This window comes from Rhizobium sp. P38BS-XIX (assembly GCF_012641435.1).
Lineage (GTDB): Bacteria > Pseudomonadota > Alphaproteobacteria > Rhizobiales > Rhizobiaceae > Rhizobium.
On the sequence record NZ_JABAIJ010000001.1, the window covers coordinates 677405 to 733873 of the forward strand.

A 56469-nucleotide genomic window follows, 5' to 3' on the forward strand; every position below is an offset into this window, starting at 1 on the left:
CCGAGGTTGATAGGCGAAGCCCGCCGGAGCCGACGTGTCGGTTTCAGAGCGGGCCTCTAACCATCATCATGATGGCTGGAGCTATAGGAAGCAGGCTGGTCCATGCTGTCAATTCACAGTTTTGGGGGATGGATAGCAGGATATATATTAGCGATCGCGCTGATGTCTTGCGCCGATATCGTCCCGGCAGGTCTGCAATGACGATAAACAGGCTTTCTTGTCTCATCTTTCCTGTGCCATAGCAAAAGACGGATTGAAGAAGGACGGATAAGCCGTGGACAAACAGACTGTTCTCGAAGCCACCGAGGCCATGCGTGGCCTTTTCCCCGCAACGCCGTTGCAGTTGAACGAGCATCTTTCCGCTCGTTACGGCGCTGATATCTGGCTCAAGCGTGAGGATCTGACACCGGTACGGTCCTATAAGATCCGTGGCGCCTTCAATTTTTTCCGCAAGGTGATTGCCGAGGGAGGAACGGGCAAGACGTTCGTTTGCGCATCCGCCGGCAACCACGCGCAGGGATTTGCCTTTGTCTGCCGGCATTTCGGCGTGCAGGGCGTGGTTTATATGCCCGTCACGACGCCGCAGCAGAAGATCGACAAGACCCGGATCTTCGGTGGCGAGTTTATCACCATCAAACTCTTCGGCGATTTCTTCGACCAGTGCTACCAGGCTGCGCGCGATCATGTCGAAAAGATCGATGGCATCATGGTGCCGCCTTTCGACCACCTCGATATCATCGAAGGGCAGGCGACCGTTGCCGCCGAGATTGCCGAACAGCTGCCTGAAGGTGTCGTTGCCGATTGCGTCCTGCTTCCTGTCGGCGGCGGTGGTCTGGCGGCGGGCATCACCGGATATTTTGCCGATGTGCTTGATCGTAGCGCCTTCACCTTTGCCGAGCCGGCGGGGGCGCCGAGCCTGCGCCGCAGCATCGAGGCAGGGCAGGTGGTGACGTTGACCAAGGTCGACAATTTCGTCGATGGCGCCGCTGTCGGCCGGATCGGCGATTTGAACTTCGCGGCGCTGAAAGGTTTTGCGGCCGATCAGGTGAGGCTGATCGAGGAAAACGCCATCTGCGTCACGATCACCGACATGCTGAATGTGGAGGGGGTGGTGCTGGAGCCGGCGGGCGCATTGGCCATCACCGCGCTCGAGACGCTGGATCGCGACAGCATCCGTGGCAAGACCATTGTCGCGGTCGTTTCCGGCGGCAATTTCGACTTCGAGCGTCTGCCCGATGTGAAGGAACGCGCCATGCGTTATGCCGGGCTGAAGAAATACTTCATCTTGCGCCTTGCGCAGCGCCCAGGAGCGCTGAGGGATTTTCTCAACATGCTTGGGCCGGATGACGATATCGCGCGTTTCGAATACCTGAAGAAGAGTGCTCGTAATTTCGGCTCCATTCTGATCGGTATCGAGACGAAAAATCCGGATAATTTCAAGGCGCTTATCGCCAAGTTTGAAAGTTCGGGCATGGGTTATGAGGACATCACCGAAAACGACATCCTGGCAAACCTGATCATTTGACTTTGCGAGCTTGCAACCTTCATGCTAAAGGCGATCCATGGCTTCGTTTTTTTCAAATATTATCTCGATTTTCACCGGTGGCGCGTCGCAGACGGGCACTGAAAAGTCCGCGGGTCCAGCAGTTAGCGCGGAACCGCAAACGCATGCCGGTTGCACGATCTATGCAACACCGCAGCGGGAGGGCAACCAGTTCCGCCTTGCAGGCCGGATCGAGAAAGATGTGAACGGCGAGATGCTTGTGCGCAATTTCATTCGCGCCGATGTTTTCACTTCGTCGGACGATGCCGTGGAATCGACCTTCCGCAAGGCGCAGCAGATCATCGATCAGAACGGCGCCGGTCTTTTTGGCGATGGCGAGAAGGTCCGTCAGGTCTGATCTCAAGCCGACTTTCGCTTGGTATTCTTGAAAAGGCCGCCCAAATCGAGCGGCCTTTTGCATGAGTGAACATCCAAGACTGCTTTTTGCAGGCCGGTCTCGTTTTCTTGCTCAACCCTGACGGAACATCTTTGCGCCGGCAGGCGCATTGATGGCGCCGCCGTCGACGGTAATTTCCATGGCTGTGACATTGGTGGAATCGTCGGAGGCGAAGTAGAGAGCCGCGCTGGCGATCTCATCGGCTTCACTCATACGACCGAGCGGGCTCATGCCGCCGAAGCGTGCTTCCAGCGCATCCATGGCATCCGGCGTTGGGGCGCGCGGATTCCAGATCGGTGTCTTCGTGGCGCCAGGCGTGACCTGATTGACGCGGATGGCGCGGGGCGCAAGTTCGGATGCCAGATTGCGGGTCATGGCGCGAACGGCACCCTTCGTGCCAGCGTAGGCCGAAGCACCGGGTATGCCGAGCACGGCGTGCACCGAGCCGTTTAGAATGACCGATGCGCCGTCATTGAGATACGGCAACGCGGCCTGTACCGTGAAGAAGACGCCGGTGAAATTGATGCGCACGATCGTCTCGAACTGCTCCAATGTCGTGTTGCCGAGCGGGGTGTCGCCGCCAATTCCTGCATTGGCGAACACGACATCGAAATTGCCGAGTTTCTGTGCCGCTTCGGCAAAAGCTTTTTCCATACCCGGGATATCTGTCGTGTCCGCCTGCAGGGCAAGCACGTCACCGCCGAGTTCCGCCGCCGCTTCGGCCAGCGTTTTTGCGTTGCGGCCTGTTATGGCGACCTTGGCGCCCTCGGCGAGGAAGAGGCGGGCGGTGGCAAGGCCAATGCCGCTGTTTCCGCCAGTAATGAGGGCGACCTTGTTCTTGAGACGCATGTTCGTAGCTCCTGTTGGCTTTCGTCACGATCTGGATTATGATCGCTATCTATAAGGATTATGATCGTAATCCATTTTGTCAAGCCTGACTTGAAGGGAATTTCGATGGGCCGGTCACAATTGGAAAAACAGAAGACGCATGAGCGCATCGTCACGCTTGCCGCCAAGCGTCTGCGCGAGGAAGGTTTGGAAGGGATTGGCGTTGCCGATCTGATGAAAGAGGCGGGCTTAACAGTCGGCGGTTTCTACAAGCATTTCGCCTCGCGCGACGAGCTCGTGGCGGAAGCCATGGAGTCGGCGATCGAATGGTGGCGACGCCAGCAACAGGAAAAGGGCATAGATCCCGCGAGCATCCCGCTGCAGGAATATGTCGATAACTATCTCAGCAAGCGTCATCTCGAAGAATGCAGCGAGGGCTGTGTCTACGCCGCCTTGACTGCGGATATGGCGCGTAGCAGCGATGCCGTCCGCACGGTTGCCACCGATGGCCTCCGGCGAAATTTCGCTGCGATGACGGCGCGCATGGGGCAGCCTGAAACGGAAGAGGCGCGGCGCAAGGCAATCATCGTCTCCAGCCTGATGACTGGAGCGCTCGGTTTCGCGCGGGTGTCGAACGATGATGCCCTCTCCAGCGAAATTCTGGAGACCGTGAAGCAATTCATCAGGGACATGCCGTAAGCCAAATAAAAAAGTGGCCGGTTGAAGCCGGCCGCCTCTCAGCGTCTGAACGATGCTTCGGAATTAAGCGGCGAGTGCCAGCTCGGCAGCGCGAGCCTGGGCGGCGCCGATTGCCTTTTCTGCAGCTTCCGGACCGAAGGCGAGACCTTCGATGTAGACGGTTTCGACGTCAGTGATGCCGATGAAGCCGAGAACCGACTTCAGGTAGGGAACAGCGTGGTTGAGCGGAGCAGCCGGGCCATCGGAATAGACACCGCCCGAAGCAAGCACGATATAGGCCTTCTTGCCGGTGGCCAGACCCTTCGGGCCGGTTTCCGTGTAGGTGAAGGTGCGGCCGGCGCGAGCGACGTTGTCGATCCAGGTCTTCAGCGACGAGTAGATGTTGAAGTTGATGAGGCCGGTGCCGATGACCAGCGTATCGGCTGCGAGCAGCTCGTCGACGAGCGCGTCGGAAACCTTGACGAGTTCCTGCTGCTCAGACGTGCGAGCATCGACCGGCGTGCGGATGGCAGCCGTGAACGGGCCGTCGATGTGCGGCAGGGCATCAGCAGCGAGATCGCGGTGAACGATCGTCTTGCCGGGATTGTTGGCCTTGATCTTATCGGCAAGCTCGATTGCGATCTTGGTGGAGAGCGAGTCAGAACGCGGGCTCGAAGTCAGAAGAAGAATAGAAGACATATCCGTTTTCCTTTTCAATGGGTTGCGAAAATCGGCCGGGAGAATCCGATCTCGTTCGCCAAATAAATAAGTCTTCCGCCCTATCGAAAAAAACTGTGATAATATGGATCGGAATTATCGATAGAATGGATGGCAGATGCTTCCCAATCCCACCCTCGACCAGTTGCAGGTCTTTCTGACGGTTGCTGAATCAGGCAGTTTTTCGGCGGCCTCGCGCGCGCTTAACCGTGCCCAATCGGTCATTAGCTACACGATTGCAAATCTGGAGGCGCAGCTTGAAATGCCGCTATTCGAGCGGTCTGGTTCGCGCCAGCCGAAGCTGACGGATGCGGGCAGGGTGATGCTCGAGGATGCACGCCGCATCCTGTCCGATCTGCAGGTGATGCGCGCGCGCGTGAAAGGCTTGAAGAGCGGGCTTGAGGCGGAGGTGTCCGTCGCCATCAGCGTCATGGTGCCGGTGCATGCGACCGTCGACGTGCTGCGCGAATTCCGCGATCGCTTCCCCTATGTTGCCTTACGTCTCGATACCGGCGAACTCGGCTCGATGCTGGAGCTGGTTGCCAGCGGCAAGTCGACGATCGGTATTGGCGGCTCAGTGCTGAAGCAGGATGATTCCTTGGTCATTGAGCGCATCGGCCATTCATTCATGCTGCCGGTTGCCGCGCCGACCCATCCGCTTGCCCAATTGGGACGACCACTCACGCTCACCGACGTGCGCGAGGAAGTGCAGCTGGTTGTCACCGATGCCTCCACCCTGACGAATGGAAAGGATTTCAACGTCCTGTCCTACAAGATCTGGCATGTGAGCGATATCGCCACCAAGCACCAGCTCATCCGCGGTGGGCTCGGCTGGGGTGGGCTGCCGGCTTCGTTTATCATGGAGGATCTGCAGAAGGGCCGGCTGGTGCCTCTGGCGCTTGATGCCTACGATCAGAGTGAATATCCGATCTACGCCGTCCGCAAGGTCGACAATCCCCCCGGTCCCGCTGCGGCCTGGATGATCGAAGCTTTCAGCTCGCGCCTGTCGCGTTGCCCGAATCAGACGGACTTCAAGGCCGCTATTGAAATGTTCCATCCTGAAGAAAACCGGCTGGCCGCCGAATGAAATATCCTCTCCCCGTATACGGGGAGAGGACGCTGGCATTCCTGATTAGAGGACCAGACGATAGTTGCGGAAGCCGTCCGCACCTTCGCCGACATCTTCGATCTTTACGCTCTTGACCTGTTCCAGGAAGTCCTTGGCCTTCGGTGAGCTTTGGAATTGCACGGTCGTGCCCGGAAGCGGCTTGAACGTCCAGTTGCCATCCGCGGTCGGGTTGATCGTGCCCTGATCGTGAACATAGCGCACGATGACGTCACGGTTGGTGTCCGGCGCCTGATAGACGACCTTGTCGCCGGCAATTTCCGGGAAGTTGCCGCCGCCGCCGGCGCGGTAGTTGTTGGTGACGACCAGGAACTTCTGCGCGGGATCGATCGGCTTGCCCTCGAACTGCAGGTTTTGGATGCGGTTCGCATCGGCATTCAGGACCTTGCCGTCATCGCCGAAGCGGCGCGGCTGCGACACGTCGATCTGGTATGTCACGCCATCGATGACATCGAAATTGTAGGACGGGAAGCTGTTGTTGATGAGATCCGCATCCTTGGCGCCGGGCTGCACCTGGTTGAACATCGCGGCCGACATTTCCAGCCAGCCCTTGACCTGAGCGCCGGTGATGACGACGGCCTGAACGGTATTCGGATAGAGATAGAGATCGGCGACGTTCTTGATGGCGATATTGCCGGCAGGAACGTCCGTATAGTAGTCGGCACCGTTGCGGCCGCCGCATTTGAAAGGCGCTGCAGCTGAAAGGATCGGCAGGTCCTTGTACTGCGTTTCCTTCAGCATCTCCTTGATGTACCAGACCTGCGCCTGGCTGACGATCTGCACCGACGGATCGTCGGCAACCAGCGCGAAGTAGGAATAGAGCGGTGCGGATGTCTTGCCGACGGGGGTACGCACATAGGTCAGCGTTGCCTCGTGCTCGGCCTTTGCGGCTTCGACGACTTCCTTCTTGTCGGCGACATCGGCGATGACCTTCTTCTTGTCGTCGCGATGGTAGATAGGCCGCGCTTCGGAGGTGAAGTCGACGATCTTCCAGCTCTTGCCGTCCTTTTCCAGCAGCAGGTCGATAAGGCCGAGATGCGAGCCCCAGAAGCCGGCCATGACGGCGGGCTTGCCATGCAGCGTTCCGTTGACCGGATCGGCATCCTTGATGCCGTCCCAGGTCTTCGGGCCGGGGAAAACGAGATGCTGGTGGCCGGTGAAGACGGCGTCAATGCCATCGACCGCAGCAACGTAGAGCGAGGCGTTTTCCATCTTGTCGCTCGGGCCGCTGCCGTCGATGCCGGAGTGCGAGAGAGCGATGATGATATCGGCGCCTTCAACCTTCATGACCGGCACCCAGGCCTTGGCGGCTTCGATGATATCGCGCGTCTGCGCCTTGCCTTCGAGGTTCTTGATGTCCCAGAGCATGATCTGCGGCGGCACGAAGCCGATGAAGCCGATCTTGATTGTGCTCTCATTGCCAGCGCCGTCCTTGATCTTCTTTTCCTGGATCAGATAGGGCTTGAAGAACAGATCGTCCTTCGTCGGGTCGGAGGCGAGCTGGCCCTTGGTCAGGTTGGCGCAGACGAACGGGAAGTTCGCGCCGGCCAGCACCTTGAACATGAAGTCGAGGCCATAGTTGAATTCGTGGTTGCCGAGCGTGCCGACGGAATAGCCGAGCGTATTCATTGCCTTGATGACCGGATGGACGTCGCCGTCCTTCATACCGTGCTGATAGGCCATGTAGTCGCCCATCGGATTGCCCTGCAGCACGTCGCCATTGTCGATCAGGAGCGAGTTGGTGGCTTCGGCGCGGATATTGTCGATGATCGTCGCGGTGCGCGTCAGGCCCATCGTGTCATTCGGCTTGTCGGCATAGTAGTCATAGGGGAAAACGTTGACGTGAATATCCGTCGTTTCCATCAGCCGCAGATGCGCCTGGTTGCTGGCCGCGCGGGCGGCGAAAGGATGCAGCACGATCAGTGCCGCCGTAGCACTAAGGCCTTGCAGCAGGGAACGGCGCGACATGCTGGGCAAATCCAGAATGGAAGTCATGGAACACTCCTTCAACGATGGGGCTGTCGTTCATCAATCTCTTTCGGGCGGGAGATTAGGACGATTTGTGAAGGTGTGCACCAGTTATGTGACAAGCTTATTGTGGATCGTAGCCGGCTTGCACCGACATTCGATCAGCGCTTGAGAACAGGCTTTATGTCCTTGTGGAAAAAGCGAAAATAGGACGCGACTTTGGCGGAAGCATTTGAGGAACGATCGAACTCGATGCCGATACGGCCGTTATGCGCCCAGCGTACGAAACCATCCAGCAGGCCGATATCGTCACATTCGACACGGACTTTACTGCCCGCAGCGGCATAAAGAGGCGACTGCAGATCAAGAGCGATCCCATGGGTGGAAATATCGACCACGCGCCCGGCGGCGAGTTTGGTGAAATAGCGCACCTGGCCCATGAGCCTGGCGTGATGGCGCGGCGAACCGCGGGTCTTGATTTTCAGGTTGCCCTGGAAGAGGGGTTTCGAAGAGAACTGCATGATATTATCCCGGCTCATACGTCTTTTTCTCGTCCGGAATTATCAGGTTCGCATTGAGGGACGTTTAGCATAATCGCTAAAATTGTAGGCGGCCGTATCGAATCGGCACCGAATTGACCATGATCGGGCGTTACATAGGGGAGCCGGACTTGCGTATCGTTTCGCTGAATGCCTGGGGCGGGCTGCTGCATGAGCCGTTGATGCAATATTTAGTCGGCGTCGATGCCGATGTTATCTGTCTTCAAGAGGTGGGGCAGACACCGGGGTCGCAAGGCGATTGGCTGACGTATCGGGATCATGGCGTCGAACTTCAGCAGCGAGTCAATCTGTTCGATGAGCTGAAGGCTGCTTTGCCGGCTCACGATGGGATCTTTCTCCCTTTCGCCCGCGGCGATCTCTTCGATGGTGACCAGCCCATTGCCTCCGAGTTTGGCCTGGCGACTTTCGTGCGAAAGACCTACCCGATAATCGCTCAGGCAGCAGGTTTCGTGCACGGTGAATTTTCTCCTGACGGCTGGGGCGAGCATCCGCGGTCGCGCAATGCCCATTGCATCCGCCTTTTCGACTACAGCCGCGGGCAACCGATCACCATTGCCCAGATGCACGGCCTTCGCGACACCGCCGGCAAGGGTGACACACCGGCGCGCCGACATCAGGCACATGCGTTGGTCGATCTCATCCGGCAGGTAAGGCAGGAGGGCGAGCGACTGGTCGTCTGCGGCGATTTCAATCTGCTGCCTGGCAGCGAGACCTTCGATATCCTTGCTACGCTTGGCCTTGTCGATCTCATCACCTTGCGGGGACATGACGATACGCGTACGTCGCATTACAAGAAACAGCCGCGCTTTGCCGACTATATGCTGGTGACGCCTGACGTCGAGGTGATCAATTTCGATCCGGTCGCCGAGCCTGAAATCTCGGATCATCGCGCGCTACTGCTGGATTTGCGCTGAAGGTCAGAGGCCGACATTAGGCCGGTCGATGATCTCCCGAAGCGCGAAGCTGGAATTGATCTTAACCACGTGGGGCAGGGCCGAAAGCCAATCCCGGTGGATGCGCTCGTAATCTTCGAGGTCCCGCGCCGCGACGCGCAGGATGTAATCATATTCGCCGGACATCAGATAGCAGGAGAGCACATTGGGGCATCGCTTTACGGCCGCCTCGAACTCCGAAAGTGTTTTGGCGAACTGACCCGACAACGAGATGTGCACGAAGGCAATCATCTTGTAGTCCAGCGCCTTGTGGGACAGATGCGCATGGTAGCCGTCGATGACGCCGCTCTTTTCAAGAATATCGAGCCGGCGGGAGCAGGCCGAAGGCGAGAGGCCGACCTTTTCGGCCAGTTCCGCATTGGTGATCCGCGCGTTCTGCTGCAGCATCCGCAGAATCGAATGATCTATGGCGTCCAGGTCTGACATTCGAAGAACTTTCGAAAAAACTGCTATTTACGCAATAAATCACGAAAAATGACTGCAGCGCAAATTGTCTTTGCAAGGACATTGCGAGGCGGAGGTGGTCTGATTTCACCTGGAGAAAATGAAAGACGAACAAGCTTTCCAGGAGGAGTGAAATGCGCGTTGGTTGTCCCAAAGAAATCAAGAATCACGAATATCGCGTTGGCCTGACGCCGGCGTCCGTTCGTGAATATGTCGCCCACGGCCACGAGGTTTGGGTGGAAACCAAGGCCGGTGCCGGTATCGGTGCCGACGATCATGCCTATGTCGCCGCCGGCGCCAAGATCGCCGCCAGCGCCAAGGACATTTTCGAGAAGTGCGACATGATCGTGAAGGTCAAGGAGCCGCAGCCTTCCGAATGGGCGCAGCTTCGCGATGGCCAACTTCTCTACACCTACCTGCACCTTGCGCCCGATCCGGAACAGACCAAGGGTCTGCTTGCCTCCGGCGTGACCGCCGTCGCCTATGAAACGGTGACCGACGAGCGCGGCGGCCTGCCGTTACTGGCGCCGATGTCGGAAGTCGCCGGTCGTCTCTCCATTCAGGCGGGCGCCACGGCGCTGCAGAAGGCCAATGGCGGCCTCGGCATCCTGCTTGGCGGCGTGCCAGGCGTACTGCCGGCCAAGGTAACGATCATCGGCGGCGGCGTCGTCGGTCTGCATGCCGCCAAGATGGCAGCAGGCCTTGGCGCTGATGTCAGCATCCTCGATCGTTCGCTGCCGCGCTTGCGCCAGCTTGACGATATCTTCAATGGCCGCGTTCACACGCGCTACTCCAGCATCCAGGCGCTGGAAGAGGAAGTCTTTTCCGCCGATCTCGTTATCGGTGCCGTCCTTATCCCCGGTGCCGCCGCGCCGAAGCTCGTGACGCGCGAAATGCTATCAGGCATGAAAAAGGGCTCGGTCATCGTCGATGTCGCGATCGATCAGGGCGGTTGCTTCGAGACCTCGCACGCAACGACGCATTCGGACCCGACTTACGTGGTTGAAGACGTGGTGCATTACTGCGTTGCCAACATGCCGGGTGCCGTTCCCGTCACCTCGGCGCATGCCTTGAACAATGCCACGATCTATCACGGCCTTGCATTGGCGGATCGCGGCCTGCGCGCCATCGCGGAAGACAAGCACCTCCGCAATGGCCTCAATGTTCACAAGGGTCGCATCACCAACCGTCCGGTGGCCGAAGCGCTCGGCTATGAGGCCGTTGCGCCCGAGAGCATCCTGAACGTTGCCTAACCCGGATTAGATGAAGGCGCTGGCATCCGCATATGCCGGCGCCCCAACCTTGTCGATCCGGCATTGATAGCAATTGTTGCGCGCCGAGCGGACGTGGACATAGGCGATGTCGGGGCGTTCGAGCAGCGATGCCGCATAGACGGCGATATCGTCCGTCGCCGTAACAGCGCCCGTTCCATAGACGATGCGATCGTTCTTGCCGTAGCCGCGAACAATGAAATCCTTGCTGGTTGTGAGCACTGGCGGCAGGATCTCTTCTGCTTCATAGCGCCGGCATGGCGTCTTGTGCAGGAAGATCGGACCTGTCTCCGCATAGGGCTGAAGCTCCGGGAATGGGCGATAGGCAAAAACCAGCAATTCCTCGCCGTCATTGATATTGCGTAGGCAATGGCGGCATGGATGGCCGGGACCGTCGGAGATCATAGTCTCCGGCTGGTGACCATAGGCGTCGGCGCCGCCGCTCCACAGCATTTCGGCATCGGCGGTGGGCATGGCTGCAAAAGCGATGGTGGGCATGGCAAACTCCTTGTCGAGACTTGCCATGTGATGCGCCGAAGCGAGCCAGGAAACCACCCGATTCCTGCCGATCGCAATCGCCGACGACGGATTGCCCTAGCTTCGCTTCACGAGTTCGAGCAACTCCTTGTCACTCAAAGGCCTGACGATGCCTTCACCGGTCGAAATCGGCGAGAAACCGAACATCTGGTAAAGTTGCAGCGCTCGCGGATGATCGAGATTGTTCGTCGTCGTCACGATCCGCTGCGGATTGAGCGTCCAGATCGCATAAAGCGCCTGCAGCAGGAACCACTTGCCGATGCCGAGGCCGAGCGCATGCTCCATGAGACCGAAATGGCTGAGCTCAATCGTCTCATCGTCCTGGCGCAAATACTCGAAGAACCCAGCCGGCGCTCCGTTGACGTAGAGCACGCTGATATTGTTGCGCTGGTCGTGCAGAGCAATCGTCAGTTCCTCATCGGTGAGGCGCAGGCGATCCACCCAATGCCAACGCGAACCCACCTGTCGGTAGAGGTGACGATAGAACGGCAACGGGATACCAGGCGCGCGCATGATCGCAGTCTGGATGTTGACCGGCACCGGCAGGCTTGTCTTGGGCGGCGCAGTCATTTCCAGACGGGTGATGTGGACCTTGATGGAGGAGGGTGCTTTCACGGCCACGGCGCTCAGTCTTTACCCGTAGCGATGGGCGTATCGGCACGGCTTCCCCATTCCGACCAGGAGCCGTCATAGAGCTTGTTGCTGTTATGGCCGAGAGATTCGAGCGCCAAAGTGATGATGGCCGCAGTGATGCCGGAGCCGCAGGTGGTCACGACCGGCTTGTCGAGATTTATCCCGGCCTTCTCGATGGTTTCGCGCAGTTCCGGCAGCGATTTCAATTTGCCGTTCGTCGCGAAGACGCCCGATGGCAGATTTCTTGCTCCCGGCATATGACCGGAGCGCATGCCTTCGCGCGGCTCAGGCTCTTCCGCGGCAAAGCGACCGGCACTGCGGGCATCGGCGATCTGCAGCGAATGGCTGTCGACGATCCCACGCATTTCGTCGAGCGAAACGACGCGGCTGCTATCAAATTTCGGCTTGAAGGTCGCGGGCTCAAAAGCCGGTGCCGCCGTCTCCAGCGGTCGTCCTTCGGCTTTCCATGCGTCCAGGCCGCCATCGAGCACGAAGACATTCGGTGCGCCCATGGCGATGTGGAACAGCCACCAGACACGCGGCGAGGCAAACAGGCCAGGACCATCGTAAACGACGATCCGGTCAGTCTCGCTGATGCCGAGCTTGCCGACCTCGGCCGCAAAATTGTCGGGCGAGGGAACCATATGCGGCAGGTTGGTCAAGTGATCCGATATCTTGTCCTGATCGAAGCGGATCGCTCCCGGAATATGGCCGCTGGCATATTCGGCATCGGCGTCGCGCTTGTGGGCCGGCAGATAGAAGGATGCGTCGAGAATGCGCAGGTCCTTTGCGCCCAACTCGCCTTGCAGCCAGTCGGCGGATACGACGAAACGGCTCTTGTCCGCTGCCATGATGATCTCCCTGCTATGTCTTTTGGTGTTGATATCGGGTTCTGGATATAGGCGCTTGCGCGGTCAATTCTCGTCGGCCGGCATGCCGAAGCGAATGCGGAAGCGGCGGTTTTCCTTGCCCTTCTTCTCGATCTTGGCGATGTGGATCGCGCCGACTTCCTGTGTCTCCGACACATGCGTGCCGCCGCAGGGCTGGCTGTCTATCGCCGAATCCTCGCCAATGCAGACGAGGCTGACGCGCCCTAGACCCATCGGCGGACGCACATTCTTGGATTTGACGATGCCGGGATTGGCGAGGAGTTCCTCGTCCGTAATCCAGCGCAAGAATACGGGATGGTTCTCGTTGACGAGCGCCATCATTTTCGCCGTCACCTCGTCCTTGTCGATCGTCTCGCTCATGTCGAAATCGACGCGGCTCTCATCTTCGCCCACGGCCGCGCCGGTGATCGGATACTGGCAGACCACCGAGAGCAAATGGCAGGCCGTGTGCATGCGCATCAGCTTGTAGCGGCGCGCCCAATCGATGTGCAGCACCAGCTTCTCGCCGACGATAGGCCGAGGCTCTCCTTCAAGTGGCACATGGATGATGATATCCTTGATCGCGCCGTGCTTTGTCTGGCCGAGCATGATCTTGGAACCGTCGCCGCGCTCCAGAAAGCCGGTATCGCCCGGCTGGCCGCCCGAGGTCGCGTAAAAGCAGGTCTGGTCGAGCTCGATGCCCCCATCTTCGTGAATAGCGGTGACGACTGCTTCGGCGGTCGAGAGGTAGAAGTCATCACGATAGAGGGCATTGACGGTCATGGGATCACGCTGTTGTTTCGTATGGGACGGCGATATCCGCCCGCTTTTCGAGATAAGCCGGCAGCGGCAGGCCCTTGGACTTCAGGAAGTCCGGATTGAAGAGCTTGGACTGGTAACGATTGCCGTAGTCGCACAGGATGGTCACGATCGTATGTCCAGGACCGAGATCCCGAGCGAGACGAACCGCACCGGCGATGTTGATGGCCGTCGAACCGCCGAGGCAAAGGCCCTCGTGCTCGACCAGGTCGAAAACATAGGGAAGCGCTTCGGCGTCCGTGACCTGATACGCGAAGTCGGGCGTAAAGCCTTCCAGGTTTGCGGTGATACGGCCCTGGCCGATACCCTCTGTGATCGAGGAGCCGGAGGATTTCAGCTCGCCGTTCTTGTAGAACTCGTAGAGGGCGGCGCCTTCCGGATCGGCGATACCGATCTTGATGTCCTTGTTGAAGGCGTGCAGGCCCATGGCAACGCCCGCCAGCGTTCCTCCTGAACCGACCGAGCAGATGAAGCCGTCGATCTTGCCATTCGTATCGGTCCAGATTTCCTTGGCGGTCGTTTCGATATGGGCCTGACGGTTGGCGACGTTGTCGAACTGGTTTGCCCAGATCGCGCCGTTCGGCTCGGTCTTTGCCAGCTGTTCGGCAAGCCGGCCCGAGACCTTCACGTAGTTGTTCGGGTTCTTGTAGGGAACGGCCGGAACCTCGACTAGTTCGGCGCCGAGCAGCTTCAGCGCATCCTTCTTTTCCTGGCTCTGCGTTTCCGGAATGACGATGACTGTGCGGTAACCGAGCGCCTTGGCAACCAGCGTCAGGCCGATGCCGGTATTGCCAGCCGTGCCCTCGACGATCACACCGCCGGGCCTCAGCAGGCCTTTCTTTTCGGCATCGCGGATGATGTAGAGCGCGGCACGATCCTTGACCGACTGACCGGGATTCAGAAATTCGGCCTTGCCAAGAATGGTCGAGCCCGTCGCCTCGGAGGCGCCCTTGAGCTTGATCAAAGGCGTATTGCCAATTGCTTCGAGGACGGACGGATGGACGGTCATTGGAATCTGCCTTCTGTTCGTAACTACTGTAAGAACGGTCTTTTCCCTTCACAAGGCTGCATAGGCAAGAAATTCTGTTCCTCGCTACTCGTTTGCCTCGCAAAATTCGACTTGGTAGGCACCTCGGTCTCTCTCTTCAATCGAAGCTCTCGGTCTCCAATTGGTGACATTGTTTTCCCGATGAAGCCGCCAGTCTGGCCGAAAGCGGCCACAATGATGCGCTAGTCCTAAAATGCTACGGACGGTCGCGGATAAGCGTTGAATGTAGGCGACCGCCAGCCAAGGAGAAGAGCCATGAATCCGTTCATCGCACGTCCTGAAAATGGAGTCGTCTGGATCACCGGCGCCAGTTCCGGTATCGGCCGAGCGCTTGCGCTGAAACTGGCCGAAGAAGGCTATAAAGTCGCCGTAACTGCGCGCAGCCATGAGAAGCTGCTGGCGTTGCAGGCGGAGGCAAGCGCGTTTGCGGGCAGCATCGTCGTGCTGGATGGCGACGTCACCGATAGCGAGGACATGGAGCATACGGTCGCGGCGATCGAGTATCAGCACGGGCCGGTCGCGCTGGCGATTCTCAATGCCGGCGTCTATCTGCCGGCGCGAGGCGAAGACCTCAATCACGAGGTCTTCGAGCGCAGCTTTGCCGTCAATCTTCATGGTGTGGTCAACTGCCTGATTCCGGCGGTTCGGCATATGCGCGCCAGAGGATATGGCCAGGTCGCCTTTGTCTCGTCGATGGCGGGCTATGCAGGATTGCCCGGGACCGCGGCTTATGGCGCAACGAAAGCCGCGCTGATCAATATGGCGGAAGGGCTGAATTTCGAGCTGGAGCGCATGGGTATCCACGTTCAGCTGGTCACGCCCGGCTATGTCGACACACCGCTGACGGCGCAGAACACGTTCAAGATGCCGGGCATGGTCTCGGCCCAGCAGGCTGCCGATGTCATCTCGGCTGGATTGAAGTCGCCGGCTTTCGACATCAGCTTCCCCAAATCCATGGCCTATCGTGCGAAGCTTTTGAAGCTTCTGCCTTACAGCCTTTATTTTCGTGTGCTCAGATATTTCCTCGGCGGTGGTCAAAAACGCCGGTCGGTCGGTCCTCGCGTCACCGCGCATCCTGCCGAATAGCGTTTAATCGTCTTTCTTCAGCGACGCGTGCGCATCGAGCGCACGCTGCCTCGCCATCGCATGATCGACGATCGGGCGGGGATAATCCTTCCCAAGTTCTATTCCGGCGCGCTCAAGCACAGTCTCCGGGGCTTCGAACGGCCGATGGATGTACTTCTTGTCGAGCTTCGCAAGCTCCGGCACGAAGGTCCTGATGTAGCCGCCATCCTGATCGAATTTCTCGCCCTGCAATATCGGATTGAAGATGCGGAAGAAGGGCGAGGCATCGGCGCCGGAGCCGGCCACCCACTGCCAGTTTGCGGTATTGGCCGCCGGATCGGCATCCACGAGCGTATCTCGAAACCAGGCTTCGCCTTCGCGCCAATCGATCAGCAGATCCTTGATGAGGAACGAGGCCACGATCATGCGGACACGATTGTGCATCCAGCCATGACGCCAAAGCTGCCGCATGCCGGCATCGACGATCGGGTAGCCCGTTTGCCCGCGTTGCCAGCTTTTCAGGCGCTTGGAGTCGGAGAGCCACGGGAAGTCGTCGTAACGGTCGTTCCAGTTGGCTGTCCTGAGCTTGGGGAAATGGAACAGTTGATGATAGCAGAACTCTCGCCAGACGATTTCCTTGCGGAAGCGGACGACATTATCCGTGCCGATCTTGTCAGGCAGTCCCCGTGTTGCGTGCCACATCCGGGCAGGTGAAATCTCTCCAAGCGCCAGATGTGGCGAGAGCAGCGAGGTTGCCGGTCTGTCCGGGAAGTCGCGACCGACCGAATAGTCGTTAAGCGCGCCGTCGACGAAGTCCTCCAGCTTATCCATGGCAGAAGCTTCCCCTGGCGTCCACATGTCCGCGAACTCGGACGCCCAGTTCGGCTTGGTGGGCAGCAACGACCATGAGGCGAGGGTGTCTGATTTAGGCCAATGACCGGGGGCAAGGAGCTTTTCGGGCGCCTCGACCGGAAACGGCGGCTCACCGGATTGCTCGAACGCGCGCCAGAAGGGCGTATAGGTCTTGTAGTGGTTGCCTGTACCGGTGCGCAGGCGCGTCGGCTCGTGTAGCAGCTGGCCGGCAAAGCTGTTGGCCTCGATCCCGTTGTCCCGCAGCGCCTTCTTGACGCGCGTGTCGACCTCGATCCCCGAGGGGTCGTAACGCCGGTTCCAGACCACGGCTTCGGCGCTGGTTTCCTCAAGCAATGTTTCAAGCATCGTCTGCTCATCGCCCTGCCGAAGGATGAGCTTGCTGCCAAGCGCACCAAGCGCGGTTTGCAGAGCCGCCAGCGAATGATGTAGCCACCATTCCTGCGCGCCACCCAAAGGGCCGCACTCGCTGCTGTTCGGCTCGCGAATATAGACAGGAATTACGGGGCGGCCTGAGGTTGCCGCAGCCTGCAGAGCGTGGTTGTCGTCAAGGCGGAGATCCTTGCGAAACCACAGGAGAACGGGGTTCGGCTCGCTTTTCGATGTCGTCATTGTTCTGGCCGGTCGCCTATCTCTGTGTTGCGTTTCATATGCCTTTTGGCGGCGGAAACCCTTATACGGTGCCGATCATCAAATGGTTCCACTACCACGCGTTTCATAAGAAAATTCTACACGCAACTCTCGTAAGGAAAACTCGATGCAGTCTGTGTTATAAGGGAGCCTTGTCACTGTTCTGTAATGCAAATTCGCTAGCAGTCCAGCCGATTGACATGCCCAGAATTGACACGCGGGGAAGATTACAATGGCGGAAATCCGCATCGAACAAGTTCGCAAGGCATATGGACGCAATGCGGTCGTTCATGGCGTCGACCTGAATTTCCGATCAGGCGAATTTGTCGTCATTCTCGGACCTTCCGGCTGCGGCAAGTCCACTCTGCTGCGCATGATCGCCGGTCTTGAGGATATCACCTCGGGTGAGATCATGATCGACGGCAAGGTGGTCAACAAGCTTGAACCGCGCGAGCGTGGCTGCGCCATGGTCTTCCAGAACTACGCGCTTTATCCGCACATGGATGTTGCCGCCAACATGGGCTATGCGCTCAAGGTGGCCGGCGTGCCGCGCGAAGAGCGTGACCGTCGCATCAAGGAAACCGCCAAGATTGTCGGCCTCGAGGATTTCCTTGCCCGCAAGCCGGCCGAGCTTTCAGGCGGTCAGCGCCAACGCGTCGCCATGGGCCGCGCCATCATTCGCGAGCCGAAGGTCTTCCTTTTTGACGAGCCGCTCTCCAACCTCGATGCCAAGCTGCGTGTGCAGATGCGTGTCGAAATCCGCCGTCTGCACAAGCGCCTGTCGGCAACCTCGGTTTTCGTGACCCACGACCAGGTCGAGGCCATGACGCTCGCTGACAAGCTCGTCGTCATGTACAAGGGCAATGTCGAGCAGGTCGGTACGCCGCTTGAAGTCTACAACACCCCGCGCACCCGTTTCGTCGGCTCGTTCATCGGCTCGCCAGCCATGAACTTCCTCGAAGGCACGTTCTCCGCCAATGGCGAGCAGTTCATCTTCGACGGTATTCACACGAGCATCGACGCCAATATCGGCAAGCGCCATGCCGGTCAGCCCGTCGCCCTTGGCATTCGTCCCGAGCATGCGCGCCTTGTGCCGGCGGGAACGCCGGGCGCCATTCCGGCGACAGTCGATTTCGTCGAAGAACTCGGTGCCGGCCGTGTCATCCATTGCGACATCAACGGCTCCAACTTCGCCGTTGCCGTTGCCGATCATACGACGGGCCAGACCGGTCAGTCCGTCGCGCTGGAGCTGCCGCAGCAGCACACGCATCTCTTTGCCCAGGATACTGGCCTGCGCCTCGACGCCGTCGCCACCGTGACGCCGCTCAAAGTGCTGGCAAGCTGATTTCAATCATAACTTTTCAGCAGGCATGCCCGGAAATCGGCGACGGTTTCCGGGCTTTTTATTTGTCCGATATGCAGTCCCGCAGAGAGGAATCATGCGCCGCCTGCGTCGAGGCCGCGTTCTCCAAGCCTGTATGAGTAGACATGTCGCCAGCGATCTCAGGGGCTCGCATAGCCCACCGAAGTCGGCTTGAATGTCGAATGCGTATGATGGTCTTTGGGATTTTGTGCCGCGCTGGCTGTGGCTCCGAAGAGATGCCGGATAAGTGCGGTCAGGCCGGGAGAGGGCGCTTGCACAAAAAAAGCCCGCCATTCCCTATCTCGGGGAATGGCGGGCGTTCTCTTGTCACTTCTCGGTGGCGATGACGCCGCGAACGACCCAGCGTTGCATCAGCACGACGATGGCAAGCGGCGGGATCATGACGATCAGCGTGCCCGCCATGGCGATATGCCATTCCGGCAGTCCACCAACGTTCGGGATGAGAGATTTGAGCTCGATGACTGCCGTCATGTAGGACGGATCCGTGGTGACCAGCAGCGGCCACAGATACTGATTCCAGGCCCACAGGAACATGATGGTGCCAAGGGCAGCCATGTTCGTGCGCGACAAAGGTAAGAGAACATCAATGAAGAAGCGAAGTGCTCCGGCTCCATCCATGCGAGCGGCCTCTGTCAACTCATCCGGTATCGTCAGGAAGAACTGGCGATACAGGAACGTGCCCGTCGCGGTCGCGATCGATGGCAAGATCAGACCGGGGTAGGAGTTGAGCAGTCCGAGATTCAGCGAAACTTCAACGCCGGTCAATTTCTGGATGAGCCAGCTGATGCCGGTGATGTCGAGAAGGCCCTGATAGGGCGATAGGACGTTCGCGGCGACTGCGTAGGTTGGCACGATACGCACTTCGAGCGGCAGCATCAGCGTTATGAAGATCAGCCAGAAGATGAAGTGGCGGCCCGGATAGCGAAAATAGACCAGCGAAAAGGCGGTTATCGCTGAAATGAGTACCTTTCCGATCGCGACGCCGCCAGCGAAAATCAAGCTGTTCACCAGCTTCGGGCCAAGATTGGCCGTCGTCCAGGCGGTCTTCATGTTGACCCAGAAATCCGAACCGGGGATCAACGACATCGGCACTTTGTTGACGTCGGCCAGATTATGGGACGCGGCAATCGCAACAATCGCCAGCGGGCCGACCGCAACTATGAAGCCGATGAACAGGATCAGGTGCGTAAAGAAATTCAGGATGGGGGTGCGCTCGATCATGTCAGCCTCAGCGATAGTGCACGCGCTTCTCGATGAAGCGGAACTGGAAGATGGTAAGCACGATGATCAGCAACATCAGCACAATGCTCTGCGCCGCCGCACCGGAATAATCGAGGCCCTTGAAGCCATCGAAAACGATCTTGTAGACCATGAGATTGGTCGAGTTGTGCGGCCCGCCCGAGGTCATGATGTCGACGATGCCGTAAGAATCCTGGAAGCTCTCGGTGATGTTGATGACCAGCAGGAAGAAGACCGTTGGTGTGATCAACGGCAGCTGGATATCCCAGAAACGACGAAGCACGCCCGAGCCGTCCATGGCGGCGGCCTCGATCTGCGAGCGCGGAATGCCCTGGAAGGCGGCAAGAAAGAAGATGAAGCTGTAGCCGATATATTTCCAGGAGAAGGCGGCGATGATCGACGCCATGGCGGCGGTGCCATCGAGGCCCGGATCCCAGAACCCTGGCCAATAATGGTTTACGACGGACATAAATCCGGCTTCGGGCGCCAGGATGAAGCGAAAAGCCATGGCCGAAGCAGGAGCCGCGATGCCATACGGCCAGATAAGCACGACTTTATAGAATTGCGAGCCTCGCAGTTGCCGATCGGTGAGCGCAGCAAGGATCAGCGCGGCTCCCATCGAAATGGCGGTGCTGATGCCAGCAAAAATGATGCTGATCGTGACCGAATTCCAGTAATCCGCGTTGACAAGGATGGATTTGAAATTGTCGAGCCCGACCCAGATATTGCCGCCGCCCCACGGTTGCTGCAGCGTCAGCGACCAGAAGACCGCCTGACCGGCTGGCCAATAGAAAAAGGTGAAGATGAGGAGCAACTGCGGCACTGCGAACAGGATGCCGACGCTCCATTTGCTGAAAGTTATACGCTTTTCCATTGTCTCTTCCGGCTTGGGGGCGCTATGCCACGCTGGCTCTCATAACGAACGTCCGCCGGGAAAATCTCGGCGGACGCTGCTGTGTCATGAGCTGTGCTGCTTACGGCAGCTGCTTGCCCTTGTAGGTGGCTTCGAAGCGGTCGAGCACGGCGTCGCCGTTCTTGACGAGGTTGTCGATGCCTTCCTGAACGCTGACCTTGTTGGCGAAGATGGCCTGCATCTGGTTGCCGAATTCAGCGCGGATCTGCGTGAAGTTGCCGAGGCGAACGCCGCGGGTGATCGCGGTCGGCTCGGAAGCGGTCAAGCTGGCGATAGCGACTTCGCGGCCCTTATAGGGAGCCTTGTCGTAGAAGCCCGAGGACTTCATGAATTCGAAGCCGGACTTCGTAACCGGGATATAGCCGGTGTTGGTCGACCAGAAGAGAGCAGTTTCCGGCTTGGCGATGAAGTTCAGGAACGCAGCAGCGCCCTTGTATTCGTCGGAAGACTTGCCGGAGAGAACCCAAAGCGAAGCGCCGCCGACGAGCGAGTTCTTGCGCTCGGTGCCAGCGTAAACCGGAAGTTCAGCAACATCCCAGTTCATGCCTGCCTTCTGGGTCTTGGTGACCGTACCGTGGTCGCCCACCGAGGTCATGATCATCTGGCAATCGCCGGAAGCGAAGGCCTGAACCATGTCCTGACCGAGGTCCTTGGACTTGATCTTGATGTAACCCTGGTCGTACCAGCTCTTGAGGTCCGTTACGTACTTGACGAACTTCGTCTTGTTGACGGTCAGGCGGGCGTCGAGACCGTCATAGCCGTTGTTCTTCGTCGCAACCGGCTGGTTGTGGATGGCAGAGAACTGCTCCATCAGCTGCCAGCTTTCGTTGCCGGAGATGTTAATGGCCATCGGGCAATCATAACCAGCGCCCTTGAGCGCCTTCATGTCGTCGGCAGCTTCTTCCCAGGTCTTCGGAGCGGCAGTCTTGCCGATCTTTGCGAAGGCGTCCTTGTTCCAGTAGAGCAGGGCGGTCGAAGAGTTGAAGGGGAAGGAAAGCAGCTCGCCCTTGGACGTGGCGTAATAACGCGCAATACCCGGGAAATAGTTGTTCCAGTCGACCTTGTAGCCGTTTTCGGCCATCAGCTTGTCGACGGCGTAGTAGGCGCCCGAAAGCATCATCGTGGCGGTGCCGACGTCATAGACCTGAACGATCGTCGGCTGCTTGCCAGCGCGGAAGGCGGCAATGGTGTTCTGCAGAGCGGCGTCGTAGTTGCCCTGGCTGACGCAGGAAACTTCGTAATCCTTCTGGGAATCGTTGAAGTTTTTGCACATGGTTTCAACGACGCGCTGCAGGTCGCCCGAAAGGCCAAACCAGAAATCGAACTTGACCGGAGCTGCAGCAGCAGGCATCGCCAGGGCGACGCTCATGATGCCGGCGGCGGCGGCCGAAATGTAGTTCTTAAGTTTCGACATAATCCCTATTTCCTTTTTGAAAGCTTCGAACCGGTGGCCTTGCGCAAGTCCGCGGTAGCGGCGTTATAGACAAGCTGTGTGACAGTTTGTTGAGGGCAAGAATCCCGCATTACCGGGCATTTTCGAATGAAAGTCAGGGTTAGTACGCTAACGATATTTGCACGATCGGGCATATCAGGCAACGCTAATCGATGCGTGCAATATCGAGCGCCTCGCGCTAGGCTTGCTATACGCTTGCACACGTGTGCCAGTTTTCTTGCGGCGTATCCGCATGATGTGCAGGATGCCGGCACGCGAATCCGGCGGACATGAAAGGGAGAGATCGATGACGCTTAGCGAACGGCAGAAGATGGCGGCGGGGGAATGGTATTGCTGCCTTGATGCCGAACTCGACACCTTGCGCTGGCGTGCGCGGGAAGCTGTGCACCAGCACAACACGACGTCGCCGGCCGAACGCGGCAATCTCGGACCGGCCCTGGCTGCACTTTTCGCCGACGTCGGCGACGATGTTTTCTTGGAAGCTCCGTTCCATTGTTCCTATGGCATGAACATTTCGCTCGGCAAACGGGTCTACATCAATGCCGGATGTGCGATCCTCGATAGCGCGAGAGTCCAAATCGGTGCCGGCAGCATGCTGGGGCCGGGCGTCCACATATATTGTGCGGAGCATCACAAGGACGCGGAACTCAGGGGGCAGGGCCTCGAAATCGCTCGGCCCGTCACCATCGGCAACAGCGTTTGGATCGGCGGCGGGGCCATTCTAGTCGGCGGCGTGACGGTTGGCGATGGTGCGATCATCGGCGCGGGAGCAGTGGTGACGAAAGATGTCGCCAAAGGCGCAACCGTCGTCGGCAATCCCGCCCGGCCGATCGCGCCGAAATAGGAAGCCTAATTCGCCGGCCGACGCTTTCGCATCCACCACACGGCAAAGCGGCGGCGCCAGCGACGCACGATGGGCATATCGTGGGAAAGCACGATGAAGCCCAGAGGCAGCATCCAGAAGCCAAGGATTGGCAAGAATCCGAGAAGGCCGCCGATGATGAGCGCTATCCCCAGGCCAACGCGGGCCAACCGCGATTGCGGCAAAGGAATTTTCACAGAGCCGAAAACGAGCTTGCGCGTGACGGGATCTATGCCGAAACGCCGGGTTTTCCGGGCTTTTTGATCGGCATTATCGGTCGGTCCATATCGATCGGTCATCCACAGGAAATGGTGAGGCGACGAAATAATGCAAGAGAAATCGATTTTTTTGAAAAAACCGCTTGGCAAATCGGGAAAGCATTTGTAGAAGCCCACTCACACCGCGCCAAGCGCATTCCCTGGTAGCTCAGCGGTAGAGCATTCGACTGTTAATCGACAGGTCGCCGGTTCGAATCCGGCCCGGGGAGCCACTCTTCTTCATAAGAGTTCTTGGTTCTGCATCCTTAAAAAGTTGCCATCAAGCAAGCCATTTTTCAAGATGTTCGTCTTGGAATGTGTCTGTGCGCTTGCCAAATCCGGCCTCGGCAATTCCTCGATTGCGAAGTCGGGCCATTTGCGCTTGTGTGAGGCGCAAATGCGAGTCCGAGGTTTTATCAATGATCCGTCGATTGATGATGTTGGCTGTGTGTGCGTCGCTCGGCGCGGGGCATGCGTTGGCTGACGACGATGCTGTGTCGAACGCGAAAACGCTTTGCCGAGCGGTCGACACGACGATCTCGCTGTCACCGTGCACTGTTTCCGAAGAGACAAGGACGGTGACCGTGTCTGTCGCGACGAGCGGAGGGAGCGCCCCAGGAACTCTGCCAGACCATTCAAAGCTCTCTGGTCGAGAAGCACATCTATTTCGGCGCCGACCCCTGGAAACTGGCGCTGAAATCGCCCGCGAGCGGCGACACTCCGATCGCATCCTGCTATCTGCCGCAGACGCCGAATTGACGGCGGCGCCGATCGAAGCATGAAATGCAAACGAAAGCGGATGAATGTCGAAAGTCAATGATCTGATCGCCTCAGCAAAATCCGTCTGCGATCGCTATGATAAAGGACGTATGGAGAGAGAAACCGTGCGGGAATGGGTCTTGCGTCTCGGCGTCTATCCGGCGCCCCACGGCGATCGTATCCGCGAGGCGGCTGAGTGGTTTCGGGCTCATTCAGCAAACGATGTGCCGGCCGACATCCGCAGCGGCGATTTGGAAAGATTAAAAGCGATCTTTTCATAAGCATTCGATCGGACTCGATTGCTATTTTGAACACGAGTTCATCCGAAGCATCGGCACTTGGAGCTGTGCCGCCTTGCATTGACCTGGCTTTCTACGGCTGCCAGAGTGCCGTTATCGGCCTTTCGGAGGCCACTGAGGCGGTTCAGACTTTATTGTGAGGGATTTATGGCTGGGAGTGCAAACTCGCGCACAGGCGCTATTGTGGGGTGGATACTGAGCGCAATTGTTTTTGTCGCGCTCGCGGCCGATGCCGCTGTCGATCTGTTCGCCCCGTCGCTGGTTGGCGCGGAGATGAATGCGACAGGATTTCCGCCCGGTCTGACAACGCTTTTGGGCCTGATCATTCTCGTTTGCGCGGTTCTTTATGCAATTCCGCAGACCGCCGTCCTGGGAGCGATCCTCGCGACAGGCTTTCTGGGCGGTGCCATCTGCACCCACTTTCGTCTCGGAGAAGTGGGGTCTCCGCCACAACTTATCAGTTTGCTTTTGGGCGTACTGGCGTGGGGCGGCCTCTATCTTCGAGATAGCCGGATTCGCGACCTGCTTCCCATCATGAAATCAACCGGCTGAAACGATCGGATTGGGGGAAGGGGTGCTTTTTTGTACTGCAACAACAGTATGTTGCAGTTGCTCTGAATCGCCGGACATCCTGGAAAATACAGTCCAGTCAGAGAGCTGTGTCACTATGATGCAGGCCGGCTTTCGCGAGGTCTCATTGGTGATTTTCGCACAAATCCGTATGGCATTTCCAAGAAATTTGGTTCAAGGTATGGTTGCTCTCGTGAATGTGAGAAAATGTTCATGTGGCGTTAATCTGAACCGGCGCATGAACGTAAATGCGCGATCCGCGCAGCATAGTCCCCCAATGCTTAGAGGTTCGACATGAAAAACCTGTTTCTTGCTTCTGCACTCGCACTGGCATCGGTTGTTGCCGTCAGCGCCCCGTCCGAGGCTGCTCCGATGCATCATCGTCACCATCATCATTGCTACATGAAGAAGGTGAAGCACAGAGTTCACGGCCACTGGGTGGTCCGTAAGGTACGTGTTTGCCGTTAATCGGTAGAAGCTTCTAACGAAAGCAATTCCCTTTAAAGCAAGACGGCCGCTGCCGGGTTTCCGGTAGCGGCCGTTTTCATTCGTACGCATTTTCGCTTGGCGGGCGATTGCCCGCCGTTAGCTAGGCGCGCTTGTAAAAATCAGGGACGAATCTCGAATATCACGCCACCATGGTGACGGTGGCGATAGCGGCGATCATCCCAGCGGCGATCGTAATAACGTCGGCGGTCCCACCCGCGATCACGATCTCGCCAATGGCGGCGGTCACGATCTCTCCAATCGGCGCGGCGATCGGAATCAGGGTGCCAGCGGGTGCCGTGATCCTGAACGAAAATAACATTTGCCGAAGTGTTCTGCGGCGAGCTGGTGGACGAGGCCGCCATTGCCGGCAGCGTGGCCGGGAAGAGCGAACCGATCGTAAGAGCCGCTGTCAAAGCAATTGAAGCAATAGGTTTCAAGGCGAGAACTCCTTTATTCAGTCACGTCCCTTTGCCGGATAACGCAGCGGCCGTGACAAGGTTCCCCCTTCTGGTTGATCGGGAGACGCAAGGACACGCGCAGACTGAAAGGAGCGGCTTCGATTTCAGGAGTCGATGGGCAAGAAAAAAGGGGCCGGCAGGGAAAGCCGGACCCCTTCCTTCTCTGATCGGAGGTCAATTCTGATCAGTTTAGAAGTTACGTTCGAAACGCAGGATACCAGAGACGGTGTCGTCCTTGGCGTAGTCGTAGTGAACGTAGGTCAGTTCCGGCTCGACGAGCAGGTTCTTGACCGGGTTGAACTTCAGGTTCGTCGTAGCTTCGAAGATCTTCGATTCGCTATAGGCGAGCTGGAGGTTCCACTTCAGCTTGTCGTTAACCGGAACGCCAACGCCACCCCAAACAGCCCAGTCACCCCAGCCGCACTTGGATACGTTGACGGTGCCGTTCGGCGCCGTGCAAGCAGAGATATCCTGGTTGGTGCCGGCGTACTTGTTGAGCTTGTCGCCGTCGGTGTTCCAGCCGCCCATCAAGAAGGCCGAGAATGCGCCGAAGTCAGCGTCAACACGAGCCTTGATAGCGCCTTCTTCGACGATCGAGTCGTAACCGCCAACGACCTTGAAGCCCCATGCGCCGGACTTGAAGCCAGCACCGGCAACAACGTCAGGAGCGTAGTGGTTGTCCTTGTCGTCCGTCCAGAAGCTCGAGCCGTAGGAGGCCGTGCCGTTGGAGTTGGAGTCTTCGAGCGAGATCACAGCCGAGAAACCGTTGCCTGCGTCGTATTCATAGGTCAACTGGTTGAGTTCGTACGGACCGTCATAGATCACGTCGTCGTTGATGACGTCGCCGGCGTAGCCGATGTACAGGTTGTACTGCGAGTCTTTCTTACCGACCGTGAAGCCGCCGAGGCTGATGTAGGACCACAGCAGGTTGGTGCTGGTGGAGCCGCCGTCGTTCCAGTCCCAACGAACGATGGTTTCAGTCTTCAACGGACCGTATTCGGTGTCGGTTGCCGTGTCGACGTTCAACTCAGCACGGGTGTGCCAGAGCGTGCCCTGATGGCTGTCGCGGTTGTAAGCGTTGTACCACTCACCTTCCGTACGAACCTTGCCGCCGATCTTGAGGCAGGTTTCCGTACCCGGGATGAAGAAGTAGCCTGCACCGTATGCGTCGCAGATGCGAACGTATTCCAGCGGCTCGGGCTCAGCGGCAACGATCGCGTCGGCCGCGTGAGCACCGGAAACTGCTGCAAGCGCAGCAGCGGAGCCGAGAAGAAGGCTCTTGATGTTCATAATAACTCCAATCTTTCCTGATTGGGCATGAGATAACCCGTCAAAAAGGCGACGCGCCCAACCCCATCCCGTTCATGTTCCCTATTCAGTAGCTGCGAAGTGATAAGCTTCACGAACTATTTCCTGAACCCGCTTCAGTGATTTGGCAAGATACTAAGAGAGGCGAACTATGTGTGCGCTATTCGAAAAAAATCTTTGTTGCAAAAATGACGCAAATTGGTCGGCCGAGCAGATTGTGTGGCGGTTTTGCGGTTCAAACAGGGCTTTCGAGGCGGGATATTCTCGTGCAGGGACGCATGAGATTATAAGCCGGGTCATCTTCTGCGAAGGTCGACGCGCTCTCTCGGCGCGATAATGCGTTGCCGCTTCGACGGACTTCCGGGGCTCGACCTTGTATCGGGCGAGATCTTCATGTGATCCAACCAAAAAAGAGCCCTGGGGATTAGTATTTACGGAACGGGATTCCCTGTATTCCTGATGCGAGAAGGGGACTTCAGTTTGCAAAAGAAGATTTTGCAGTCGCAAGACATCAAATTGATGCATCACATGATGATGCTTGTCGGCGTGATTATGGTGGTCATGACGCTTGTGGGCGCAATTATACTGACCGCCATCGCAACGGGGTGAGCGCGTCTTTGTCGTCCCGTCAATGTTGCGTCCGACGACACTACTGGGGGCGTAGTCTCGTCGAACGCGGCACTGCCCGGCCCAGGGGTGGCATCCAGACCGGTGGCAGGACGCTAGCACCCACCTTGGGTTCGTATAACCTACCTGAATGGGCTGGCACGCAGTCCCTTTTTGGGACCGCTTTCGGCTGGGCGGTTCAACCGCTATTGCGATGCTGATTCGCCAAGTCGCGATTCGGCCGGTAACAGGCAACTACGCCGTCTGTCTGTCCCACCGCAGGTGAAGGATCGGATAAGGCCGATCTTGATCATCCAAGGCCGAGCGGCCGGTCAACTTGAAGCCGAAGCGCTCGTAGAAACCTGCCGCTTCGGCATTCTGTTCGTTCACATCCACCGTCACGGTGTCTTTTCCATTCCGGAAGTGCTCGAGCAGACGACGGCCCAAGCCCATCCCTCGGCTGTCTGCATGGACGAACAGTGCATCGATATGATCGCCGGTCGTTCCGAGAAAGGCATGTGATGTGTCGGCATCATCAACGGCTACGACAAATTCCGCAGTCGGCAGATAGTCATTGGCCACCATCTTGCTGATCGCCTCAAGGTCAGCAGCCTCGAGGAAATGGTGTGTGGCTTCGACGGCGGTGCGCCATACCTCGTAGTTGCGCGTGATATCGCTCGCTTTAGCGTGCCGCAGATGAAACATGAATGCCTCTCGATTGCCTTTTATCATTGTTGGGCAATCGTTTAGTTCTTCCTTGTCGGCCCGTAAAGCTTGCGCGACAAGAGAAGCGGCAATCTATGGTTTTCGAATGAGGCGCGCCACTAGCGAGCACCGGAAATGCTGCAACGGGACCCCAAGGTCTAGGCGGCGTTTAGATCGGCGATCTCGCCATGTTTCGCCAACAGGCGAGGGGACGTCATATCGCCGGTCTCATCGTCAACCAGCACCGCATAGGCCGCGACACCGACAAAGCGATCCGACATGGCAAACGCAATCTTCTCGGCGCTGACAGCGTTCGACGCCTGCCGCATCTCGCCGGGAACAAGGTTTCCTCGGTTCTTCTTGTAAGGCAGGATAATGAATTTTTCTGCGGTAGCCATGGAATCTCCCCTGATCTGTTCGCATTATGTTCACGGATAAGGGGGAGTCAAGCAACCGAGCCGATGTGACGGTTATTTCGCCGGTCGGACGAACGCGCCGACCCGGCTGCTTTCCGGCCGCATTTAAAGGCAATTATGTGCATTCTTCTATGAATGCTCGCTCGTCGCGTTGAGGAGAGTAAGTTCACTGGCGAGCGATATGTCGTCGGATTGTGGTTTAAGACGAAAAATGAGCGATATTCCGGATGAACCTCTTGCGCCGATTCAAGATTCGTTCTAAACGCCCGCCATCACTCGCCTTTAACTATCGGATGGCCTCGTGGCGGAGTGGTTACGCAGAGGACTGCAAATCCTTGCACCCCGGTTCGATTCCGGGCGAGGCCTCCATCCATTCTCTATTGAAATCAACAGCATAGTATTGGCCTGATCCAATTCGATTGGTGCGTTCCATGTTGTCCGAAATACCGCTCGTTTCGAGCTATCTTGCATTTCATATGGTAGAAAAATCGCCGCCAGGGCGTGATATTTAGGCCCTGATTTCGACGGCATGCATCCACATCTGCGATCCTCTGGCGCGCAGATGAGCCTTTGACGGCAACGGAATGAAATCCGCCTATTCTTCCAGGCAGGGAAAGGCGAATTTGAACGAGCGCGCGATCAATGAGCTTGCTGGCCGCTCAAGCTGCCAGGAATGCTCTGCCAGCCATCGGCATGTCACCGTGGTTGCCTTTGTGTTGCTGAGATCGGGAGGCAGGCAGAAGGCGCCGACAAATTGCTGAAGATAGTGCTCGTATCGTGACGAGTTCTTCGGCGTTTGTTTCGTTGCGCGGATCGTCAGGCTTTTCGTGCGTTGGGCTTCGTCGAGAATTCCCTGCACATAGACCGATGCAAGCGTTCGATCTTCTTCACACCATTCATCCAGCTGTTTGCCGGTGACGACATGTCCGATGATCGGTGCTGTCGCTTGTGGTGCTTCATCGCTCAAGGCGACCTGGGGTATTAACAGGAAAGACGCTGCGACAGCGAGCGAAAGCCTCATTCGACGACCTACATCATGGACGATAAACTTGCAGCCAGAAAAAGCACCAGCGGAAGCGAAGTTGCAACGAAAAGAACGAGAGAGACAGACATCCCCAGCCACCTTCTATTCACTTTTATCTTACCCGAATGAATTCGGGTCGGAAGGTTGATCGGTGACCACACTCATGTGGCCCAATATCGACAAGCGTGGTCTCGGGAGGTTAACATTTTACTAACGGACGCTCCGCTTTGACGCACCTCGCATCAGCTCCTCGCCGCCGCAAGCGTTCGCGACGACTCGGGCCTTGTCTGCGAAGATATCGGCGAATGCAGGAGGGGTCGACGGCGCTGGGCAGCGTTCACTGTACGAAGCGGCCGCTGTCCCCAGTTTTGCATCCGGATTGTTGTTCCTCGGCGACGCAAGGCCATGAATCTCCACGCGCGGCGCCGCGACGCCTTGAAAGCGTAACGACAGGCGATTAAGACACGCTTAGAACTTGAAGCAAAGCCGGCCCGTAAAGGCGCATGAGGATATGATGGATTTCGAAGCAGCACGCGTGAAGATGGTCGAGAACCAGATCCGTACGACGGATGTCACCTCCCATTCCGTGTTGAATGCATTTTTCGCGGTCCCGCGCGAAAATTTCGTGCCGGAGAAGTCGAAGCTTCTGGCTTATATCGACTGCGACATCGAGGTTGCTCCCGGACGCTTTCTCATGGAGGCATCGCCGCTGGCAAAGTTGCTGCAGCTCGGTGCCATCACAAAGGACGACAAGGTGCTCGATGTCGGCTGTGGCACCGGGTATGTGTCCGCCGTCCTTTCTTTGGTCGCCGGCCAGGTTGTCGCCCTGGAATCCAACGATGAGCTCGCCGCCCAGGCAAAGACCAATCTCGCCGCGCTTGGCTATAACAACGTCACCGTTATCGGCGGCGATCTCGAGAAGGGGCATGCGAGCAACGCGCCCTACGACGTGATTTTCCTCAACGGCTCGATCGAGCAATTGCCGCAAGTCCTGCTGGACCAGCTCGGTGAAGACGGCCGTCTGATCACGGTAATCGGTTATGGCCACGCTGCCCGCGCCACGGTCTTCATCCGCGAGCGTGGCGCCTTCTCCGAAAACGTCTTCTTCAACGCCTCGATCAAGCCGCTTCCGGGCTTCGTGAAGTCCAAGGAATTTGTATTCTGATCCTTCGATGATCGACATGGCATTTATGACAGGCGCTTTCGGGCGCCTGTTTTTTTATGCGCCTGCCTATGGCAGAATCACAGTTAGCAAAGCGATTCGTTTTGATCGTAACAAAACTGTGCATCACCGGGTTTAGTGCTTTTCAGGTGATTTTTTTCCCGAGGACAGTCATCTAGGGTGGCCCTGATTCGGGTGCCGCGTTGGCGAGTTTCCGGACATCGGAATGGGAAAACGGGGATGAATATGGCTCAGCCAAATGTAGTGCGTGAACCGTCCATGGAAGAGATCCTGGCATCAATTCGCCGGATCATCGAAAGCAACGAACCTGGGGGCGGCAAGCCTATTTCATCGACACATTTTGCTCCGGCCAACAATCGCGATGACGACATTCAGCTGACAGTCGACGAAGAGTTCGCCGCAGCCGACCGTGCGCGTGCCGCCGAGCAGGACCCCCGTTTCGTCGCCGCAAATTCGCAGATGCCGATTGCTGAGAATTCTCAGATGCATCTTGCCGAGCAAGAGAGCGCCAATCGCGGTCTTTCGCTTGCCGATGTCGCCGCACGCGTTCGCGCAGCTTCCGAGCGCAATGCCGCGATGTTGAGCGCCGGTCGCGAAATGCCGCAGCATCGCGAATTGCCGCCCGTCATGGCCGCGCGTCTGGCCGAAGCCCGCGTCGAGCCGATCAGCGATGTTCCCCTCCGCAACAGCTTCAACGATGTCGTGGCCTCCGCAGTTGCTCCAGCCGCTGAATCCCTGCCGGCAGCCGAAGTTGAGGTCGAAGCCGAGATCGTCGAGGCGATATCGCCGGAGGCAACGGCTGCACCGCAGGTATCCTCTCCGGTCTTCCATGCACCGGAACCTCTGCACCCTGCGGTCTCTGTAGAATCCGAAGCGAACCAGTCGCAGCCGTCTATTCCGGCGCCTGCTGCATCGCCTTTGCTCTCGGAAGCCGCCGGTGCGCAGATCTCGCGGTCGTTCGAGGAACTGGCTGCTATCGTCGATGGCGGCCCGCGCCGCTCGCTGGATGAGCTGGCGCAGGAGATGTTGCGCCCGATGCTGCAGGAATGGCTCGACGACAACTTGCCGACGCTGGTCGAACGCCTCGTGCGTGAGGAGATCGAACGAGTGGCCCGCGGCCCGCGCCGCTGATAGCCTGAGCTTCGGGTACCCGATCCGCCGCTCCGGGCTCCGGGGCGGCTTTTTTATTGACTTGCCCACAGCCATCCTTATTTACAACCCGCATACCAAATCCTCTAGATCCGGTCCAAAAATGCTCGACAAAACATATGATTCCGCCGCAGTCGAACCGAAGATCGCCCAAAAATGGGATGAGGCCGACGCTTTTCGCGCCGGCGCGAACGCCAAGCCGGGCGCTGAAACCTTCACGATCGTCATTCCGCCGCCGAACGTGACCGGTTCGCTGCACATGGGCCATGCGCTGAACAACACGCTGCAGGACATCATGGTGCGTTTCGAGCGCATGCGCGGCAAGGACGTGCTCTGGCAACCAGGCATGGACCATGCCGGTATCGCCACGCAGATGGTCGTCGAGCGTCGTCTCGCCGAGCGCCAGCAGCCGGATCGTCGCACGATGGGCCGCGAAGCCTTCATCGAAAAGATCTGGGAATGGAAAGCCGAATCCGGCGGTCTGATCTTCAACCAGTTGAAGCGCCTCGGCGCGTCCTGCGACTGGTCGCGTGAGCGCTTCACGATGGACGAGGGGCTGTCCCAGGCCGTTCTCGAAGTCTTCGTCACGCTCTACAAGGAAGGCTTGATCTACAAGGACAAGCGCCTCGTCAATTGGGACCCGAAGCTCTTGACGGCCATCTCCGATATGGAGGTCGAGCAGCATGAGATGAAGGGCAACCTTTGGCACCTTCGCTATCCGCTGGAGCCGGGCGTTACCTATCAATACCCGATCGCTTTCGACGACGAAGGCAAGCCGACCGAATTCGAGACGCGCGATTACATTGTCGTCGCGACAACGCGCCCGGAAACGATGCTGGGCGATACCGGCATTGCTGTTAATCCGGAAGACGAGCGTTATAGCGGCATTGTCGGCAAGCATGTCATCCTGCCGATCGTCGGCCGTCGTATTCCCATCGTCGCCGATTCCTATGCCGATCCGACCGCCGGCACAGGCGCGGTGAAGATCACCCCTGCGCATGATTTCAACGATTTCGAAGTCGGCAAGAGGGCAGGGCTGCGCTCGATCAACGTCATGAACGTCGATGCCTCCATCACGATCAAGGACAACGAGGATTTCCTCGAAGGCCTCGATAATCCCGCAGCGCTGCACGGCGCCTGGGACGAGCTTGAGGGCAAGGACCGTTTCGAGGCACGCAAGATCATCGTCGGTATCTTCGAAGAGGCGGGTCTGCTGGACAAGATCGAGCCGCACACGCACGTTGTGCCGCATGGCGACCGCGGCGGCGTACCGATCGAGCCGCGCCTGACCGAACAGTGGTTCGTCGACAACAAGACCTTGGGGCAGCCTGCGCTGGAATCCGTCCGCGAAGGCAGAACCAAGTTCGTCCCCAGGAACTGGGAAAACACCTATTTCAACTGGCTTGAAAACATCGAGCCGTGGTGCATTTCCCGCCAGCTTTGGTGGGGCCATCAGATCCCGGCATGGTACGGCCCTGATGGTCAGGTCTTCGTCGAAAAGACCGAGGAAGAGGCGCTGCAGGCGGCGATCCAGCATTATCTTTCGCATGAAGGGCCAATGAAGGCCTATGTCGAGGATCTGCTGGAGAACTTCAAGCCCGGCGAAATCCTGACGCGCGACGAAGACGTGCTCGATACCTGGTTCTCATCGGCGCTCTGGCCGTTCTCGACGCTCGGCTGGCCGGATCAGACGCCGGAGCTGGCGCGTTATTATCCGACGAACGTCCTCGTAACCGGCTTCGATATCATCCCGTTCTGGGTCGTTCGCATGATGCAGATGGGTCTGCATTTCATGAAGGATGAGAACGGCAATCCGGTCGAGCCGTTCAGCACCATCTATATTCATGCCCTGGTGCGCGACAAGAACGGGCAGAAGATGTCGAAGTCCAAGGGCAACGTCATCGATCCCCTCGAGCTGATCGATGAGTACGGCGCCGATTCCCTGCGTTTCACGCTGGCGATCATGGCGGCGCAAGGGCGTGACGTGAAGCTGGACCCGGCCCGCATCGCTGGTTACCGCAATTTCGGCACCAAGCTGTGGAACGCCACGCGCTTTGCGGAGATGAACGGTGCCAAGAGCGACCCGCATTTCGTGCCGGAGGCCGCCGAGCTTACCGTCAACCGCTGGATCCTGACGGAACTGGCCCGCACGGAGCGTGACGTCACCGAAGCGCTGGAAAGCTTCCGCTTCAACGATGCGGCAAGCGCGCTCTATCGCTTTACGTGGAATCAGTTCTGCGACTGGTATCTCGAACTGCTGAAGCCCATCTTCAGCGGCGATGACGAGGGTGCTAAGGCCGAAGCACAGTCCTGCGCGGCTTACGTTCTCGAAGAGACATACAAGCTGCTGCATCCCTTCATGCCCTTCATGACTGAAGAGCTGTGGGCGCACACGGCGGGTGAGGGCAAGGAACGCGACGGTCTGATCTGCCACGCCGACTGGCCGGCGCCGTCCTATGCGGACAATGTTGCCGCCGACGAGATCAATTGGCTGATCGATCTGGTTTCCGGCATTCGATCAGTGCGCGCGGAAATGAACGTGCCGCCGTCGGCGACGGCGCCGCTCGTTGTCGTTGGCGCCAATAGCCTGACCCGCGAGCGTCTGTTCCGTCATGACGCCGCCATCAAGCGGTTGGCCCGTGTCGAAGCAATTTCGCTTGCAGATACCGCGCCAAAGGGCGCTGCGCAGATCGTCGTTGCCGAAGCGACCATTTGCCTGCCGCTTGGCAACCTGATCGACCTCTCGGCCGAAAAGGCCCGCCTGGAAAAGGCGATTGCCAAGAATGACCAGGAGATCGCCCGCATCAACGGCAAGCTTTCGAATGAGAAGTTCGTTGCGAATGCAAATCCGGATGTCGTCGCGGCGGAGCGTGAGCGTCTGGGTGAACTCGAAGGTCAGCAGGCCAGCCTCAAGGTGGCACTGGCGCGGGTTAGCGAAGCGGGCTGATAGGGCTCAACCATTTGAAATCGTTGAAGGGCGCGTGGCGAAAGTCACGCGCCTCTTTCATTTGCGCGGCCGATTCGGTGGGTCGATAGAATAATGTGGTGGACAGCACATCAGTTTCGCACAGGCGAAACAGTTTACCCGTAAATTGGTAGGCATTCTCGAAAAGCTGAACTGTTGTCAGATTGTAACAGAATTGTTGCGATGAAGAATGAAAAACTACCTGGGGATTTAAATGGTATTGAGAGCGCAAAATAAATCTAGATTTTCACCCTTTTTGAGGTGGTGTTCACTTTCTTACGTAAATCAAAAGCTGTCTAAAGCGCTTCCATCCCTCTCGGGCCTCATTGCCAAGTCGGCCGATCATCGCAACAATCAAATAAATGAATGCACCAGTGGGGGAGACACAATGGCATTTTCTGTTGCGTTGAAGGGCGCGGTCGCACTCGTCATCAGCTCATCTTTCGCAAGCGCGGCTTTTGCGGGCGGCTTGGATCGGGGCGGTTACGACATCGATCTGCTGTTCGACAAAGGGCGCTATGTTTTCGAATCCGGCGTTACCTATGTGATGCCCGACCGCAAGCTGAAGAACGCCAAGGATATCAATCCAGCCGACGGCAATCTCAACAATCGCAGCCATTCGGCCGACGCATCCGAAAATTACGCCATTCCCTATGTGGCCTTCAAGATCGGTATCACCGACGACCTCGATTGCATGGCAGACTATTCGCAGCCATTCGGCGGCCATCTTAATGAGGGGCTGAACTGGGCTGGCGCCAATAACGAAATCGAGACCAAGGTTCGCACCAACAATTACGCAGCGACCTGCTCTTACAAGTTCGATGCCGGTCCGGGTCAGTTGCGTGTTATCGGCGGTGGTTTCTATCAGGAAGTCAGCGGCTTCAAGTCCCGGCTCGTATCCGCCATCCCGGCACCGTTGTCATCGGTTTACGATGGCGTCGGCTCGCTGGATGTCGATGGCCACGGCTGGGGCTGGCGCGCCGGTCTCGCATACGAAATTCCGGAATATGCCTTCCGCACCAGCCTCGTCTATAACAGCCGGGTCAAGTACGACAATCTCAAGGGCAGCGTCGATCTGACTGAATTGCCACCGATCCGTGCATTCTTCGGCAAGGAGACATCGGTTTTCGGCTCGGCTGATGCTCCCGATTCGCTGGAATGGAAAGTGCAGAGCGGTATCGCTCCGGATTGGCTCGCCTTCGGTTCAGTCAAGTGGACCAACTGGAGCCTGCTGCAGAGCATTGCTCTTTGCCCGACCTCGACACGTGGCGTTTCCTGCAAGACCGGCAGCCCGACTGAGCTAACGTCGCTGGATCTGCTCTATCGCGATGGATGGACTGTCACCGGCGGTATCGGACACAAGTTCAACGACAAATGGAGCGGCGCCGTCAGCCTGACGTGGGATCGTGGCACCAGCGACGGCTACGGTATCAACTCCGACACCTGGACGCTCGGTGCGGGTCTTGCCTACAAGGCGACGGAACACGTTCAGTTTAACTTCGGCGGTGCTCTTGGCCTCATGACGTCAGGTAAATCCGGCCCGGTGACCCGCGGCGGTATCGTGTATGGCGACGACGCGACCTACAGCTTCGGCAACGATCTGGTCGCGGCTCTTCAGACTTCGATGAAAGTCAGTTTCTGATTGTAAGTCTCTGAAATAAAGGGATTTATTTTTATTCCCTTTACGTTTTTAGCGCCGCGGAGCCGCATTGGCTTCGCGGCGTTTCCTTGCCAGACTGCTGCGTGTATTCGTCGGATGACGCTCGACCTGTGGCTTTCATGGTTAAGGAAATATCAAGTTGGGTAAAATCTTTGTGACGAATTAGCAACACTCTATTTCAACGTATTGCAGGCCCGTGATCAGATTACAATTTGTCCATTTCCCGCCACAAATGGGGAGCACCGATTACGCGGGCACAGGGGTAAGCCTTGTAGAAAGTGCGTAAGCGGTTGATGGGTGAACTTCCACTTTGGCATAAACAGAAATTCGGGATCGGAGCCGCGTCGCTTCCGATGCGCCGGAAAAGTCTTTGTCTGCCAAGGGAAACCGCGGGTTGGGCGATGTTGGATCCCACACATGAAGATGTCCGCGAGGGGGCTGATTGGGCGGTGGGGTACGACAGCAATCGCACAAATGCTGGTTTGGACATAATTGCAGGCTATGCTCGCAATTGTGGCAAAAGGCCTTTGTTGACTGCCACGAAAATCCTCCTTTCGGGGAGTGAGCCAGTCTTGTGCGCCATCAGGGAAAACATTCGTGAAACCGGCGGCGCAGGAGCATGCGTCGTGGTGGATACGAATGGAGCGAAAGAAATCGACTGTTATGTTTAAGTCCGAGTTCATATCAGCGAGAGTTATGGTGCTCAGCCTCTCCCTAGCCACCGCGGTGGTTCTGGCGGGCCAAGCAAAGGCATTTGATATCAATGCCGGCGTCACAAAGGAATCGGGTCCGTTTGACCTCTTCAAGTTCGGCTTCAAGGCATACAAGAACGGACAGAAGGAAGAGGCGGTCGAGGCCTATCGCTATGCCGCCGAAAAGGGGCATACGGGCTCACGCTGGGCTTTGGCCAACATGTATGCCGACGGCGACGGCGTCGCGCAGAACGACTTCGAAGCTTTCAAGATCTATAGTGAGATCGCCCAGCAGGGCGTTGAGCCGGGTTCGGAAGACACCGGCTTCTTTATTAACGCGTTGCTCGCTCTCGCCAGCTACTACAAGACCGGTATCGCCAACAGCCCGGTGAAGGTCGATCTGAACCAGGCGCGCCAGCTCTATTTCCAGGTTGCTTCCACCTTCGGCGTTCCCGAAGCGCAGTTTCAGCTCGCGCAGATGATGCTGTCGGGCGAGGGCGGCGCCACCAACGTACAGCAGGCCAAGAAATGGCTGAACCAGGCCCGCAAGAGCGGCCATCCCGGTGCCATGGCCGTCTTTGGCAATCTTCTGTTCCAGGAAGGTCAGTCCGTTCGTGGACTGGCGTTCATGACTGCCGCGCTCGACAAGTGTAAGCCCACGGATTGCAGTTGGATGGAAGACCTGCAGGAGCAGGCATTCTCGGTCGCCAATGAAAACGACCGTCGTGTTGCGGTCTCCATGGCCCATCAATTGGATGTTGCCGGCTCGGACTGACGCCGGCTTAAGCCCGATCTGCTCCGAGGTTGCGCGGCCGCGCACCCTCACATCGTTTCCTCTCGACGCTAGACCTCAGTCGCCGAAATCAAGATGGGCGATGACCGGCACGTGGTCGGACGGTTTTTCCCAGGCACGCACATGCTTCTCGATCGCCGTGGATTTCAGCCGATCCGCCGCTTCCGGCGATAGCATCAGATGGTCGATGCGAATGCCATTGTTTTTCGGCCATGCACCGGCCTGATAATCCCAGAATGTATATAGCTTGACCGAATCCGTCGTTGCGCGCACGGCATCGGTGAAGCCCAGATGCTCGAGCTGGCGAAAGGACTGGCGCGTCTGCGGCAGAAACAGCGCATCGTTTTCCCAGACCTTCGGGTCGAAGCAATCATGCGGCTCAGGAATGACGTTATAGTCGCCGGCAAGAATGATCGGCTCTTCCAGTGCCAGACGATTCTCTGCGAATTTCCGGAGGCGCTCCATCCAGGCAAGCTTGTATGGATATTTTTCGGTATCGACTGGATTGCCGTTCGGCAGATACAGGCAGCAGATCCGCAAAGCGCCGTGGCCCTCGACGGAAAACACCGCCTCGATAAAGCGTGACTGTTCGTCGCTGTCGTCGCCGGGCAGGCCGCGCGTTACCTCATCCGGCTTGGTCTTGGAAAGAATCGCAACGCCATTAAAACCCTTCTGGCCGTGCGTCTCGACGTGATAGCCGAGCGCCTCGATTTCCAGCCGCGGAAACCCTTCGTCGACCGTCTTGATCTCCTGCAGGCAGACGATATCAGGGCTCGAATCCTTCAGCCACTGGCAGAGGTTCTCGATGCGCGCTTTGACACCGTTGATGTTCCAGGTGGCGATTTTCATGGTCGGCTCGTTCCTTTGCTTCGCCTTGTTGTATCCATAGCCGGCCGGCTTGACTACAGCCCATATGAAAACCGGCCCGGAGCGAAGGCTCCCGGCCGGCGATCAAACTGTGGAAAAACATGAAAGCTCAGATCGAAAAACTCGTGCCGCAGCCGCAACTTGCGACCGCATTCGGATTCTTTATCTGAAAGGACTGGCCGAGAAGATTGTCGACAAAGTCGATTTCCGAGCCTGCCATATAGACCAGCGACAGCTGATCGATGAGAACGGTGGCATTGTCCTTCTCGACAACGACGTCGTCGTCCTCGGGGCCTTCGACGAGATCGAATTTATAGGAAAATCCCGAACAGCCGCCGCCTTCGACAGCAACGCGAAGCGCGCGTTTTCCGGCATCGGCGCCGACAATGGCAGCGATTCGCTTGGCCGCCGCGTCCGATAGGGTCACACTTGTTTCAGTCATAACTTCCTCCTGCCGGGGTCAAGATCCGGAGAGAACCATTCTGCCGTCGCACTTTCAAACGGCTGATATCCATAGCCTTTATCATGAAAGTCAGGCCGGTGACAGCATTGGTTTCATGGTTGAGACACGCACCATTTTGCTGTTTTCTGATCTATAGGTATGAAGGCCGGAAAGCGGCGTCAATGGGGTGGGCGCGTTCGAAGGCTGGAGGGCATTTCCGCGCAACGGAAAAATGCCAGAAATCGACTGCAGGGAACGACTGTTGCGCCGTGGGCGTTTGACAGCCAAATGCCGGAATGGATGGATAATGACGATTGATACGCATGCATTGGGTTTCGGGTATGGGGAAAAGGCAGTTTATGCGACGAATCCCTGGGCGTCGCGCGGCAGGCTCTACGACGAGGGATCGAGCCCGACGCGTTCCGAATTTCAGCGTGATCGTGACCGTATCGTCCACACGACGGCGTTCCGCCGTCTGAAGCATAAGACGCAGGTCTTCATCGCGCAGGATGGTGATCACTACCGCACCCGGCTGACACATACGATCGAAGTCGCGCAGATTGCCCGTGCGCTTGCGCGAGCATTGAAGCTGGACGAGGATCTGGCGGAAGGCGTGGCACTCGTCCACGATTTCGGCCACACGCCCTTCGGCCATACCGGCGAAGACGCGCTGCACGAAATGCTGTTGCCCTACGGCGGCTTTGACCATAACGCCCAGTCCTTGCGCATCGTCACCAAGCTCGAACGTCGTTATGCCGATTTCGACGGACTTAACCTGACCTGGGAAACGCTCGAAGGCCTCGTCAAGCACAACGGCCCGCTGATGATGCCTGACGGCAAGGGCACACGTGGACCCGTGCCGCAGCCGATTCTCGATTATTGCGAGATCCACGATCTCGAAATCGCGTCCTTCGCCAGCCTGGAAGCGCAGGTCGCCGCGATCGCGGACGATATCGCCTATAACACGCATGACATCGATGACGGCTTGCGCTCCGGCTATCTTACATTCGAGATGCTGGAGGAGGTGCCGTTTCTGGCCGGGCTGATGGCCGAGGTGAGGGCACGTTACCCACATCTGGAGCCGAGCCGCTTCACGCACGAAATCATGCGGCGGCAGATAACCCGCATGGTCGAGGATGTCATTGCCGTCTCGCAAAAGGCTTTGGCAGAGGTGAAGCCCGGTAGCGTCGCCGACATCCGCGCTGCCGGTCGCATCATTGCAACCTTCTCTCCCGAGATGGCTGCAACGGACAAGCTGATCAAGCAGATGCTGTTCAAACGCATCTACCGTCACCCGGATATCATGCGCATTCGTGCCGGCGCGGCTCAGATCGTCACAGATCTCTTCCGTGCCTATATGGAAAATCCCAAAGAGATGCAGAGCCATTACTGGGTCGACCATATTGCCGGACTCGCGATCGCGCCGAAGGCACGGCATGTCGGTGACTATCTGGCCGGGATGACCGACACTTACGCCATCAGCGCCCACAAACGCCTGTTTGACCAGACTCCCGATTTGCGCTAGGCAGCGGCGGCATTGGGCCGATAACGGCCCGCGAAGCTATTGCGTGGACGATATCATGAACCTTTTCACCGACTTCGAAGTAAGAATTAAGAACGCTCTCGAGCAAATTGATATTGTAAGAGAAAAGCGATCTGAGCTCGACTTCGGACGTGTTGGCGTGGAGCCGCCGCGAGATGCCAGCCATGGCGATGTCGCGACCAATGCGGCCATGGTTCTGTCCAAGCCTCTCGGCACAAACCCGCGTGCGCTGGCCGAAATTATCGTCGCCAAGCTGAAAGAAGACGCCGACGTCGCCGAAGTATCGGTCGCAGGTCCGGGCTTTATCAACATTCGGCTTTCGGTCGGCTACTGGCAGCGGCTGCTGTCGACGATGATCGCGGAAGGCGAGAAATTCGGTCGCTCCAAGCTTGGCGCCGGGCAGAAGGTCAATGTCGAATATGTTTCGGCAAACCCGACCGGCCCGATGCATGTCGGACATTGCCGCGGCGCCGTTGTTGGCGACGCACTGGCGAATCTGCTTGGCTTTGCCGGCTATGACGTCACCAAGGAATACTACATCAACGATGCCGGTTCGCAGATCGACGTGCTGGCGCGTTCAGTCTTCATTCGTTATCGCGAAGCACTCGGCGAACAGGTCGGCGAGATTCCGCCAGGCTTGTATCCCGGCGATTACTTGGTGCCGGTCGGCGAGGCGCTTGCCAAAGAATACGGCACTAAATTGCGCGGCATGCCTGAAGAACAATGGCTTCCGATCATCAAGGATCGCGCCATCGATGCGATGATGGCGATGATCAAGGAAGACCTTGAGGCATTGAACGTTCATCACGACGTGTTCTTCTCCGAACGCACATTGCATGCGAACGGTGCTGCGCTGATCCGCACGGCGATCAATGATCTGACCTTCAAGGGCTATGTCTATAAGGGCGCGCTCCCGCCGCCGAAGGGGCAGCTGCCGGAAGATTGGGAAGACCGAGAGCAGACGCTCTTCCGCTCGACGGAGGTGGGCGACGATATCGATCGTCCGCTGATCAAGTCGGATGGCTCCTATACTTACTTTGCCGCTGACGTTGCTTACTTCAAGAACAAGTTCGACCGCGGCTTCAACGAGATGATCTACATTCTCGGTGCCGATCATGGCGGCTACGTCAAGCGGCTCGAGGCTGTTGCACGTGGCGTCTCCGATGGTGCGTCAAAGTTGACGGTGCTTCTGTGCCAGCTCGTCAAGCTGTATCGAAATGGCGAGCCGGTGAAGATGTCGAAGCGCTCGGGCGATTTCGTCACGTTGCGCGAAGTCGTCGATGAAGTCGGCCGCGATTCGGTGCGCTTCATGATGCTATACCGGAAGAATTCCGAGCCTCTGGATTTCGATTTTGCCAAGGTCACGGAGCAGTCCAAGGACAATCCGGTCTTCTACGTGCAATACGCCCATGCCCGCTGCATGTCCGTGTTCCGGCAGGCAAAAGAGGCATTCCCGGATCTCGATGTCGGGTCACTGGATCTGTCGAAAGCGGTGATCGGTGCGATCTCGGATCCGGCTGAATTGCAGCTGGTTGCCAAGATTGCGGAATTTCCGCGAATCATCGAAGCTGCGGCACAGTCCCAAGAGCCGCATCGCATCGCTTTTTACCTTTATGATCTGGCAAGTTCCTTCCATGGACACTGGAACAAAGGTAAAGATTTACCTGAATTACGATTTGTTAACGATAAGAACCGAGAATTGAGCATTGCCAGACTTGGGCTGGTGTACGCTGTCGCGTCGGTTTTGAAGTCGGGTCTTGGTATAACCGGGACCGCAGCACCGGATGAAATGCGATAAACGTCACCATTTACCCACATTGCGCTGGCATTTAACTGTAGCGTTTGCGAGTGGAACGGGTGATGGCAGAAAAACAGTTGGCGTATCGCGCAAGCGGAAACGACGAGTTCTTTGCGGATGATGATCCGTTGGCAGAACTCGCTCGTATCGTAGGTTTCGAGCCTCGCCCTGCCGCTCAGGCGGCTCCTGCGGCCCAGAGGCAAGAGCCGGCCTTCAATCTCGAAGACGAGCTTCTTCGCGAATTCGAGCGTTACGATACGCCGCGAATGAGTCCGGCAAATGACATTTCCGTTCCGGCGGAGCAGGCGCCTCCTGTCGAACAGGCCGAGGCACCGCACGTTGCTGCCGAGCCAGTTCGCGCCGAGCCCACCTTTGAAGCGCCTGCGCAGCCGGCTGCTCCGGCTCCGGCGCCCGTCAAGCAGTCCATGGGTGCTCGTGATCTGATCGACGAGCTGGAAATGTCGATCGCGCCGGCTTTGCAGCCCGCCGTTCAGCCTGCGCCGCAGGCGGCGACCATTCAGCCGCCAGTCGCGCCCCCCGCGGCAGCACCTGCCGCCAAGATACCGCAGTCGGCTGCCGCAACCGTTCGGCTGCCGCTTGCCAATTTCACGCTTGCATCCGCATCAACGCCGCGTCAGCAGCCGGCACCGGCTGCGACCTCTCCGGTGGTGCCTCCGACCGCGAAGGCTGCCCCGATCGAGGCGATGTTCGATGAGATGGCGATCGATTTCGGACCTGCAAAGGCAGCAGAGCCCATCCGGGATCAGCAGTCTTTTGCCGCACCCGAGCCGGCTTCACAGCCCATTCCGACACCGCAGCCGGTCAGCTCTTCGAATGCCGATCCCGCAGCTCTGTCTTCGGAAATCGATGCGCTTCTGGCGGATGTCGATCGTTACCCCATGCCGTCGCGAGCCAATGCTCCGGCCGCTAAGGCTGAACCTGTTTTCGGCAATTTCGGTCCGGCGCTGACGGAAGAGGCTGTGGCTCCGGCCGCTCCCGTGGTTCATCAAGAAGAGCCGACACAGATCACCTTCGATAATGAAGACCCGTTTGCAGGTCAGGATTTCGAGTTCGATCTTGCCGATATCGAGATGGAGCTTGCCGAACTCGATTTCGCCGAGGCCAAGAAGCCTGCTCCAGTCGCACAGCCGGCCCCTGTCGTTGAGCCGATCGTTTCGCGTGCGACGCCTGTCGCTGCGGCTCCCATCGCTGCTGCCGCGGCGATGCCGCAGCCGGCGCCCGTCGCCGTTGCGCCAGTGATGCAGAGCCCGCGCCAGGCCGCTCCGATGTTTGATGCCGATCAGGCATTGCCGTTCGATCCGACCGAGATCGCCGACACGGAAGAGCGCGTCGAGACATTTGAGGGCTCGCATGTTCCGCATCTGCCGGTGATCGAACCGGAAGAGCCGATCGCCGTTCCGCCCGAATATGATTTCGACATCGATTCGGAAATGGCGAGCCTGCTTGGCACGCCGGCCAAGGACGTGGCGCCGGAGCCGATCAAGCCTGCAGCGGCTGCTGTTTTGGGTGGCGCCGCAGCTTCGGCTTCCTGGTCGAAGAATGTCGCAGCCCAGCCGGCGGCACCCGTCGCCGCAAAGCAGCCGATGGAAGAGTTCGACGAGTTCGAGCGTGCGCTTGAGGAAGACTTCCGCCGTAGCTATCGCGAGGCCGCAACGCCGGTCGAGAATGTCGCGCGGATGACGCTGAACCCGGCGGCTGCCAATCGTCGCCCGGTACGTTCGATGCGTGGCATGCTAACGGCAGCCGCCGTTATCGTGGTTCTCGGCGCCGGCGCCTATGGTGCCTATAGCTGGGTCCGCCACGGTGCGCCGATTTCGACTTTCTCCGGCGAGCCTCGCGTTATTACCGCGGATACCGATCCTGTGAAGGTCGCTCCGGAGAACCCGGGCGGTACCGTCGTTCCGAACCAGGACAAGGCGGTTTACGATCGCGTTGCCGGCGATAACACTGCTGCACCGAAGCAGAAGGAGCTTGTCTCTTCCAACGAGCAGCCTGTCGACGTCGTTCAGAAGACGCTCATCCCCGAATCGATTTCTCCGGATGACGGCAGCAGCGAACAGGTATCGCCGACCCCCGTTGGTGAGACCGAGGATCCGCGTCTGTTGCCGAACCAGAACGGTGGCAATACCAACGTTGCGTCCAATGGTGACGATCAGGTTCCGGCGGTATCGCCACGCAAGGTTCGCACGATGATCGTCAAGCCTGACGGTTCGCTGGTGCCGCGTGACGAGCCGGCTCCGGCCGTCGACAAGACGACCACCGCGGCCGCAAAGCCCGCCAACACTCCGGCGACTTCGCCGCGTCCGGCTCTGGCCAATGCTCAGCCGGCGGCGCAGGCCGATAACGTCGATGCTGCAAGCGCCGAAAGCACGCCGATCCGCGTCGTCAAGACCAACCCGGTTCCGACGGCCCGTCCCGAGCCCGTCAAGGCGGCAACGCCAGCTCCGGCTCAGGATGCACAGCCCAAGGCCCAGCCGAAGCAGGTGGCCTCTGCAGCCCCAGCCGCTGCTCCTGTCGCTACGTCTGCTGCGGGCGGCGCTTACGGCGTGCAGATTGCATCGCTGCCGACAGAAGCCGACGCTCAGAAGTCTCAGGCTAACCTGAAGACCAAATTCGCCAGCGTCATCGGCAATCATCCGCTTGAAATCCGCAAGGCCGACATCGCCGGCAAGGGCACCTACTACCGTGTCCGCGTCGTCGCCGGTTCGAAGGATGAAGCAGCCGCGATCTGCGAACGCTATCGCGCTGCCGGCGGAACCTGCCTGATCTCGAAGTAAAATCGGGTTCAAATTGAACACAAAACGGCGAGCAGCAGCTCGCCGTTTTCGTTTGAGTAGCACTGTTTCTGTGCATCCATGCTTGGCGTCACTCGCATTTCGCAGCGCAAGCCTTATGATTCGGATATGACCGAATCGAAATCCATGATCCTTGGCTGCAGCGGCCATAGCATTACGCCCGAAGAGCGATCCTTCTATCAGGGGGAGCAGCCGTGGGGCTTTATCCTGTTCGGACGCAATATCTCGGAGCCGGCGCAGATTGCCGATCTCGTCGCGTCCCTGCGTGAAAGCGTCGGGCGCGATGCACCCGTTTTCATCGATCAGGAAGGGGGTAGGGTGCAACGCATCCGTCCGCCGATCCTTCAGCACTATCCGTCCGGGCAAGCGCTGGGCGATATCTACCGTCAGGATCGCGAGCGTGGCTTGCGCGCGGCGTGGCTCATGTCGCGCCTGCATGCGTTCGATCTCCTGAAGTTCGGCATCAATGTCGATTGCCTGCCTGTCCTCGATGTTCCCGTGGAGGGATCGAGCAACGTCATCGGCAATCGCGCCTACGGCGGAAATCCGGTGACGGTGACGGAAATGGGTCGCGCTGCGGCGGAGGGCCTGAAAGCGGGCGGCGTGCTGCCCGTCATGAAGCATATGCCCGGTCACGGTCGCGGCTTTGCCGATTCTCATCACGAACTGCCGGTGGTATCCGTTCCGCGCGCTGAGTTGGAAAAACACGATTTTCCTCCATTCGTCGCGCTCAAGGACGAGCTGATGGCGATGACGTGCCATGTCATCTTCACCGATATTGATCCGGAAAACCCCGCAACGACATCGCGCAAGGTCGTCGATGAGATTATTCGCGGCTACATCGGTTTTGAGGGATTGCTGTTGTCCGACGATACGTCGATGAACGCGCTGAAGGGGACGATCGGCGAGCGCGCAGCAAATATTATTGCCGGCGGATGTGATATCGTGCTGCATTGCAATGGTGTCATGGACGAGATGCAGCAGGTCGTGCGTAATGTTCCACCGCTCTCAGGCGCGGCGCTTGCCCGCGTAAAAGCGGTTGAAGCAGCGTTTGGCCGTAACGATGGCGCCGATGAAGCTTCGCTTCGCGCCGAATTCGACGCCATGATTGCGGTGGCATAGGAGCAGGCTCGGGAACTGACAGGTGAACAAGGTGAGCGGCACGGAAAAGCTTCAGCAGGCGAAAGCGCCGATGGATAAGCTCTGGCAGGAGGGCGAGGGCGAACGTGGCTCGCACGAGCCGGCGCTGGTCGTCGATATCGCCGGCTTCGAAGGCCCGCTGGACCTGCTTTTGCATCTGGCGCGCAATCAGAAGGTTGATCTGTCCCGTATTTCCGTGCTTGCGCTTGTCGAGCAGTATCTGCAGTTCATCGAGACTGCGCGGCGCATCCGCATCGAGCTTGCCGCTGATTATCTCGTCATGGCCGCCTGGCTCGCCTATCTGAAGTCCAAGCTGCTCATTCCTCAACAGAGCAAGGAAGATGGCCCGACCGGCGAGGAAATGGCGGCAACGCTTGCCTTTCGCCTGAAGCGGCTGGAGGCCATGCGCGATGCGGCGGCAGGTCTCGTCAATCGCAATCGCCTTGGGCGCGATATCTTTGCGCGTGGTGCGCCGGAACATATTCCGGATCGCCGCCAGTCGGCGTTCGATGCCAGCCTCTACGATCTTCTGACCGCTTATGCCGGTCTGCGGCAGCGCCAGGCGGTGACGCAGGTGACGATCGAGAAGCGCACGGTCTGGTCGCTCGCGGATGCCCGCGTGATTCTCGATCGAATGATCGGCGAGATCAGTGACTGGACGGCCTTGGACCATTATCTGTTGCGCTACATGACAAGCCCGAGCGAGAGGGTGACGGCGATCGCCAGTGCATTTGCCGCGTCGCTCGAGCTGGTACGCGAAGGGCAGCTGGAAATACGCCAGGAAGGCGCGTTTCAGCCGCTCTATATGCGCCGCGGTCCGAAACACACGTCGCTCGAAGCGGCGGAATAGGGCAGGGAGCGCGCGTGACCGAGCCGCAAGACGACAAGCAGAATATGGAGCATGAGGGCGCAGCCGCCGAGACTGACGATCGCCGCCTCACAGAGGCTGAACGCATCGCCGAGGCGCTGGTTTTTGCATCGTCTCAGCCGGTTTCCGAAGCATTCATTGCCGAACGCGTCGCCTCAGGCATGAATATCGGGGCCATCATGCGCAAGCTGAAGGCGGATTACGCCATGCGTGGCGTCAATCTCGTTCAGGTCGATGGCGCCTGGGCTTTCCGTACGGCCGCCGATCTCTCATTTGTGATCCGGCGTGATGAGAACGAGGTGCGTAAATTGTCGCGCGCCGCGTTGGAGGTTCTGGCCATCATTGCCTATCACCAGCCGGTGACGCGCGCGGAGATCGAAGACATACGAGGCGTCCAGACTTCCAAGGGCACGCTCGATGTCTTGATGGAATCCGGCTGGGTCCGCTTCCGCGGCCGTCGCCGGACGCCTGGTCGACCGGTCACCCTCGGCACGACCCGCGACTTCCTAGATCATTTCGGCCTTGAGGAGTTGCGCGATCTGCCCGGTCTTGAGGAATTGAAGGGCGCGGGTCTTCTATCGGGCCGAATTCCCGCCAATTTCAACATTCCGTCGCCCTTGATGAGCGACGAGCTGACCGAGGACGAGGATCCGATTACGCAGATGGATCTGGAAGAATTGGGCCTGTTACCGCCCAGCGGATCAAGCTCCGACGATTGAGGCCGGCATCATACCTTCCGTTTGAACAGGAGAGTGATGTCTTGGCGACGAATTTCTTTCGAAAGTCGCCGGTTAGTCTCTCTTTCGCCATCAGCACATGCAAATATAAAAATCATCCTCTCGTATCGGAGACGTTTGGTCGCTGTTTATCGGCGTCCCCGTCTTGATATGCGTGTGGATGCAGTAAATTTTGGTGTTTGAAAAACATCAATAAACGTCTTACATCGTGAAGACATTGAAATTGGGAGTTATCGCAATGGGTTCTCTAAGCATATGGCACTGGCTCATCGTCCTGGCCATCGCGCTGTTGTTGTTCGGCCGTGGGAAGATCCCGGAGCTGATGGGTGATGTTGCCAAGGGCATCAAGAGCTTCAAAAAGGGCATGAACGACGACGACGATACTTCGCCGCAGGCCTCGACGACGTCCCGTACCGTCGAGCACAAGGCTGACGAAACGAAGTAATCATGTCGGGCAAGCAGAGGCCGTCAGGCTAGCTGTGCGCCCAGGAGCCTTTGCATGTTCGATATAGGCTGGTCGGAGCTGGTGATTATTGCCGTCGTGGCCCTGGTGGTCATCGGCCCGAAGGAACTGCCGGCGACATTGCGGACAATCGGCAAGATGACGGCGCGGGCCAGGAAAGTGGCCGGCGATTTCCGCGCGCAGTTCGACGAAGCAATGCGCGAGGCGGAGCTTGACGATGTACGCCAGACGATAGCTGACGCCCAGAAACTCAATCCCATGAACTCTTTGCGGGAGGCGATGAACCCGCTTCGCCAGATGGGTGACGAGATCAAGGCCGATCTGCAACGTTCGACCACGACTGAAAAGGCGGCCCCTGCAGCAACGCCGTTGCCCTCCGAGCCCGTTCCCGGCGTTTCGTCCGGTTTGCCGGAGGCCCTTTCGGCGACGTCCGCGCCCAGCAGTCCGGCTCCCGTAATCGCGCCTGCTCCTCAGGCAGAAGCTGTCGCGAGCAACCTTGCTGCCGGCGAGGCGGTCTCCAAGCCGAAGGCGGTACGAAAGCCGCGGCCAAACCCGGTCGCAAAAGCAGACGATGTTGCCGCAGCTGCCGTTCAGACCACCGTCGTTACGGAAAAACCGAAGCGTGCCCCGCGCAAGACCGCGGCTGTCGCCGCTGTAGAAAAGACGCCTCCAGCTCCCAGGACGCGTGCTGCAGCCAGCAAGACAGCGCCTAAAACGCCCAAGAAGAAGGACCAGGCATGACGGGTGATATCGACGATAAGCCGCAGCCGCTTATCGAACACCTTATGGAATTGCGCACGCGGCTCATCTGGTCGCTGGTGTCTTTCTTCATTGCCTTCATCGCGTGTTTCGCGGTGGCGAAGCATCTCTTCAATTATCTGGTCTATCCTTACAAATGGGCTGTCGAATGGGCGCATCTCGACCTTGCGAAGGCCGAGCTGATCTATACGGCACCGCAGGAGTTCTTTTTCACCCAGGTAAAGGTCGCGATGTTCGGCGCCCTGGTGATTTCGTTCCCCATTATTGCTGCACAGATCTACAAGTTTGTGGCACCCGGCCTCTACAAGAACGAGCGCAATGCGTTCCTTCCGTTTCTGATCGCGTCCCCTGTCCTGTTTCTGATGGGTGCTGCGCTCGTCTATTTTTTCTTCACCCCCATGGTGATGTGGTTCTTCCTGAAGATGCAGCAGACGGGCGGCGACGGCCAGGTCGGCATCCAACTCATGCCAAAGGTCTCGGAGTATCTCAGCCTCATCATGACGCTGGTTTTCTCCTTTGGCCTCGTCTTCCAGCTTCCAGTCATCACCACGTTGCTTGCACGCGTCGGCTTGCTGACTTCGAGCTGGCTGGCGCAAAAGCGCAAGTTCGCGATCGTTTTTGCCTTTATCGTTGCTGCCGTGCTGACGCCGCCGGATCCAATGTCCCAGATCGGCCTTGCACTGCCGACGATCCTTCTCTACGAGATTTCCATCTACGCAGCGCGACTCGTGGAGCGCCAGCGTACCCGGCAATCGCTTGAAGAGAGCGGCGAAACTTCCGAGATCACCAAGACGGACGACGTCTAGGCAAGGAAAAGCCGACCTCTTTCCAGCAATTTGCCGTTTCGACCTCCGACCGAGACTTCGGTCGGAGTTATACTCATGTCAAACGACCTGGAACGAAGATGCTAGATATCAGATGGATTCGTGAGAATGCCGAGGCTTTCGATGCAGCGCTTGCAAAGCGCGGTGCGGAGCCTTTGTCGCAAAGCCTCATTGCGCTCGACGAGAAGCGCCGCTCCGTCATTCAGTCCGTCCAGGATATGCAATCCCGCCGCAATACCGCCTCGAAGGAAATCGGCGCGGCGATGGCACAGAAGAACAACGAGCTTGCCGAGAAGCTGAAGGCCGAGGTCGCAGACATCAAGGTCTCGCTGCCCGCGGCCGAGGAAGATGAGCGCACGCTCACCGCCGAGCTTCATGACGCGCTGTCACGCATTCCCAATATTCCGCTTGAGGATGTACCCGTCGGCAAGGATGAGCACGACAACGTCGTCAAGCATGCCTGGGGCGCCAAGCCGACCTGGAACCATCCGCCGAAGGAACACTACGACATCGGCGAAGAGCTCGGCTATATGGATTTCGAGCGGGCCACGAAGCTTTCCGGCTCGCGTTTCACCGTGCTGACATCGCAGTTGGCACGCCTGGAGCGTGCGCTCGGCCAGTTCATGCTCGACCTGCACACCGGCGAGCACGGTTACACCGAAGTCAGCTCGCCTCTACTGGTGCGCGACGAAGCGATGTTCGGAACCGGTCAGTTGCCGAAATTTGCCGAGGATCTGTTCAGGACCACTGACGGTCGCTGGCTTATCCCGACGGCGGAGGTTTCGCTGACCAATCTCGTTTCCGGCGAAATCCTTGATCAGGAGAAGCTCCCCCTCCGCTTCACGGCGCTGACCCCGTCCTTCCGCTCGGAAGCCGGTTCGGCCGGTCGCGATACACGCGGCATGCTGCGCCAACATCAGTTCTGGAAATGCGAGCTGGTGTCGATCACCGACGCGGAAAGCTCCATTGCCGAGCACGAGCGGATGACTGCCTGCGCCGAGGAAGTCCTCAAGCGCCTCGGCCTGCATTATCGCGTCATGACGCTATCGACTGGCGATATGGGCTTTGGCGCGCGCAAGACCTATGATCTCGAAGTCTGGCTGCCGGGGCAGGATACCTATCGCGAAATCTCGTCCTGCTCTGTCTGCGGTGATTTTCAGGCACGTCGCATGAATGCACGCTATCGGGGTAAAGAAGACAAGAACACGAAGTTCGTTCATACGCTGAACGGCTCCGGTACGGCCGTGGGCCGCTGCCTGATCGCCGTGCTTGAGAATTATCTGAACGCCGACGGTTCCGTCACTGTCCCCGACGCACTGCTGCCATATATGGGTGGTGTGAAGAGGATCGAAAAAGCAGCATAAACAGGCGGTGGATCAATGCGTATACTTCTGACCAATGACGACGGCATCCACGCCGAAGGACTGGCTGCATTGGAGCGCATTGCCCGAACCTTGTCTGATGACGTCTGGGTTGTTGCGCCTGAGACGGACCAAAGCGGCCTTGCTCACTCGCTCAGCCTGTCGGAGCCTTTGCGCATGCGCAAAGTGTCCGAAAAGCATTATGCGCTTCGGGGAACGCCGACCGATTGCGTTATCATGGCTATCCGCCAGGTTCTGGACAGGAAGCCGGATCTCATTCTGTCCGGCGTCAACTCCGGTTCGAACGTCGCGGACGACGTGACCTATTCCGGAACCATCGCCGGTGCGATCGAGGGAACGCTGCAGGGCGTGCGGTCATTCGCGCTAAGCCAGGCCTATGTCTACGACAACGGCTCGCGGGTCGTTCCATGGGAGGTGGTCGAGACCCATGCGGCCGCCCTTATCGGCAAGCTCATCAATGTCGATTTGCCCGACGGCACCTTTCTCAATCTGAACTTCCCCAACTGCCGCCCGGATGAGGTCGCAGGCACGGAAGTGACCGCACAGGGCAATCTCGCCTTCAATGTGCAGGTCGAGGAGCGTGCAGATGGCCGCGGCTTCCCGTACTACTGGCTTCGCTTTGGCGAACGCAACGGTATCTTCCGTCCGGGGACCGATATTCAGGCACTGAAACAAAATCGCATTTCGGTAACGCCTTTGAAACTCGATTTGACGGATTATTCGGCGCAGGACCGCGTGGCGCGGGCGCTCGGTATGGAGTAGCGGATTGACACCTCGCTTGGTGGAAAAGGAAGGCTTTGCTGCCGTCGTTCTGCGGCTGCGGGCGGAAGGCATTTTGGATATCGATCTGATGACGGCGGTCGAGCAGACGCCGCGCTTGCCTTTCGTGCCGGCTCAATTTGTCGACGATGCCTATTCCAGCCGCACCATACCCATCGAGTGCGGCGCCTTCATGGAAGGCATGGACCTCGTCGTTCGCATTCTCCACGGCCTCAAGATCAAGCCGGGACACAGGGTTCTTGAAATCGGCACCGGCAGCGGCTTCACAGCGGCAGTGATGGGCCGAATCGTCGAGCGCGTCCTGACCGTCGATCGGTATAAAACGCTGACGACGATGGCGCAGCAGCGCATGGATAGTCTCGGTCTGCGCAATGTCATCATCCGTCAAGCCGATGGAAGCGCCGGGCTGCAGGGTGAGGGCACTTTCGATCGCATCCTGGTCACGGCCGCCTTCACCACCATGCCGCGCTTCTATGCCGAGCAGCTGGTTTCGGGCGGCTCGATGATAGCCCCACTGATTATCGATGAGCACACGTGCCGCCTTGTGCGCCTGACCAAGACCGGCAGCCGCTTCGAGCGCGAGGAACTCTTCGAAGTTCCATATCAGCCCATCGTGCCGCTGCTCGCCTCCTATCTTTGAGGCTCAATTCGGGCTGAAGCCCTTGAAACACGGGGTTTCAAGGCCGCTTCATTTTTCTATGGTTAGCAATTCCTCAAAAAAACACATGCGACACCAGTGCTTTAACCGCATGGTAAGATTAACGCGCTTTAATCGACCCCATAATCGGTTGCGTCTAAGTGGGTCGAGTCATGGGTTTCAGTCTTTCTTCAAACTTCGGTAAATCGGCAGGGAAAGTCGTGGTGGCCGTCCTCCTGGCGAGCACCGCGACGGCTTGTAGTTCAGACACGACCCGCTTCAGCGGGCTCTTCTCTAAAAACACGGACAATGTGACGACCGGTTCTATCAACCGGCGCAGTCTCAATGGTCCGGATGGCGATCCGGTGCCGCGCGCCGATGTCGCTCAGGCCGGCGGTTACGCTCAGCAGGACTATTCGCAGCAGAGCGCTCCGGTTTCGCAACCCTATCCGAATTCGCCGGCTCGTTATAATCCGTCCTACTCCAGCGCCCGCACATCCGCCGCCCCCGTTGCGATCCAGCGGTCCGAGCTTGCTCCTCCCGGCGCATCTGCCGAGGTTTCTCGTCCGCGCAATGTCTCGCGGGCGGAAAATGAGGCGCTCGCTCAGCCGTTCCCATCCTCGCATGGCAACGCCTCGCGCAATGCTCCCGCGCTCGCCCCTGACAATCTGTCGACCGGTACGATCAAGACTGCCGCTGCAACGCCGCAGATGTCGCCGGGTTGGACGACCGTCAATGCACCGAGCGTCACGTTGCGCCAGGGTGAAAACGTTGCGCTGCTCGCACGTCGCTATGGCGTTCCTGAAAAGGAAGTTTTGCGGGCCAACGGGCTTCGCAATGGTGCGGCCGCTCAGCCTGGCCAGCAGATCATCATCCCGACGATGAACGGTGCTAGTGCATCGAGCCCGGCAAAGATGGCTTCCGAAGCGACCGATCTCTCGAAAGGTGGCAAGATGCCCGGCCCGGCAAAGGCGCCGCAGCAAGAAGCGCTCGCGCTGCCTTCCGGCGGTCAGATGCGCGGCAAGTCGCAGGCCGGCCTTGCGGACCCGAACAAGCTCGCTGCCGGTAACGGCAAAGGCCCAGGCCCGAAAGGCACCTATGTCGTCAAGCCGGGTGACTCCCTTGCGAAAATTGCCAAGGAAAGCGGCGTATCGGTTGCCGAATTGAAGCATGCCAACGGCATGAAGGCTGGTGACGGTGTTCGCATCGGTCAGGCTCTGGTGCTGCCGCACAGCGCGGTTGCCGCTGCAGATCCGGTAAAGACGGCATCTATCGAGCCGCAGAAGGTTTCCGCCAAGCCGGGCGCCATCCCGGCCGCAGAACCTGCCACCGCCAAGCAGGCACCAAAAGTCGCCGCCCACGCGGATGCTCAGACGGATGGCGCAAAGCCGCAGGTGGTCGCCTCGGCATCGCCAAGCCAGTCCATCAACGACGCTGCCAAGTCCGATGCTCAGGCTGATGCGCCCGAAGCAACCGGCATCGGCAAATATCGCTGGCCGGTTCGCGGCGCGGTCATTGCCGGTTACGGCGCCAACGTCAATGGCAGCCGCAACGACGGTATCGATATCTCCGTTCCCGAGGGCACGCCGGTCAAGGCTGCCGAGAACGGCGTCGTCATCTATGCCGGCAACGGTCTGAAGGAGCTTGGCAACACGGTTCTGGTTCGCCACGACGACGGCACGGTCACGGTCTACGGCCATGCCGATGCGCTGAGCGTGACGCGCGGCCAGAAGGTTCAACGTGGCCAGACGCTCGCAACCTCGGGCATGAGCGGCAATGTCAGCCAGCCGCAGCTGCACTTCGAAGTCCGTAAGAATTCGGCTCCGATCAACCCAATGACGTTCCTTGAATAGGTTTTGCGTCTCAAGGACTCTGCAAAAAGCCCGGCGATGACCGGGCTTTTTGTCGTTTTAGAACAGAGGCTGGCAGATCAGTCCCGATCGACGACGATGCGCAACCGTCCGGCGAGATCCTGGATATACTGCCAGGCCACGCGGCCCGAACGCGCGCCGCGCGTCGTTGCCCAGGCCAATGCCTCGTGATGCATCTGGGCGCGGTCGAACTCGAACTTGAAGTGATCGGCATAGGCATCGATCATCTGCAGATAGTCTTCCTGACTGCACTTGTGGAAGCCGAGCCACAGGCCGAAGCGATCGGAAAGCGAAACCTTCTCCTCCACCGCTTCGGACGGGTTGATCGCCGTCGACTGCTCGTTTTCCATCATATGTCTTGGCAGCAGGTGGCGGCGGTTCGATGTTGCGTAGAACAGCACATTGTCCGGACGTCCCTCGACGCCACCGTCCAGCGCCGCCTTCAGCGACTTGTAGGCGGTATCGTCATGGTCGAAAGACAGGTCGTCGCAGAAGATGATGATACGATGCGGCGCGGCTTTCAGAATATCGAGCAACACCGGCAGGGAGGAGATATCCTCGCGATGCACCTCGATCAGCTTCAGCGATACGCCGGTGGCGCGGCGCACATCCTCATGCACCGCCTTGACCAGCGAGGATTTGCCCATGCCGCGTGCGCCCCAGAGCAACACGTTGTTGGCGGCAAATCCTTCGGTAAAGCGGAGCGTGTTTTCGTGCAGAATATCGCGCACGTGATCGACGCCGCGAATAAGGGTGAGTGCGACGCGGTTCGGCCGCGGAACGGGCTGCAAATGCAGCCGGGCAGGAGCCCAGACAAAGCAGTCGGCGGCGTTCCAGTCGTTGACAGCCGGAGCAGGCCCGGCCAGCCGTTCGACGGCGGCTGCAAGGCGACGGACTTCGGCAAGGATCAGGGCGTTTTGGTCTTCAGTCACCGTTTCCTCCTGAATATTGAACAAGAAAGTCGTAAAATGCGCGCGCTGTTTGCCGGGTATCATGCTCCTTCGGGGGCTGAAAGGCTAAGAGGCCGGGAAAACGGTACGGTTGACGGCTGTTTTTGTTGCATTCGCCATGCGCGTAACTATATTCCGGCCACCTGACGCGGAGCCCCGTTCCCGCAGGGAGTTCAAGGGAGTTCTCGATGTTTATCACCAACGCATATGCGCAGAGCGCGACAGATTCGGCCGCGAGTGCCTTCGGCGGTTCCGGCTTTGAAATGATCATCCTGTTTGTGCCGCTGATGGTCGTTTGGTATTTCCTCCTCATCCGTCCGCAGCGCGCGCAGGCGAAGAAGCGCGACGAGGTCCTGAAGAATATCCGTCGCGGCGACCAGATCGTTACCAGCGGTATCGTCGGCAAGGTGACGAAGGTCATCGACGACAAAGAACTCGAAGTTGAAATCGCT

54 protein-coding genes and 2 tRNA genes (1 of these 56 running past the window's edge) are annotated in these 56469 nt (G+C 58.4%); 33 read left to right on the plus strand and 23 right to left on the minus strand.

Features of this window, described 5'->3' with window-relative positions; all coding sequences use genetic code 11:
- Nucleotides 1-274 precede the first annotated feature (274 nt).
- The gene (gene ilvA, locus HGP17_RS03300) at nucleotides 275-1525 is read left to right on the plus strand and encodes a threonine ammonia-lyase (protein WP_168805886.1); all 1251 of its coding nucleotides are present in this window, start codon (nucleotides 275-277) and stop codon (nucleotides 1523-1525) included.
- Between the two features lie 37 nt (nucleotides 1526-1562).
- Nucleotides 1563-1901: an HlyU family transcriptional regulator gene (locus tag HGP17_RS03305; protein ID WP_168805888.1), complete on the plus strand. Its 339-nt coding sequence runs from the start codon at nucleotides 1563-1565 to the stop codon at nucleotides 1899-1901.
- Between the two features lie 111 nt (nucleotides 1902-2012).
- Here the strand turns inward: HGP17_RS03305 and HGP17_RS03310 are convergent, their stop codons facing one another.
- Nucleotides 2013-2789 carry an SDR family oxidoreductase gene (locus HGP17_RS03310; RefSeq protein ID WP_168805890.1) on the minus strand — a complete coding sequence of 259 codons (777 nt, stop codon included), beginning with the start codon at nucleotides 2787-2789 and terminating at the stop codon, nucleotides 2013-2015.
- Nucleotides 2790-2894: 105 nt separating this feature from the next.
- Between HGP17_RS03310 and HGP17_RS03315 the strand changes: the two genes are divergently transcribed.
- Nucleotides 2895-3467 carry a TetR/AcrR family transcriptional regulator gene (locus HGP17_RS03315; RefSeq protein WP_168805892.1) on the plus strand — a complete coding sequence of 191 codons (573 nt, stop codon included), beginning with the start codon at nucleotides 2895-2897 and terminating at the stop codon, nucleotides 3465-3467.
- Between the two features lie 63 nt (nucleotides 3468-3530).
- Here the strand turns inward: HGP17_RS03315 and HGP17_RS03320 are convergent, their stop codons facing one another.
- Nucleotides 3531-4145, minus strand: a complete 615-nt coding sequence (locus HGP17_RS03320; RefSeq protein WP_168805894.1) for an FMN-dependent NADH-azoreductase — start codon at nucleotides 4143-4145, stop codon at nucleotides 3531-3533.
- Between the two features lie 136 nt (nucleotides 4146-4281).
- Here HGP17_RS03320 and HGP17_RS03325 point away from each other — a divergent pair, with 136 nt between their 5' ends.
- Entirely contained in the window at nucleotides 4282-5250 is a 969-nt protein-coding gene (locus tag HGP17_RS03325; RefSeq protein ID WP_168805896.1) for a LysR family transcriptional regulator, read from the plus strand.
- Between the two features lie 45 nt (nucleotides 5251-5295).
- Here the strand turns inward: HGP17_RS03325 and HGP17_RS03330 are convergent, their stop codons facing one another.
- Nucleotides 5296-7284 (minus strand): bifunctional 2',3'-cyclic-nucleotide 2'-phosphodiesterase/3'-nucleotidase, encoded by a 1989-nt coding sequence (locus HGP17_RS03330; RefSeq protein WP_168805898.1) that lies wholly within the window; start codon nucleotides 7282-7284, stop codon nucleotides 5296-5298.
- 134 nt (nucleotides 7285-7418) lie between these two features.
- Complete coding sequence (locus HGP17_RS03335; protein ID WP_168805900.1) at nucleotides 7419-7778, minus strand: PilZ domain-containing protein; 360 nt, start codon at nucleotides 7776-7778, stop codon at nucleotides 7419-7421.
- 119 nt (nucleotides 7779-7897) lie between these two features.
- Here HGP17_RS03335 and HGP17_RS03340 point away from each other — a divergent pair, with 119 nt between their 5' ends.
- On the plus strand, nucleotides 7898-8731 hold the full coding sequence (locus tag HGP17_RS03340; RefSeq protein ID WP_168805902.1) for an endonuclease/exonuclease/phosphatase family protein: 834 nt from the start codon (nucleotides 7898-7900) through the stop codon (nucleotides 8729-8731).
- Nucleotides 8732-8734: 3 nt separating this feature from the next.
- Here the strand turns inward: HGP17_RS03340 and HGP17_RS03345 are convergent, their stop codons facing one another.
- Nucleotides 8735-9196, minus strand: coding sequence for an Lrp/AsnC family transcriptional regulator (locus tag HGP17_RS03345; RefSeq protein ID WP_015339653.1), 462 nt, complete (start codon nucleotides 9194-9196; stop codon nucleotides 8735-8737).
- Between the two features lie 152 nt (nucleotides 9197-9348).
- Between HGP17_RS03345 and ald the strand changes: the two genes are divergently transcribed.
- Nucleotides 9349-10467 carry an alanine dehydrogenase gene (ald, locus tag HGP17_RS03350; RefSeq protein ID WP_168805904.1) on the plus strand — a complete coding sequence of 373 codons (1119 nt, stop codon included), beginning with the start codon at nucleotides 9349-9351 and terminating at the stop codon, nucleotides 10465-10467.
- 6 nt (nucleotides 10468-10473) lie between these two features.
- On the opposite strand, the gene HGP17_RS03355 is transcribed toward ald, so the two are convergent.
- The 5 genes from HGP17_RS03355 to HGP17_RS03375 form a co-directional block, all read right to left on the minus strand.
- The gene (locus HGP17_RS03355; RefSeq protein WP_168805906.1) at nucleotides 10474-10983 is read right to left on the minus strand and encodes a DUF1203 domain-containing protein; all 510 of its coding nucleotides are present in this window, start codon (nucleotides 10981-10983) and stop codon (nucleotides 10474-10476) included.
- Between the two features lie 96 nt (nucleotides 10984-11079).
- Nucleotides 11080-11592, minus strand: coding sequence for a GNAT family N-acetyltransferase (locus HGP17_RS03360; RefSeq protein WP_168808070.1), 513 nt, complete (start codon nucleotides 11590-11592; stop codon nucleotides 11080-11082).
- 56 nt (nucleotides 11593-11648) lie between these two features.
- Nucleotides 11649-12506, minus strand: a complete 858-nt coding sequence (sseA, locus tag HGP17_RS03365) for a 3-mercaptopyruvate sulfurtransferase (protein WP_168805908.1) — start codon at nucleotides 12504-12506, stop codon at nucleotides 11649-11651.
- 63 nt (nucleotides 12507-12569) lie between these two features.
- On the minus strand, nucleotides 12570-13307 hold the full coding sequence (locus HGP17_RS03370; RefSeq protein ID WP_168805910.1) for an alanyl-tRNA editing protein: 738 nt from the start codon (nucleotides 13305-13307) through the stop codon (nucleotides 12570-12572).
- 4 nt (nucleotides 13308-13311) lie between these two features.
- Complete coding sequence (locus tag HGP17_RS03375) at nucleotides 13312-14352, minus strand: cysteine synthase A (protein WP_168805912.1); 1041 nt, start codon at nucleotides 14350-14352, stop codon at nucleotides 13312-13314.
- A 294-nt stretch (nucleotides 14353-14646) separates the two neighbouring features.
- Between HGP17_RS03375 and HGP17_RS03380 the strand changes: the two genes are divergently transcribed.
- Complete coding sequence (locus HGP17_RS03380) at nucleotides 14647-15477, plus strand: SDR family NAD(P)-dependent oxidoreductase (RefSeq protein WP_168805914.1); 831 nt, start codon at nucleotides 14647-14649, stop codon at nucleotides 15475-15477.
- A 3-nt stretch (nucleotides 15478-15480) separates the two neighbouring features.
- Here HGP17_RS03380 and HGP17_RS03385 read toward each other — a convergent pair whose 3' ends face one another.
- Nucleotides 15481-16938, minus strand: coding sequence for a deoxyribodipyrimidine photo-lyase (locus tag HGP17_RS03385; protein ID WP_168805916.1), 1458 nt, complete (start codon nucleotides 16936-16938; stop codon nucleotides 15481-15483).
- A 250-nt stretch (nucleotides 16939-17188) separates the two neighbouring features.
- Between HGP17_RS03385 and HGP17_RS03390 the strand changes: the two genes are divergently transcribed.
- The gene (locus HGP17_RS03390) at nucleotides 17189-18301 is read left to right on the plus strand and encodes a sn-glycerol-3-phosphate import ATP-binding protein UgpC (RefSeq protein WP_168805918.1); all 1113 of its coding nucleotides are present in this window, start codon (nucleotides 17189-17191) and stop codon (nucleotides 18299-18301) included.
- Nucleotides 18302-18646: 345 nt separating this feature from the next.
- Here the strand turns inward: HGP17_RS03390 and HGP17_RS03395 are convergent, their stop codons facing one another.
- The 3 genes from HGP17_RS03395 to HGP17_RS03405 all read right to left on the minus strand — a co-directional run bounded on the left by HGP17_RS03395 (nucleotide 18647) and on the right by HGP17_RS03405 (nucleotide 21906).
- Complete coding sequence (locus HGP17_RS03395) at nucleotides 18647-19561, minus strand: ABC transporter permease subunit (RefSeq protein WP_168805921.1); 915 nt, start codon at nucleotides 19559-19561, stop codon at nucleotides 18647-18649.
- A 7-nt stretch (nucleotides 19562-19568) separates the two neighbouring features.
- Nucleotides 19569-20453 (minus strand): ABC transporter permease subunit, encoded by an 885-nt coding sequence (locus HGP17_RS03400; RefSeq protein ID WP_168805924.1) that lies wholly within the window; start codon nucleotides 20451-20453, stop codon nucleotides 19569-19571.
- Nucleotides 20454-20553: 100 nt separating this feature from the next.
- Nucleotides 20554-21906: an extracellular solute-binding protein gene (locus tag HGP17_RS03405; protein WP_168805926.1), complete on the minus strand. Its 1353-nt coding sequence runs from the start codon at nucleotides 21904-21906 to the stop codon at nucleotides 20554-20556.
- A 325-nt stretch (nucleotides 21907-22231) separates the two neighbouring features.
- Between HGP17_RS03405 and HGP17_RS03410 the strand changes: the two genes are divergently transcribed.
- Nucleotides 22232-22789 carry a sugar O-acetyltransferase gene (locus tag HGP17_RS03410; RefSeq protein ID WP_168805928.1) on the plus strand — a complete coding sequence of 186 codons (558 nt, stop codon included), beginning with the start codon at nucleotides 22232-22234 and terminating at the stop codon, nucleotides 22787-22789.
- A gap of 5 nt (nucleotides 22790-22794) precedes the next feature.
- On the opposite strand, the gene HGP17_RS33490 is transcribed toward HGP17_RS03410, so the two are convergent.
- On the minus strand, nucleotides 22795-23106 hold the full coding sequence (locus HGP17_RS33490) for a hypothetical protein (protein ID WP_168805931.1): 312 nt from the start codon (nucleotides 23104-23106) through the stop codon (nucleotides 22795-22797).
- Nucleotides 23107-23222: 116 nt separating this feature from the next.
- On the opposite strand from HGP17_RS33490, the gene HGP17_RS03420 reads away from it, so the two are divergent.
- From HGP17_RS03420 to HGP17_RS03435, 3 genes are all read left to right on the plus strand, one after another.
- Nucleotides 23223-23297, plus strand: a tRNA-Asn gene (locus tag HGP17_RS03420).
- A gap of 570 nt (nucleotides 23298-23867) precedes the next feature.
- Nucleotides 23868-24104, plus strand: coding sequence for a hypothetical protein (locus HGP17_RS03430; RefSeq protein ID WP_168805935.1), 237 nt, complete (start codon nucleotides 23868-23870; stop codon nucleotides 24102-24104).
- Nucleotides 24105-24269: 165 nt separating this feature from the next.
- On the plus strand, nucleotides 24270-24674 hold the full coding sequence (locus HGP17_RS03435) for a DoxX family protein (protein ID WP_168805937.1): 405 nt from the start codon (nucleotides 24270-24272) through the stop codon (nucleotides 24672-24674).
- 646 nt (nucleotides 24675-25320) lie between these two features.
- On the opposite strand, the gene HGP17_RS03440 is transcribed toward HGP17_RS03435, so the two are convergent.
- Both HGP17_RS03440 and HGP17_RS03445 read right to left on the minus strand, forming a co-directional pair.
- Complete coding sequence (locus HGP17_RS03440) at nucleotides 25321-25500, minus strand: hypothetical protein (RefSeq protein ID WP_168805939.1); 180 nt, start codon at nucleotides 25498-25500, stop codon at nucleotides 25321-25323.
- Between the two features lie 328 nt (nucleotides 25501-25828).
- Complete coding sequence (locus tag HGP17_RS03445) at nucleotides 25829-26929, minus strand: porin (RefSeq protein ID WP_168805941.1); 1101 nt, start codon at nucleotides 26927-26929, stop codon at nucleotides 25829-25831.
- 498 nt (nucleotides 26930-27427) lie between these two features.
- On the opposite strand from HGP17_RS03445, the gene HGP17_RS33885 reads away from it, so the two are divergent.
- Entirely contained in the window at nucleotides 27428-27556 is a 129-nt protein-coding gene (locus tag HGP17_RS33885; RefSeq protein ID WP_281412741.1) for a hypothetical protein, read from the plus strand.
- 252 nt (nucleotides 27557-27808) lie between these two features.
- Here HGP17_RS33885 and HGP17_RS03450 read toward each other — a convergent pair whose 3' ends face one another.
- On the minus strand, nucleotides 27809-28258 hold the full coding sequence (locus HGP17_RS03450; RefSeq protein ID WP_168805943.1) for an acetyltransferase: 450 nt from the start codon (nucleotides 28256-28258) through the stop codon (nucleotides 27809-27811).
- A gap of 158 nt (nucleotides 28259-28416) precedes the next feature.
- Complete coding sequence (locus tag HGP17_RS03455; RefSeq protein ID WP_168805945.1) at nucleotides 28417-28656, minus strand: hypothetical protein; 240 nt, start codon at nucleotides 28654-28656, stop codon at nucleotides 28417-28419.
- Between the two features lie 313 nt (nucleotides 28657-28969).
- Between HGP17_RS03455 and HGP17_RS03460 the strand changes: the two genes are divergently transcribed.
- A tRNA-Cys gene (locus tag HGP17_RS03460) sits at nucleotides 28970-29043 on the plus strand.
- A 226-nt stretch (nucleotides 29044-29269) separates the two neighbouring features.
- On the opposite strand, the gene HGP17_RS03465 is transcribed toward HGP17_RS03460, so the two are convergent.
- Complete coding sequence (locus tag HGP17_RS03465; RefSeq protein ID WP_168805947.1) at nucleotides 29270-29695, minus strand: Rap1a/Tai family immunity protein; 426 nt, start codon at nucleotides 29693-29695, stop codon at nucleotides 29270-29272.
- Between the two features lie 514 nt (nucleotides 29696-30209).
- On the opposite strand from HGP17_RS03465, the gene HGP17_RS03470 reads away from it, so the two are divergent.
- The 5 genes from HGP17_RS03470 (at nucleotide 30210) to exoR (ending at nucleotide 38122) form a co-directional block, all read left to right on the plus strand.
- Nucleotides 30210-30863: a protein-L-isoaspartate O-methyltransferase gene (locus HGP17_RS03470; RefSeq protein ID WP_205925782.1), complete on the plus strand. Its 654-nt coding sequence runs from the start codon at nucleotides 30210-30212 to the stop codon at nucleotides 30861-30863.
- Nucleotides 30864-31106: 243 nt separating this feature from the next.
- Nucleotides 31107-32012: a DUF2497 domain-containing protein gene (locus HGP17_RS03475; protein ID WP_168805951.1), complete on the plus strand. Its 906-nt coding sequence runs from the start codon at nucleotides 31107-31109 to the stop codon at nucleotides 32010-32012.
- Between the two features lie 121 nt (nucleotides 32013-32133).
- Complete coding sequence (locus tag HGP17_RS03480; protein WP_168805953.1) at nucleotides 32134-34977, plus strand: valine--tRNA ligase; 2844 nt, start codon at nucleotides 32134-32136, stop codon at nucleotides 34975-34977.
- A gap of 406 nt (nucleotides 34978-35383) precedes the next feature.
- Entirely contained in the window at nucleotides 35384-36637 is a 1254-nt protein-coding gene (locus HGP17_RS03485) for an OmpP1/FadL family transporter (protein WP_168805955.1), read from the plus strand.
- A 681-nt stretch (nucleotides 36638-37318) separates the two neighbouring features.
- Nucleotides 37319-38122 carry an exopolysaccharide production regulator ExoR gene (gene exoR, locus HGP17_RS03490; RefSeq protein WP_168805957.1) on the plus strand — a complete coding sequence of 268 codons (804 nt, stop codon included), beginning with the start codon at nucleotides 37319-37321 and terminating at the stop codon, nucleotides 38120-38122.
- 75 nt (nucleotides 38123-38197) lie between these two features.
- Here the strand turns inward: exoR and xth are convergent, their stop codons facing one another.
- Both xth and erpA read right to left on the minus strand, forming a co-directional pair.
- On the minus strand, nucleotides 38198-38989 hold the full coding sequence (xth, locus tag HGP17_RS03495) for an exodeoxyribonuclease III (RefSeq protein WP_168805959.1): 792 nt from the start codon (nucleotides 38987-38989) through the stop codon (nucleotides 38198-38200).
- A gap of 127 nt (nucleotides 38990-39116) precedes the next feature.
- Nucleotides 39117-39449 (minus strand): iron-sulfur cluster insertion protein ErpA, encoded by a 333-nt coding sequence (gene erpA, locus HGP17_RS03500; protein WP_168805961.1) that lies wholly within the window; start codon nucleotides 39447-39449, stop codon nucleotides 39117-39119.
- Between the two features lie 307 nt (nucleotides 39450-39756).
- Here erpA and HGP17_RS03505 point away from each other — a divergent pair, with 307 nt between their 5' ends.
- The 13 genes from HGP17_RS03505 (at nucleotide 39757) to HGP17_RS03565 (ending at nucleotide 55049) form a co-directional block, all read left to right on the plus strand.
- A complete protein-coding gene (locus HGP17_RS03505; protein WP_168805963.1) occupies nucleotides 39757-40974 on the plus strand; it encodes a deoxyguanosinetriphosphate triphosphohydrolase in 1218 nt (405 codons plus the stop codon).
- A 55-nt stretch (nucleotides 40975-41029) separates the two neighbouring features.
- Nucleotides 41030-42790, plus strand: a complete 1761-nt coding sequence (gene argS / locus HGP17_RS03510) for an arginine--tRNA ligase (RefSeq protein WP_168805965.1) — start codon at nucleotides 41030-41032, stop codon at nucleotides 42788-42790.
- 62 nt (nucleotides 42791-42852) lie between these two features.
- A complete protein-coding gene (locus HGP17_RS03515; RefSeq protein ID WP_168805967.1) occupies nucleotides 42853-45588 on the plus strand; it encodes an SPOR domain-containing protein in 2736 nt (911 codons plus the stop codon).
- Between the two features lie 126 nt (nucleotides 45589-45714).
- The gene (gene nagZ, locus HGP17_RS03520; RefSeq protein ID WP_168805969.1) at nucleotides 45715-46728 is read left to right on the plus strand and encodes a beta-N-acetylhexosaminidase; all 1014 of its coding nucleotides are present in this window, start codon (nucleotides 45715-45717) and stop codon (nucleotides 46726-46728) included.
- A gap of 22 nt (nucleotides 46729-46750) precedes the next feature.
- Complete coding sequence (locus HGP17_RS03525) at nucleotides 46751-47596, plus strand: ScpA family protein (RefSeq protein ID WP_168805970.1); 846 nt, start codon at nucleotides 46751-46753, stop codon at nucleotides 47594-47596.
- 44 nt (nucleotides 47597-47640) lie between these two features.
- Complete coding sequence (gene scpB / locus HGP17_RS03530) at nucleotides 47641-48333, plus strand: SMC-Scp complex subunit ScpB (protein WP_168808072.1); 693 nt, start codon at nucleotides 47641-47643, stop codon at nucleotides 48331-48333.
- Between the two features lie 256 nt (nucleotides 48334-48589).
- Nucleotides 48590-48796: a twin-arginine translocase TatA/TatE family subunit gene (locus HGP17_RS03535; protein WP_168805972.1), complete on the plus strand. Its 207-nt coding sequence runs from the start codon at nucleotides 48590-48592 to the stop codon at nucleotides 48794-48796.
- A 54-nt stretch (nucleotides 48797-48850) separates the two neighbouring features.
- Nucleotides 48851-49555, plus strand: a complete 705-nt coding sequence (gene tatB, locus HGP17_RS03540) for a Sec-independent protein translocase protein TatB (protein ID WP_168805974.1) — start codon at nucleotides 48851-48853, stop codon at nucleotides 49553-49555.
- Complete coding sequence (gene tatC / locus HGP17_RS03545) at nucleotides 49552-50379, plus strand: twin-arginine translocase subunit TatC (RefSeq protein WP_168805976.1); 828 nt, start codon at nucleotides 49552-49554, stop codon at nucleotides 50377-50379. Before tatB ends, tatC begins: the two co-directional genes overlap by 4 nt.
- 98 nt (nucleotides 50380-50477) lie before the next feature.
- Nucleotides 50478-51761, plus strand: a complete 1284-nt coding sequence (gene serS / locus HGP17_RS03550; RefSeq protein ID WP_168805978.1) for a serine--tRNA ligase — start codon at nucleotides 50478-50480, stop codon at nucleotides 51759-51761.
- 15 nt (nucleotides 51762-51776) lie between these two features.
- Nucleotides 51777-52541 carry a 5'/3'-nucleotidase SurE gene (gene surE, locus HGP17_RS03555; protein ID WP_168805980.1) on the plus strand — a complete coding sequence of 255 codons (765 nt, stop codon included), beginning with the start codon at nucleotides 51777-51779 and terminating at the stop codon, nucleotides 52539-52541.
- Between the two features lie 4 nt (nucleotides 52542-52545).
- Nucleotides 52546-53199 (plus strand): protein-L-isoaspartate(D-aspartate) O-methyltransferase, encoded by a 654-nt coding sequence (locus HGP17_RS03560; RefSeq protein WP_168805982.1) that lies wholly within the window; start codon nucleotides 52546-52548, stop codon nucleotides 53197-53199.
- 170 nt (nucleotides 53200-53369) lie between these two features.
- Entirely contained in the window at nucleotides 53370-55049 is a 1680-nt protein-coding gene (locus tag HGP17_RS03565) for a peptidoglycan DD-metalloendopeptidase family protein (RefSeq protein WP_168805984.1), read from the plus strand.
- Between the two features lie 77 nt (nucleotides 55050-55126).
- On the opposite strand, the gene HGP17_RS03570 is transcribed toward HGP17_RS03565, so the two are convergent.
- Complete coding sequence (locus tag HGP17_RS03570; protein ID WP_168805986.1) at nucleotides 55127-55999, minus strand: ATP-binding protein; 873 nt, start codon at nucleotides 55997-55999, stop codon at nucleotides 55127-55129.
- Between the two features lie 206 nt (nucleotides 56000-56205).
- Here HGP17_RS03570 and yajC point away from each other — a divergent pair, with 206 nt between their 5' ends.
- Nucleotides 56206-56469, plus strand: the 5' portion of a protein-coding gene (gene yajC / locus HGP17_RS03575) for a preprotein translocase subunit YajC (RefSeq protein ID WP_168805988.1). Its footprint extends 84 nt past the window's final position; the window shows 264 of its 348 coding nt (coding positions 1-264); it begins with the start codon at nucleotides 56206-56208; its stop codon lies beyond the right edge, outside the window.

Bases quoted from the DNA above. Each gene is read 5' to 3' on its own strand.
- HGP17_RS03305 (WP_168805888.1), top strand. From the start codon at position 1,563: ATGGCTTCGTTTTTTTCAAATATTATCTCGATTTTCACCGGTGGCGCG.
- HGP17_RS03310 (WP_168805890.1), bottom strand. From the start codon at position 2,789: ATGCGTCTCAAGAACAAGGTCGCCCTCATTACTGGCGGAAACAGCGGC.
- HGP17_RS03315 (WP_168805892.1), top strand. From the start codon at position 2,895: ATGGGCCGGTCACAATTGGAAAAACAGAAGACGCATGAGCGCATCGTC.
- HGP17_RS03320 (WP_168805894.1), bottom strand. From the start codon at position 4,145: ATGTCTTCTATTCTTCTTCTGACTTCGAGCCCGCGTTCTGACTCGCTC.
- HGP17_RS03325 (WP_168805896.1), top strand. From the start codon at position 4,282: ATGCTTCCCAATCCCACCCTCGACCAGTTGCAGGTCTTTCTGACGGTT.
- HGP17_RS03330 (WP_168805898.1), bottom strand. From the start codon at position 7,284: ATGACTTCCATTCTGGATTTGCCCAGCATGTCGCGCCGTTCCCTGCTG.
- HGP17_RS03335 (WP_168805900.1), bottom strand. From the start codon at position 7,778: ATGCAGTTCTCTTCGAAACCCCTCTTCCAGGGCAACCTGAAAATCAAG.
- HGP17_RS03340 (WP_168805902.1), top strand. From the start codon at position 7,898: ATGATCGGGCGTTACATAGGGGAGCCGGACTTGCGTATCGTTTCGCTG.
- HGP17_RS03345 (WP_015339653.1), bottom strand. From the start codon at position 9,196: ATGTCAGACCTGGACGCCATAGATCATTCGATTCTGCGGATGCTGCAG.
- ald (WP_168805904.1), top strand. From the start codon at position 9,349: ATGCGCGTTGGTTGTCCCAAAGAAATCAAGAATCACGAATATCGCGTT.
- HGP17_RS03355 (WP_168805906.1), bottom strand. From the start codon at position 10,983: ATGCCCACCATCGCTTTTGCAGCCATGCCCACCGCCGATGCCGAAATG.
- HGP17_RS03360 (WP_168808070.1), bottom strand. From the start codon at position 11,592: ATGACTGCGCCGCCCAAGACAAGCCTGCCGGTGCCGGTCAACATCCAG.
- sseA (WP_168805908.1), bottom strand. From the start codon at position 12,506: ATGGCAGCGGACAAGAGCCGTTTCGTCGTATCCGCCGACTGGCTGCAA.
- HGP17_RS03370 (WP_168805910.1), bottom strand. From the start codon at position 13,307: ATGACCGTCAATGCCCTCTATCGTGATGACTTCTACCTCTCGACCGCC.
- HGP17_RS03375 (WP_168805912.1), bottom strand. From the start codon at position 14,352: ATGACCGTCCATCCGTCCGTCCTCGAAGCAATTGGCAATACGCCTTTG.
- HGP17_RS03380 (WP_168805914.1), top strand. From the start codon at position 14,647: ATGAATCCGTTCATCGCACGTCCTGAAAATGGAGTCGTCTGGATCACC.
- HGP17_RS03385 (WP_168805916.1), bottom strand. From the start codon at position 16,938: ATGACGACATCGAAAAGCGAGCCGAACCCCGTTCTCCTGTGGTTTCGC.
- HGP17_RS03390 (WP_168805918.1), top strand. From the start codon at position 17,189: ATGGCGGAAATCCGCATCGAACAAGTTCGCAAGGCATATGGACGCAAT.
- HGP17_RS03395 (WP_168805921.1), bottom strand. From the start codon at position 19,561: ATGATCGAGCGCACCCCCATCCTGAATTTCTTTACGCACCTGATCCTG.
- HGP17_RS03400 (WP_168805924.1), bottom strand. From the start codon at position 20,453: ATGGAAAAGCGTATAACTTTCAGCAAATGGAGCGTCGGCATCCTGTTC.
- HGP17_RS03405 (WP_168805926.1), bottom strand. From the start codon at position 21,906: ATGTCGAAACTTAAGAACTACATTTCGGCCGCCGCCGCCGGCATCATG.
- HGP17_RS03410 (WP_168805928.1), top strand. From the start codon at position 22,232: ATGACGCTTAGCGAACGGCAGAAGATGGCGGCGGGGGAATGGTATTGC.
- HGP17_RS33490 (WP_168805931.1), bottom strand. From the start codon at position 23,106: ATGACCGATCGATATGGACCGACCGATAATGCCGATCAAAAAGCCCGG.
- HGP17_RS03430 (WP_168805935.1), top strand. From the start codon at position 23,868: ATGTCGAAAGTCAATGATCTGATCGCCTCAGCAAAATCCGTCTGCGAT.
- HGP17_RS03435 (WP_168805937.1), top strand. From the start codon at position 24,270: ATGGCTGGGAGTGCAAACTCGCGCACAGGCGCTATTGTGGGGTGGATA.
- HGP17_RS03440 (WP_168805939.1), bottom strand. From the start codon at position 25,500: ATGTTATTTTCGTTCAGGATCACGGCACCCGCTGGCACCCTGATTCCG.
- HGP17_RS03445 (WP_168805941.1), bottom strand. From the start codon at position 26,929: ATGAACATCAAGAGCCTTCTTCTCGGCTCCGCTGCTGCGCTTGCAGCA.
- HGP17_RS03450 (WP_168805943.1), bottom strand. From the start codon at position 28,258: ATGTTTCATCTGCGGCACGCTAAAGCGAGCGATATCACGCGCAACTAC.
- HGP17_RS03455 (WP_168805945.1), bottom strand. From the start codon at position 28,656: ATGGCTACCGCAGAAAAATTCATTATCCTGCCTTACAAGAAGAACCGA.
- HGP17_RS03465 (WP_168805947.1), bottom strand. From the start codon at position 29,695: ATGAGGCTTTCGCTCGCTGTCGCAGCGTCTTTCCTGTTAATACCCCAG.
- HGP17_RS03470 (WP_205925782.1), top strand. From the start codon at position 30,210: ATGATGGATTTCGAAGCAGCACGCGTGAAGATGGTCGAGAACCAGATC.
- HGP17_RS03475 (WP_168805951.1), top strand. From the start codon at position 31,107: ATGGCTCAGCCAAATGTAGTGCGTGAACCGTCCATGGAAGAGATCCTG.
- HGP17_RS03480 (WP_168805953.1), top strand. From the start codon at position 32,134: ATGCTCGACAAAACATATGATTCCGCCGCAGTCGAACCGAAGATCGCC.
- HGP17_RS03485 (WP_168805955.1), top strand. From the start codon at position 35,384: ATGGCATTTTCTGTTGCGTTGAAGGGCGCGGTCGCACTCGTCATCAGC.
- exoR (WP_168805957.1), top strand. From the start codon at position 37,319: ATGTTTAAGTCCGAGTTCATATCAGCGAGAGTTATGGTGCTCAGCCTC.
- xth (WP_168805959.1), bottom strand. From the start codon at position 38,989: ATGAAAATCGCCACCTGGAACATCAACGGTGTCAAAGCGCGCATCGAG.
- erpA (WP_168805961.1), bottom strand. From the start codon at position 39,449: ATGACTGAAACAAGTGTGACCCTATCGGACGCGGCGGCCAAGCGAATC.
- HGP17_RS03505 (WP_168805963.1), top strand. From the start codon at position 39,757: ATGACGATTGATACGCATGCATTGGGTTTCGGGTATGGGGAAAAGGCA.
- argS (WP_168805965.1), top strand. From the start codon at position 41,030: ATGAACCTTTTCACCGACTTCGAAGTAAGAATTAAGAACGCTCTCGAG.
- HGP17_RS03515 (WP_168805967.1), top strand. From the start codon at position 42,853: ATGGCAGAAAAACAGTTGGCGTATCGCGCAAGCGGAAACGACGAGTTC.
- nagZ (WP_168805969.1), top strand. From the start codon at position 45,715: ATGACCGAATCGAAATCCATGATCCTTGGCTGCAGCGGCCATAGCATT.
- scpB (WP_168808072.1), top strand. From the start codon at position 47,641: ATGGAGCATGAGGGCGCAGCCGCCGAGACTGACGATCGCCGCCTCACA.
- HGP17_RS03535 (WP_168805972.1), top strand. From the start codon at position 48,590: ATGGGTTCTCTAAGCATATGGCACTGGCTCATCGTCCTGGCCATCGCG.
- tatB (WP_168805974.1), top strand. From the start codon at position 48,851: ATGTTCGATATAGGCTGGTCGGAGCTGGTGATTATTGCCGTCGTGGCC.
- tatC (WP_168805976.1), top strand. From the start codon at position 49,552: ATGACGGGTGATATCGACGATAAGCCGCAGCCGCTTATCGAACACCTT.
- serS (WP_168805978.1), top strand. From the start codon at position 50,478: ATGCTAGATATCAGATGGATTCGTGAGAATGCCGAGGCTTTCGATGCA.
- surE (WP_168805980.1), top strand. From the start codon at position 51,777: ATGCGTATACTTCTGACCAATGACGACGGCATCCACGCCGAAGGACTG.
- HGP17_RS03565 (WP_168805984.1), top strand. From the start codon at position 53,370: ATGGGTTTCAGTCTTTCTTCAAACTTCGGTAAATCGGCAGGGAAAGTC.